We start from the raw sequence: 57671 nt of genomic DNA, 5'->3' as shown, positions 1-57671 counted from the left end.
TGAAGGATCTTGCATATCTTTCAACTTAGGCTGACGATATAGCGCGTTACCATCGATACCTACTTTCGCGTCTAGGCAGTGTAGGTTACCGTCAGTTTTGATAACTAGCGGGTTGATTTCGATAAGCGCAACGTCAAGCTCTTCAAACATCTTAGCTAGGCCAAGGAAGATTTGAGTGAATTGCTTGATTTGTACGCCAGAAAGACCTAGAGCAAACGCCATTTCGCGCGCTTGATAAGGCTGAGGACCTACAATTGGGTCGATTTCAGCTTTAAGGATTTTCTCTGGAGTTTCTTCTGCAACAGTTTCAATCTCAACGCCACCTTCAGTAGATGCCATGAATACAACGCGACGGGTTGTACGGTCAACTACTGCACCAAGGTAAAGCTCGTTAGCGATATCTGTGCAAGATTCAACTAGGATTTTGCTCACAGGCTGACCGTTTTCGTCAGTCTGGAAAGTCACCAAATTTTTGCCAAGCCAGTTTTCAGCGAAAGCGCGAATGTCGTCTTTGTTTTTAACTAGCTTTACACCGCCAGCTTTACCGCGACCGCCCGCGTGTACCTGACACTTAACTACCCACTCGTTTCCGCCAATTCGGTCAGCGGCTTCTACAGCACCTTGAGCAGTGTCTGCTGCGTATCCTTCAGAAACAGGCAAACCGTATTCTTTGAATAGCTGCTTACCTTGGTATTCATGCAAATTCATGGTGTTTCTATCCGATTTTTAGTAAGACAAAAGCCGCAAATGCGACTTGATTAGTTTGACTGATATTATAGGGCAAATATCAGCGTTGCGTTAGGCGCAAAGCAAGCATACACAAGCTAAACGCCTAACCACAATTCCGTGAGACGAAAGTCTTATACGTCTAGAAGTAGACGTGTTGGATCTTCTAGCATCTCTTTAACGGTTACCAAGAAACCTACTGATTCTTTACCATCGATAATACGGTGGTCATAAGAAAGCGCTAGGTACATCATTGGTAGAATTTCTACTTTGCCATTAACAGCCATTGGACGATCTTGGATTTTATGCATACCCAAAATAGCGCTCTGTGGCGGGTTAATGATTGGTGTAGACATTAGTGAACCAAACACACCACCGTTGGTGATTGTGAAATTACCACCTTGTAGTTCAGCCAATGACAGCTTACCGTCACGGCCTTTAAGTGCTAGTTCCTTAATTCCTTTTTCAACACCTGCCATGCCTAGTGTGTCAGTATCTTTAAGTACTGGTGTTACAAGGCCACGTGGTGTAGAAACAGCAATCGATACATCGAAGTAGTTGTGATAAACAATGTCATCACCGTCGATAGACGCGTTAACTTCAGGGAAACGCTTGAGGGCTTCGGTTACCGCTTTCACGTAGAAAGACATGAAACCAAGGCGAATACCGTGACGCTTCTCAAAGCTGTCTTGGTACTGCTTACGAAGATCCATGATTGGCTTCATGTTTACTTCATTAAACGTTGTTAGCATTGCCGTAGAGTTCTTCGCTTCAAGAAGACGGTTAGCAATTGTCTTGCGAAGACGCGTCATAGGAACACGCTTCTCGGTACGATTACCCGTTGGTAAGTCAGCTGAAACAGACTCAGACGCAGCAGGCGCTGCCTTCGCTGAGCTGTCGCCGCCTTTAAGGTACTTCTCTACGTCTTCTTTAGTGATACGGCCATTTTTGCCAGTGCCTTTCACTTTTGCTGCATCTACGCCTTTCTCAGCAAGTAAACGACGAACAGACGGGCTTAGTGCATCGCTGCTGTCTTCACTATCGTCTGATTCTGCAGATGCCGCTGGTGCAGAAGCACCGCTCGCTGCGCCTTCAACAAACTTAGCAATAACTTCTTCAGCAGTAACCGTAGCGCCTTCTTCTGCAATGATTTCACTAAGTGAACCATCTGCAGGAGCAACAACTTCTAGTACTACTTTATCAGTTTCGATATCAACCAAATTTTGGTCGCGAGAAACTGCTTCACCTACAGCTACGTGCCACGTTGCGATTGTGGCGTCAGCTACAGATTCAGGAAGTACTGGTACTTTAACATCAGATGTTTTTCCAGAAGCCGCTGGAGCCGCATCTGATTTAGAATCGTCTTTCGCTTTGCTTTCAGTTTTAGCTTCAGCTGGTGCAGCAGCACCACCCTTTTCTAGTTTAGCAATAACTTGCTCGCCTAAAACAGTTGCACCCTCTTCGTTTAGGATCTCACCAATTGTACCGTCCGCTGGCGCCACAACTTCTAAAACCACTTTATCAGTTTCAATATCAACCAGGTTCTGGTCTCGTTTAACTGCGTCACCGGCCTTTACGTGCCAGGTTGCAATGGTGGCATCGGCAACTGACTCAGGTAGAACCGGAACTTTTATCTCAATTGTCATTACTGTTCCTTATTTAATTGTGAGTGCGTTTTCAACCAGAGCTTTCTGTTGCTGGTTGTGAACGGATACATAACCTACTGCAGGTGACGAGGATGCATCACGGCCTGCATATGTTAATTTTGCACCATCTGGAATTGCTTGCCAGAAATGGTGTTGGCTACAGTACCAAGCGCCTTGGTTTTGAGGCTCTTCTTGACACCAAACCCAATCTTTTACGTGGCTGTATTGTGCCACAACTTTAGCGCATTCTTCTTGTGGGAATGGATAAAGTTGCTCTAAACGGATGATTGCGACGTCTGTTTGCTCATTTTTACGGCGCTGGTCTAACAAATCGTAGTAAACCTTGCCTGAACACATAACAACACGCTTCACATTCTTCGGATCGATATCATCAATTTCGCCAATTACGTTATGGAATTTGCCTTCTGCAAGTTCCTCTAACGAAGATACAGCCATTGGATGACGTAATAGTGACTTAGGTGACATCACGATAAGTGGTTTACGCATTGGACGAACCACTTGGCGTCTAAGCATGTTGTAAACCTGAGCGGGTGTTGAAGGTACACACACTTGCCAGTTGTGGTCAGCACACATTTGCAAGAATCGCTCAAGACGCGCAGAACTATGCTCTGGGCCTTGGCCTTCATAACCATGTGGAAGTAAAACGGTTAGGCCACACAAACGGCCCCACTTCGCTTCACCTGAGCTCAAGAACTGATCAAATACAACCTGAGCGCCGTTAGCGAAGTCACCAAACTGGGCTTCCCAAATAGTCAGACACGTAGGCTCCGCTGTCGCATAACCATACTCAAATGCCATAACCGCTTCTTCTGAAAGCACAGAGTCGTAAATTTCGATCTCGCCCTGTCCTTCACGAATATGCTGTAGTGGCATATATGTCGACGCATCTTTTTGATTGTGCAATACCGCGTGACGGTGGAAGAAAGTACCACGGCCTGAATCCTGACCGGTAATACGAATATCTTCGCCGGCATCAACGATAGTTGCATAGGCCAAGTTTTCAGCCATGCCCCAATCAAGCATTTTCTCGCCAGCAACCATCGCTTTACGGTCTTGGTAAAGCTTGTTTACGCGAGACTGAAGCTTGTGCTCTTCAGGAATAGTAGTGATTGACTCACCTAGCTCTTTGAGCTTCTCAACTGAAAGCGAACCATCGTAAGGCGTATCCCAGTCGTGACCAAGATATGGAGACCAGTCAACGCTGTGCTCTGTCATTGGACGCCACTCTTCAACAACGCACGCGCCGTGGTCGAGCGCTTCACGATATTCTTCAAGATAGCGGTCTGCGTCACGTTGTTCAATCACACCTTCAGCTATTAACTGGTCAGCATAAAGAACACGTGGAACCGGGTGCTTCTTAATTTTTTGGTACATCAACGGCTGCGTGGCGTTTGGCTCATCCGCTTCGTTGTGACCATGACGACGGTAACAAACTAAATCAATTACAACGTCTTTCTTAAACTTATTGCGGTATTCAAGCGCAAGCTGCGTAACAAAGGCAACCGCTTCTGGATCGTCTGAGTTCACATGGAAAATCGGTGCCTGTACCATCTTCGCGATGTCAGTACAATATTGCGTTGAACGGGTATCTTCAGTCTTCGATGTGGTGAAACCAACTTGGTTATTTACCACAATACGAACCGTACCACCTACAGCAAAGCCGCGAGTTTGCGACATGTTGAAGGTTTCTTGTACTACACCCTGACCAGCAATTGCCGAGTCACCGTGAATAGTGATAGGCAGTACTGTATTCGTGTCATCATTGCGACGCGCAAGACGTGCACGTACAGACCCCATAACTACAGGGTTTACAATCTCAAGGTGAGACGGGTTAAACGCTAGTGCTAAGTGAACATTGCCGCCTGGAGTCGCGAAGTCAGACGAGAAACCTGCGTGGTATTTCACGTCACCCGCGCCTAGTGAGTCGTCGTGCTTACCTGAAAATTCATCAAACAGCACCGATGGGTTTTTACCCAATACGTTAACTAGCACGTTCAAACGACCACGGTGAGCCATGCCGATAACCACTTCTTTGGTACCTGCAGTGCCAGCCTTGGTGATTAAACCTTTCAGCATAGGAATAAGTGCATCGCCGCCTTCTAGAGAGAAACGCTTTGCCCCTGGGAATTTAGAACCCAAGTACTTTTCCATTCCGTCAGCCGCAGTAAGACCTTTAAGAATTCCTAGCTTTTCGTCGCGAGAAATTTCAGGCTTTGCTTGAACAGATTCAATTTTTTGTTGCAACCAGCGTTTCTGTTCAGTATCGGTAATATGCATGTACTCTGCACCGATAGAGCCACAGTATGTGCGGTTTAACGATTTAAACAGTTCACCCAATGGCATTGAATCTTTGCCAATGGCATACGAACCTACATTGAATACTGAATCGAAATCTTGCTCAGAAAGGCTGTGGTGAGAAAGTTCTAAGTCGCGTACACGCTCTTGTTTCCATAGACCTAGCGGGTCAAGGTTTGCGTGCTGATGACCGCGGAAGCGGAACGCATTGATTAACTGAAGAACTTTAACTTGCCTGTCGTCTGAAACATTTGCAGAAGGCACAGACGGACTAGACATGCGGGCGGTTGGCCCTAACGCAGCAAGTTGCCTAAATTGATTTTTAATTGTTGTATGATTGGTTTCTAACTCTACGCCATCGACTTTGGGGAGGTTATCGAAGATTTGTCGCCAATTTTCAGAGACACTTTGCGGGTCTTCTAAATAAGTTTCATACAACTCTTCAACATAGGCAGCGTTGGCACCTGCCATGTGCGAGGAATCCCACCACGCTTTCATCACGCTTTCTTGCATTTAATTTGCCTTGCTACGTTTTATAAAATCTAGTTAACAATCAAGATGTATTATAAGGTTATTCTCAGCATAACCAAGTGTTATAACAGCGAATATATAAAAAAATAGCCATCCTTTTGGGATGGCTATTTAGAGCATCACTATCTGTAACTTTAGGAAGTTATCAGAATATAGTACTAAACAGCCCGTTGTAAAAGCATAGACTTAATTTGGCCTATCGCTTTTGTAGGGTTTAAGCCCTTAGGACATACACTTACACAGTTCATGATACCGTGACAGCGGAATACGCTGAACGCATCATCAAGGTCGTTAAGACGCTCTTCAGTTGCCGTATCACGGCTATCGATAAGGAAACGATACGCGTGAAGTAGACCAGCAGGACCGATGAACTTATCAGGATTCCACCAGAAAGATGGGCATGACGTTGAACAACATGCACATAGAATACACTCGTAAAGACCGTCAAGTTTCGCACGCTCTTCAGGTGACTGTAAGTGTTCGCGCGCTGGCGGCTGCTTACTGTCGTTGATTAAGAACGGCTTAATCTTTTCGTACTGTGTGTAGAACTGCGTCATATCAACAACAAGGTCACGTACAACAGGTAGACCTGGAAGTGGACGAACTACTATTTTACCTTTGCCCAGTGCAGATAAAGGAGTGATACACGCAAGGCCATTTTTGCCGTTCATGTTCACACCGTCTGAACCACACACACCTTCACGGCAAGAGCGACGGAAAGAAAGCGTCGGATCCTGTTCTTTAAGTGCAAGTAGCGCGTCTAGCACCATCATGTCCTGACCTTCCTCTACTTCTAGAGTGTAGTCTTGCATGCGAGGCTTCGCATCTACTTCTGGGTTGTAACGATAAATCGAAAAAGTTAATTGCATGATCGTTGCCTCTCTTAATATGAACGCACTTTAGGCGGGAATGCTTCCCTAAGCTTAGGCGCCATATTCACTTCACGTTTAAGCATTTTATCAGTGTTCGGATCGTAGATGCTGTGGCATAACCAGTTATCGTCATCACGGTCTGGGAAGTCGAAGCGGCTGTGAGCACCACGGCTTTCCGTTCTGAAGTTCGCTGCTACTGCTGTGCTGTACGCGGTTTCCATTAGGTTATCAAGCTCTAAACATTCAATACGCTGGGTATTGAAGTCTGCGCTCTTGTCGTCAAGGCGTGCATGCTTAAGACGCTCGCGAATTTCGCTAAGCTCTTTAAGACCTTCCGCCATTGCTTCACCTTCACGGAATACTGAGAAGTTAAGCTGCATGCATTTCTGCAAGTCTTTCTTAATTTGTACTGGGTCTTCGCCCTTACCTTTCTCTGAATTTTCCCAACGGTTGAAACGCGTCATAGAGGCTTCAAGATCAGACTCTGATGCGTCGCGTGTTGGTGCCATTTCAGACAATGTCTTACCAAGGTGTAAACCAGTCGCGCGACCGAATACAACAAGGTCAAGAAGTGAGTTACCGCCAAGACGGTTTGCACCGTGTACAGATACACAGGCAATCTCACCACATGCAAATAGACCGTTAACAACCTTGTCGTTACCGTTTTCATCAACCGTTAGACATTGGCCATCAACATTTGTAGGAATACCACCCATCATATAGTGACAAGTAGGAATTACTGGAATTGGTTCTTTCACTGGGTCAACGTGCGCAAACGTACGTGAAAGTTCAAGGATACCAGGTAGACGAGACTCAAGAACGTCTTTACCAAGGTGGTCAAGCTTAAGCTTAATGTGGGTACCCCATGGGCCTTCACAACCGCGACCTTCACGAATTTCAGTCATCATTGAACGCGCAACAACGTCACGACCAGCAAGATCTTTCGCGTTAGGTGCATAACGTTCCATGAAACGTTCGCCGTCTTTATTGAGAAGGTAACCACCTTCACCACGACAACCTTCCGTTACCAATGTTCCTGCGCCAGCGATACCCGTTGGGTGGAACTGCCACATTTCCATATCTTGAACTGCAACGCCTGCACGAAGTGCCATACCAACACCGTCACCGGTATTGATGTGTGCGTTTGTAGTAGATGCGTAAATTCGACCTGCACCGCCTGTTGCTAATACAACAGCGCGAGACTTGAAGTAAACTACTTCACCAGATTCGATATCAATCGCGGTACAACCAACAACGTCTCCGTCTTGGTTCTTAACTAGGTCAAGTGCATACCACTCAGAGAAAACTTTTGTTTTGTTCTTTACGTTTTGCTGGTAAAGAAGGTGTAGAAGCGCGTGACCAGTACGGTCAGCTGCAGCTGCTGTACGAGCGCCCTGCTCGCCACCAAAGTTCTTAGACTGACCGCCAAAAGGACGCTGGTAGATTTTACCGTTTTCGAAACGAGAAAATGGTAGACCCATATTTTCCATTTCGATAATTGCTTCTGGACCAGTTTTACACATGTATTCGATAGCGTCTTGGTCACCAATATAATCAGAACCCTTAACGGTGTCATACATGTGCCATTCCCAATTGTCTTCGTGTGAATTACCAAGTGCTACAGTAATACCACCTTGAGCAGACACAGTATGAGAACGGGTTGGAAATACTTTTGATAACAGTGCACATGATTTACCAGACTGCGAAATCTGTAGTGCTGCGCGCATACCTGCACCGCCAGCACCAATTACTACTGCATCAAACTCGTGAACGGGTAAACTCATTTTACACTCCCCACAATACGAATAGGCCAACAGCTACATAGCCGAATGCGATGATATTTAAGATATATTGTAGTCCTGCGCGCAGACCTGCTGATTTAACATAGTCTGTAAGCACCTGCCAAAGGCCGATGCGCACGTGGATCATCACTGCTACTAGTGCTGCCAATGTGAAAACTTTCATAGCCAGGCCAGAGAACAACCCTCGCCATTCGATAAACGTTAGGTTATCGGTGGTAATAAAGAACCACGCCATGAAAACCGAGTACGCGAAAATAATTGCTGCTGTAGCGCGAAGTGAAACGTAGTCTTGTACGCCGTCACGCTTAATGCTTGCTTGGTTGGTTACCATAATGCAACTCCCAATACTACGGTCAGTACAACCCAAAGTGCGATTACAGCTTTTGCACTTGTGTTACCCGACTCTAATTCTTCCCAGTGACCTAAATCCATAACAACGTGTCTTAGGCCGCCTAGAATGTGATATGTCAGCGCTGAAGCTGTGCCAATTGCGACAAATTTTCCAAAGAAACCGTCCATGATTGCTTGTACGTCCGCGAAACCTTCAGGCGAATGAACAGAAACTGCCCATGCCCAGATAACAAAAAGTAGCGCGAAGAACATTGCAACACCGGTTACACGGTGGAGAATTGACGAAATAGCAGAGGGCGGAAATTTAATAGTATTGAGTTCTAAATTTACTGGTCTTTGCTTTTTCACAATGTATGCCTGTTTAATCCGTAGGGGATAATGAATTTCTTACCTTTATTATGTCCTGAGTAAGTGAATTCGATTTTTAACCTGTTAATTGCCTCATCCATTGAGTTGTTAACAATTTGTGAATTATTCTTTAATGCCTGTAACAGAATAATTATTCCATTTCCAAAGCACCGCTGAGTATATCCAGCGTAGTATATAATTACAATTTTTTGTGCCGTAGTAAGACTTTAGTCGCTATATACACTTTTATGATAATTATTTTGAATAAAAAGAGATCAAAATTGAGCGCAACACGTTTAAACGAGCGCAATTACAGTGTTAAGAAGTTTACCAGCAGCTAAATGGAATAACTATGCATAACAACGAGAAATTAAGCACTTTTAATCTGTATGCGTATTTATTCTTCATCAAAAGGTTACTTTTTAAACTAACCTGTTAATATATTTATCGTTCGGTGGTTTACCTTTATCGAAAAGCCATTGATAATTGCACCGTATCGGGCAAAGTGAAATCCCAACGAGTTAATTAATCGTTATCTGATTGCTAGTATTTTTTTAAGCAATTCGGAATATTTATTGTGCAAATATGCAATTAAATTGACTTGTTGGTGCATAATAAAGTACAAATACGCCCACTTTTCCCAACGAAGCGGATATTTTCGTCCGTTTTCGCTGCAAACAGAACCATTCTGAGGAGAGCATTTTATGGCAGATCAGAAAGCCATTCTTAAAGCCGGCGGTAAGGAAATCGAGCTTCCTATCTTGTCTGGCACCGAAGGACAAGATGTAATCGATGTCCGTACGTTAGGCCAGCACGGTTATTTCACGTACGACCCAGGTTTTATGGCGACAGGATCTTGCGAGTCTTCAATTACCTACATTGATGGCGCTCAAGGTGTATTATTACACCGCGGTTTCCCTATCGAAGAACTAGCGCGTGATGCAGACTACTTAGAAGTTTGTCACATGCTTCTTCACGGTGATGCACCAACAAAAGAACAGTACGAAGAATTTAAAGAGACAATTACTCGTCACACCATGGTACATGAACAAATTAACATGTTCTTCCACGGTTTCCGCAACGACGCCCACCCTATGGCAATGCTATGTGGTACCGTTGGCGCGATGTCTTCGTTCTACCACAGCGATTTAGACGTTTCTAATGAAGAACAGCGCATTCGCAGCGCGCACCGTCTAATTGCTAAAATGCCTACTCTTGTTGCTATGTGCTACAAGTACAATGTAGGTCAGCCGTTTGTTTATCCACGAAACGACTTAAGCTATGCAGCTAACTTCCTGAACATGATGTTCTCTGTACCAGCAGAAGAATATCAAATCAGTCCAGCTGTTGAGCGCGCGATGGACCGTATCTTTACGCTTCACGCAGACCACGAACAGAATGCTTCAACGTCTACCGTTCGTCTTGCCGGTTCTTCTGGTGCGAACCCATATGCATGTATTTCTGCTGGTGTTGCTTCACTTTGGGGTCCTGCTCATGGTGGTGCAAACGAAGCATGTCTGAACATGCTAGAAGAAATTGGCACAGTTGATCGTATTCCTGAGTTTATTGCACGCGCTAAAGACAAGAATGACCCATTCCGTCTTATGGGCTTCGGTCACCGTGTTTATAAGAACCACGATCCACGTGCAACGGTAATGCGTGAAAGTTGTCACGAAGTACTAAGCGAACTTAATGTTAAAGATCCACTACTAGAAGTAGCAATGGAGCTTGAAAAAATTGCATTGAGTGACCCGTACTTTGCAGAGAAGAAACTGTTCCCGAACGTAGACTTCTATTCTGGTATCGTACTTAAAGCGATTGGTATTCCAACTAACATGTTTACGTGTATTTTTGCCCTGTCTCGTACAGTAGGTTGGATTTCACACTGGCATGAAATGATGAGCGACCCTAAACAAAAAATTGGTCGTCCTCGTCAGCTTTACACTGGTCATAACCAGCGTAAGTACACGCCAATTAAGTAGTAAATTAGTAAATACTGAACTAAGTATTACGCTTAATAGTAAAAATAGCGCCTTTAAGGCGCTATTTTTGTTTATACAAGATTACTTCAAGGAACAACAATGCCCTATTCAGCGGTTTTTCTAGGTATTGCCGGTCTCATTCCTTTTGTGGCTATGCCACTGGCTTATCAGCTTAACCTGTTATCGCTTACACAAAGCGCCGTTTACTTTGTCCAATACTCAGCCGTGCTATTGTCTTTCTTTGGAGGTATCCATTGGTGGGACGCGATAAGTAATCAACGTTACGACAAGCAAATGTTAGTCGCTATGTTGCCGACCATAATTGGGTGGTTGTGTTTAGTGTTCTCTCACGACGTGAAGGTGTTTGGCGTTCTATCGCTAAGCTACGTCGCCGTACTTATTTACGACAAGTTTATCCTTAGTCTTCCTAAAGAGCAGATTGTAAGTTACATAAGCTTGCGGATGGGATTAACAAGTGTCGTTGTTATCTGTCACGCCTGGATGATTTACTTGCTCGTATAACGTTACTACTAACAGCTTAGCGTTAAAGGCATGACATTAGTTAATTGCAAAAAAAGTAATAGAGGCAGAAGCCTGCGGTGCTTAAGCGAATGTCTAACTCAATCAAACCGGTTACGCATAACCCTTATAAGCAATTGATAAACAATGATTTAACAGGTATAAATCTCGAAAACAAAAAAGGCGATAATATCACTATATTATCGCCTTCGTTCTAGCGTTATTAACGAAAAGTACCGTGGTTATTCAGCGCGAATGAGCGAAAGTAGCTCTTCGGTTTTTTGTTCCATCAACGCTATGTCGCCTTTACTTTCAACGTTTAAACGAATAACTGGCTCAGTATTCGATTTACGTAAATTAAAGCGCCATGTGCCAAACTCCAGACCCAAACCATCAGTAGTATCGATTACGCTGGCTAGTGGCTGATATTTACTTGTAACACGTTCCAGCGCTGCGTCAGCATCTTTTAGTTTACTGTTAATTTCACCAGAAGATGGAAACGCTTCAATTCGCGCTTTTACCATACTCGCTAGTGTTTGCTTTTTCACACACACCAATTCGGCAATTAACAACCAAGGGATCATGCCTGAATCACAGTAGGCAAAATCTCTAAAGTAATGGTGCGCACTCATTTCACCGCCATAGACCGCATCTTCTTTGCGCATACGCTCCTTAATAAACGCATGGCCGGTTTTCGACTTAATAGGTGTACCACCTGCATTCGCTACGATATCTTCTGTATTCCAGTATACGCGAGGGTCATAAATGATTTTACTGTCGGTGTTTTTCTCGATAAAGGCTTCAGCAAGCAAGCCAACGATATAATACCCTTCAATAAATTCACCATCAGCGTCAAACAAGAAGCAACGGTCGAAATCACCATCCCATGCAATGCCAAAATCAGCTCCCGACGCTTTAACAGCGTCAGCCGTGTCAGCACGGTTTTCAGGTAACAATGGATTGGGGATGCCGTTTGGAAATGTACCATCAGCATTGTGATGTACTTTAACAAACTCTATCGGAACACCCTGCACTTTCATTTCTTTTTCAATAGCGTCTAGCGCGGGGCCTGCGGCACCATTACCTGCATTAACCACCACTTTTAACGGCGTAAAATTGTTCAAATTAACGTAAGAAAGCATGTGAGAAACATAGTCAGACATACACGATTTAACCGCATATTTATCGGTTTCAGAAAGCTTGTCTTCTTTTACATGGGCCGTACCGTTAAAAAACGCATCAGCATCAATCGACGCACCCTCAGTGTAGTGTGCTAATCGCTCTGACACGAAGCTATCTTCTAGTGCTTCCGCTTTCTCTTTTATCGCGTTTAGGCCTGTGTCGCCACTAATTGGAACAGAGCCTGACTTCACCAGTTTCATACCGTTGTAATTAATGGGGTTATGACTTGCCGTTACTTCAATACCACCATCAACGCCAAGGTGTTTGGTAGCGAAGTAAATTTCTTCTGTTCCTGCCATGCCAATATCGGTCACTGTTGCACCAGCATCGATTAGACCCGCGCTTAACGCTAATTTCAATGGTGTTGACGTAAGACGCACATCACTACCAACAACAACAGTTTTCGCGTTTAATTCTTGCGCAAAAGCATAGCCAATTCGATACGCTACATCTTCAGTCAGTTGTGAGTTCAATTCGCCACGAATATCGTACGCTTTAAAGCAGGTAATTGGGGTTGCCATTTGGATCGAAATTCCCTGTGTTTTAACTATTTATGATTACATTATCGCTTTTTACAACAAAAAAGCGCATACGCCCCTTTCTTATTGTCGTAAAAGAGATTAGACATACCGATATTAAATCATTAGAGGGAGTGAATTACTAATTCAATTTAAACAGCGCAACGTTTTACTCACGCTGTTTTCAATCGATGAAATTAAAGCGCGAGTTCGAAGTAGATACTGTTATGGAAAGCGCCTTGATGACGATACTTTCGGCGAAAGCACAGCTTTGGACTAAAACCATTCTTGATAAGGACTTTTTCAGAAGCGGCATTGTTGTCCATGACCTCTGCAGTGAGCAATTTTATGCCCATGCTTTTGGCCTCCTCAATTAAAAATGAGACGCAGTGAGAAGCAATGCCTTTTCCACAATCTTTCTCTGCAACTCGATAGCCGATTTCCGCCTTGTCGCCTGCTCTATTTTTGATGTTAGCACGCGCTACAATCTGGTTATTTCGTTGCTCATCAACAAGCACAAAACCCCAAGCTCTTTTCTGCTGTTGTAAGTAAAGCAATTCGCTAATGTGGTAGCCAACGCCATCCAATGAATAGAACGCTGCCTCTCTTGGTGCTATAGACGATTCAAAATAGGCTTTGTTACTACGCTCAAATTCTAAAAGTGATAGCACGTGTTTTTCGGCGACGCTTTCAAAATGCATTGGCAGTGCAGCTCCTTGCTGAACCTAATGAAGAGGTATTGACTAAAAGCCCAGTCTACTACCAGTCCGCATAGATAATTACCCATCGTCGAATCAAATCAGGCAAACCTTGTATCTACTTTACTAATGAACCGCTTTGGTAATCGTTAAATGCCTGAACAATTTCCTGCTGAGTGTTCATTACAAAAGGCCCATATTGGACAACAGGCTCTTTAATAGGTTTACCTGAGACCACTATAAACTTACAACCTGTATCAGCGGATACAGATAACTGCTTGCCACTTTGTGACAAAACACCCAGCTCTCCCTGCGACACAATTGTTTCTTTGCTAAGTTCGCCGCTATTAATGACCACGCTTCCCTCGTACACATAAATAAAGGCAGCTTCATCCGAACCCAGTGCAATTTCCGAACTCCCGCTTCGTAGTGCAACGTCTAAAAAAGTAGGAGCAACCGCCGTTGTCTTCACAGGCCCTTTCACACCGTCAATTTCACCTGCTAACACTTTGATTACTGCATCTTGAATGTGTACTGTAGGCACACTATCTGGCTGTATGTCTTGATAGTTAGGCGCTGACATTTTCTCTACGGCCGGAAGATTCACCCACAGCTGAAAGCCTTGTAACAAGCCCTCCTCCTGCTCTGGCATTTCTTCATGTATTATGCCTCGACCCGCATTCATCCATTGAATGCCACCAGCATCAATAACCCCCTCATTGCCTACAGAGTCTTTATGGCGCATTTTTCCTGCAAGCATATAAGTAACTGTCTGAAAACCACGGTGAGGATGTGGTGGAAAACCAGCAATGTATTCACCTGGATTATCTGAACCAAAAAAATCCAACATTAAAAAGGGATCGAGGCGAGGTAGATCAGGTTGTCCGATAATACGTGTAAGTGACACCCCCGCGCCATCACTTGTTGGCATACCTGTAACCACTTTCTCTATCGATTTTTGTTCACTCACTTCCACTGACATAATGTGTATCTACCTTAAATCTTAACCTTCACTATCTTTTTACGAGCTTCACGTTTAGCTTTTTGTATTACCGACCTTGGGTGCTTCAACGTCCCATTTTATCGCGACCGTGAGGCGACATAAGATCTTGCTCTGGCCCAACGGGGATTACCTGGGTTGGATTTATCATAGTATGGCTGTAGTAATAGTGCCTTTTGATATGGTCGAAGTTTACCGTTTCAGCAACACCCGGAACTTGATAAAGTTCTTTCATATAGCCGTAAATATTTGGATAGTCTGCAATTTGTTTTTTATTGCATTTAAAGTGCCCGTGATACACAGCGTCGAAGCGTATCAGTGTGGTAAATAAGCGCCAGTCAGCTTCTGTTATTTTGCTGCCAACCAAATAACGTTGTTTACTCAACCTTTCTTCAACCCTATCTAACGCGCAGAACAATGCAGTTACTGCCTCTTCATAGGCCTCTTGCGTTGTAGCAAATCCAGCTTTATACACGCCATTATTTATGTCGTGATACACCATATTGTTGATGGCATCAATTTCTTCACGTTGGGCGTTAGGATAATAATCGTCTTCATTATTAGTCAGTGAATTAAACCCACTGTTAAAAATACGAATAATTTCAGCTGATTCATTATTAACGATAGTTTCTGTTCGTTTATCCCAAAGGATTGGAACAGTGACACGGGTGGTTATCTCAGGTTCTGCCTTAGTATAAATTTGATGCGCATAATCGAAGTTATAAAGCTTATCTCCCGTTGATCCTGGGTAATCTTTAAACTCCCAGCCTTGATCAAGCATCTCAGGGTGTACCACCGAAACATCAATATGCGCCTCCAATCCCTTTAACTTTCTAAATATGAGCGCTCTGTGGGCCCAAGGACAAGCTAACGAGACATAAAGATGATAGCGACCAGATTCAGCGGGAAACGTGGAACCATCTTCATTACTAACTTTGTCACGAAATTTAGATGCTTGGCGCTCAAATTTCCCACCATTTTTGCTGGTGTCGTACCACTTGTCTTGCCATTTTCCATCAACGAGTAAGCCCATATGCCTGCCCCTTTTTATTACTTCATTAAACAATGAATCCATTTAAACATGTATTGGGTAGAACGTATGTCGCTTAAAATCGGATTTATTATTCGAAAAAACTGGAGTGTATTGATCTTTAGTGTCCACTTTTGAGATGATGCGCGCCCTGCTAGCGTGCTTGCACGTTTTTGTGTAAACACACGCCTTTGAGTTAGTTTATTTTTAAGTGAAGTGAAACATGTCTGATGATCCACGTTTAGGCGGTATTGTGCGTTTATATGGCGCACAGCAAACTAATAATTTAGCCAACAGTCATGTGGCTGTAGTCGGCATTGGCGGTGTGGGAAGTTGGACTGCAGAAGCACTAGCTCGTTCGGGCATTGGTACTATAACCCTTATTGATTTAGACGATGTTTGCGTAACTAATACAAATCGTCAAATTCACGCGCTTTCCAATACCATAGGGGAAGCAAAGGTCGACGCCATTGCATCGAGAATTCACTTGATAAATCCTGCTTGCAAAGTGATCTGTATTGAGGATTTTGTCACCCCAGACAATACGGCCACGCTTTTGACCAAAGAAATGCACGCTGTAGTCGATGCCACTGACAGTATTCGCGCTAAAGCGGCGATGATAGCTCACTGTAAACGCAACAAAATTCCCATTGTTACGGTTGGCGGTGCGGGCGGTCAAATAGACCCAACTCAAGTCACTAAAGGCGATTTAGCTAAAACAACACAAGACCCCCTAGCAGCTAAGCTACGCAGTGAGCTTAGACGTAACTATAATTTTAGTAAAAACCCAAAACGTCGCTTTGGCGTTGAGTGTATCTATTCAACAGAGCAATTGCGCTACCCACAACCAGACGGCTCGGTTTGTTACAACAAATCTGCAATGGAAGGTGGTACTCGACTAGACTGTGCAGGCGGCTTTGGTGCTGTGGTCACGGTAACCGCCACCTTTGGTATGTTTGCCGCTGCAAGTGTAATAAATAGATTAACTGGACAAAAATAGACTTTGGCCGATAACTTGCGCACAATAGTCAAAAACTTATAACACCTTGTCTTAACGACTTTTTAAGCGTTAGCTTGTTATAACAAAAGTATCGGTGAGAAGGAGAACAACATGTCACCTGATGAACTCAATAAATTAATGGCAGATTGCGCGAAGGACGCTGTGGTAACAGCAGCTGATGAGTTCGATATTGTACTCGACCACTCACCCGCTAGCGTAGCACTGGTGGACGACATTTTACTTAGTTTCGTAGATAAATATCACGATTTAGCGTTAGAAGATGAAGCAGTGTTCACCATCTGTAATATCTTTGGCGCTTACGTTGGAGAAATTTTAAAAGCGCAGCTAGATGGTGAATGGATTTACGATCAGTCAAATCCTAAAGCACCTGCCGTTTTTCTTCAGGTTGGTGAAAATACCTATGCCTTAGCGGGTATTTGCTATGAACGTCTGGTTAACGACAGTCAAATCAGCGTATTTGCCTACTATGAACAGGCGTTGGGGAACCACTTACGCAGCCTCTAACGTTCTGACAGATTTTGCACTCAGTTTTACGACTGTTCAATTGAGTGCATTTAATATATTTCCGATAAAGATGTTTTTGGAGAATGAGGTTCAGGGGTTAGGTGTTTCCCAATCCTCTACCATCCACTTTAAATGACGACTTTTTGAAATTGCGTACAAGGCTATACTGTAAAAAACGATTTTTACACCCGTAATAGTTTCAAACCCCCAGTGATGATGCATAGCGTAGTAAAGCTGAACACTTAACAATGCCAACACCCCCAATTGAGCCAGCGGAATAACCCATCGGCGCCATGCTAAAAAGCCTTTTTTCCATAAGCGATCTCGTTGACTAACCAAAGATAACGCAATTAACACCGGTAAACTTGCCGCTAACCCCAACCCTAACGTTTCTTTTTGTGGGTAAAAGAACGTAAGTAACTCACTAGTTAGAGTGCGGGAAGCCAGAGAAAAGACGAACGCGAGCCAGTCAATGCATAGAAGTATAAACACGCTGTAAAGCCAACGGGGAGGTAGAATTCGCCCTGACTCATCATAAAAAGTTAGCGGTAATTTAAGCATGCATTCACTTCTATTTTATTAATTTGAACCCTAAAGCGCATTCAACTCTGATAATGTTTACTTTTAAGAAGTGATAAATGTGGGGGTGAGTAAGGTATTTTTAAACCTTGTTCGTGCCGCTTTTACAATGAAACCCGTGGCCGTTTAAACTTGTTTTCACGTTTAGTGCCTAAATTACGGCTGTATTGTGACCATGCGTCAATAATTTATATCTTGGTCGCTAATTATATATACTGCGTACAAGCGTGTTTTCCTGTATAATCCGCGGCCATTTTAAGCTCAGTCATTTCCCAGGTGATATTTTAGATGACAGTAGAAACGTTTAATCCAAACAAAGTAGTAAATAAAACCACCACGCTAGAAACGCCAGTGAAGGTATTAAGTGACAACAAACCTTCGCAACAAAGCAATGGAAGCAGAATTGGTTTTGTTAGCTTAGGTTGCCCTAAGAACTTAGTTGATTCAGAGCGTATTCTTACTCAACTTCGCACCGAAGGTTATGACGTAGTCCCTACCTACAACGATGCCGACTTGGTTATCGTTAACACCTGTGGATTCATTGACGCGGCGGTAGAAGAGTCATTAGACACTATAGGCGAAGCACTTAAAGAAAACGGCAAAGTTATCGTTACCGGGTGTTTAGGTGTTAAAGAAGACGAAATTAGAGAGCTTCATCCAAATGTACTGGCTATCACGGGGCCTCATGCCTACGAAACGGTAGTTGAGCAAGTACACGATCATCTTCCAAAACCCCAGCACAATCCGTTTGAAGATCTCATCCCTGACCATGGTGTAAAATTAACGCCTCGTCATTATGCTTATTTAAAGATTTCAGAAGGCTGTAACCACCGTTGCACGTTCTGTATCATTCCTTCTATGCGTGGCGACCTTGTCAGCCGCCCAGTGGGTAACGTACTCGATGAAGCTAGGCGTTTGAAAGACGCTGGTGTTAAAGAGCTATTGGTTATTTCACAAGACACTAGCGCCTATGGTGTTGATGTTAAGCACAGAACGGGCTTTTGGAACGGCATGCCGGTTAAAGCACACATGCAACAGTTGTGTGAAAAGCTGGGCGAAATGGGCATTTGGGTCCGTTTACATTACGTGTACCCTTACCCGCATGTGGATGACCTAATTCCACTAATGAACGAAGGTAAAATCCTTCCTTATTTGGATATTCCGTTTCAACACGCCAACAAACGTATTCTTAAGTTAATGAAACGCCCAGGTAGTGCTGAGCGCGTATTAGAGCGCGTTAAAAAGTGGCGCGAACAGTGCCCATCATTAGTCATTCGTTCGACATTCATCGTCGGCTTTCCGGGCGAAACGGAAGAAGAGTTTGAAGAGTTATTGGACTTCCTTCGCGAAGCGCAGCTTGATCGTGTTGGTGCATTCGCCTATTCCCCTGTTGAAGGTGCAAGAGCAAATGACCTCCCCGACCCAGTGCCAGAAGAAGTGAAACAAGCTCGCCTTGCACGGTTTATGGAAGTACAGGGCGAAATAAGCGCAGCGCGACTTCAAGCGAGAATCGGTAACGAATATCAAGTTGTTATCGACAGCGTTGATGCGGAAGGTGCCGTCGGCCGTACCTATGCAGACGCACCGGAAGTTGATGGTCTGGTTCATTTAAACGGCGTTTATGACGTAAAACCTGGCGATCGTGTTTGGGCTGAAGTTATTCACGCTAACGAACACGACGTATGGGCAGTATTGTCTGAAGACCAAGACGAAGAAGACGAAGGCGAAGTAGCTGATCCCGCGCTGTAACTTTCGATTAACTGCAGTCTATACTCGAAAGTCACCTATTCGTTATTTTTGTAACCCTATCGGCTAATTGCCAGTCGATAGGGTTTTATGTATAACAGACCCTATACATAATTAAACAAGTAAAACTATCAATGCCATCTTCTGTGGTACGTTAATAAAATATGGCAATGTTACCCTACTCCAAACTGAAACACTCTTCCCGCCACATCTTGTCATTTGGCATAGTGCTCATTTTAACTTTCGTATTCAACCCTCGTGCACTTGCCAGTACAGAGTGCAAGACTTTACACACCGCGGGAGCACAACAGTGGTTTCCCTACGCATTTAACGAGTTTGAAGGAAGGTTGAAAGCTACGGGGATAGCATTTGACGTTTTAACCCTGCTAGCACGGGATTTAGGTGTCACACTAAAGATAGAAACCGGGCTCCCCTGGAAACGAATAGAATCCAAACTCGACGCGGGCGAGCTTGATATTTTGGCGGGAAACTATTGGAACGAAGCTCGTAGTCGAAAATGGCTTATCACCGCACCGTTTGCAGCAGAAGAGGTTTACGTTGTGCTCTCTCCTTCACTTTCTCAAACGCGAGGTACCGACCTTTCGCTTAACGCACTCGCGCAATATATTGGTGTGATGCCTCGAGGAATAAGCTTAGGTGAAAAATTCGATAGCATTAAATCAAACTTGAATATTATCGAAGTTAAAGACCACGACAAAATGTATGAAATGATGCGTCGACATCGTGCTGATTACGCAGTTTCACCACAAAGCGCAGCACTAAGCCACTTGAACGACCCAGAAAATGATGGCATGCGAATAAGCCAGTCACCTATATCTTCAAACAATGTACATTTTGCTATCTCCGCCAAATCTAAGTGCGCATCACTATTTCCAGAGTTTAACCAAGCCCTTAGCGCTCGTTTAAAAGACGGGTCTATTAAGCAAATCATTGATACGTATGATTTAACGCGCTAAAAAGCTAAGGCGCGTTGGAATCATGTAGTTAAGAACACGTGTAGTTGAAAAGTAAAAGAGCGCTTTTCGTAAGCGCCCTTTTGGTGTTATGCACTATTGATTGAGTTTGTGGCAAACCAACATTAAACCTACCAAGGCAACTCATCACCATTTGAATGGATGAAGCGACCTGCGTTAGATACATTTAGCTCATCTATGCGTTGTGACAAACGCTCAGCGCAGGTATCAGCATCAATATCTCCCGCTCCATTCACCATTTCTGTTTGAACGAATCCAGGATGGAAAATACCTACTGCAATCCCCTTGGGCTTCAGATCATTCGCCATGGAAACTCCCGCCGCGTTTAGTGCGGCTTTGGACATTCGGTAGCCATAGTAGCCGCCTGACCCATTGTCTGCCATTGAACCCATGCGACTGGTTATCATGGCAATTTTACCGTCTTTTGCCATTGCGGGTAATAGTGTTTGAGTAACTAACAATGGACCTAATGCATTAACCCTAAATTGATAATCGATGGTATTTGGATCCCAATCGTCAATACTCTCGCGTCCGAGCACTCCGGCATTATTAATGAGCAAATCGATGTTAACGTCCATTAAAGGTGCAAGCTTTTCAGCCAACATTTCTGGTTGGGATACGTCCACACCTTTGATGATTGTCACACCAGCACTGTTTAGCTCGTCGCAACTGTTTCGACAGGTAGCATAAACTTTCGCACCACGTGCTTTATATTGCTTGGTGAGCGCAAGGCCTATGCCTCTGTTGCCACCGGTAATAACTACGTTCATAACGGTTCCCTTGTTACTATGTGTATGCGTTTAAAAGGTTTCACTCACCTTTTATAAGAACTGGCTGTTTAGATAAGGCTTGTTGCTAATTTACTACAAGGCGTCAGCCCTATTTCAGCACTCATTTCTTATTAACTTATAGTCTTTAAAAGACGTTCTAGATCTTCCGGGGTATCAATTCCAACTGGCGGTGGCGCTATCGCCACCTCACAGTGAATCTTATCGCCATACCATATGGCTCGAAGCTGTTCTAAGGATTCAATTTGCTCCAGAGAGCTAGGCGCATAAGCAACATATTGCTTAACGTATTCAGCACGATAGGCATAAATACCTATATGGCGTTTGTACAGCGACGTATTTGCAGATTGCGGCTTTGCCATCATGTGATCGCGTTCAAAAGGAATAGGAGAACGTGAAAAATAGATAGACTCACCCTTTTCGTTTACCAATACCTTAACGATATTGGGGTTAAACACATCCTCAACACTTTCAATAGGCGTAGATAACGTAGCCATCTGACACTGAGGCGCATTGGCAAGATTATCTGCAACCTGCCTGATGTTTTCGGCGGGAATAAATGGCTCATCCCCCTGTACGTTAACCACAATAGTAGAACTCGCAATGCCTTCTTTTTCGATAACCTCGGCAATGCGCTCTGTTCCAGATTGGTGGTTGACAGACGTCATGCATACTTGAGCAAAACCTAGCACGACGTTTTGAATACGTTCATCGTCCGTGGCAACAATGACGTTATCCGCTCCAGCTTCTTTAGCACGTTCAACCACATGTTGAATCATCGGCTTTCCATCAATAAGCGCTAAGGGTTTGCCAGGAAACCGACTTGAGCCGTATCGAGCAGGGATCACAACTGTAAATGACATAACTTTATTTCGCCCTTATTTACCACTTAGATTAACGTTTTATTACCGTGTCGCGTCAACATCGTCTAACGACAATGCTGTTGCTTTACTTTCGATAAGTACAGGGATGCCATCTTTAATATCGAAAGCCAATCTATCAAATCGACACACTAACTGGGTGCTATCATCACTCAGAACTAATTTTCCCTTACACACTGGGCAAGCCAAAACTTCTAAAAGCTTTTTATCAAAGGCCATTGTTATTATTCCTGTCCGTCTTGGTTGATCTTCAAACCTGCCTTGGCAAGTTTCACATTTACTAAATTAAAAAAGTCTGGCGCTAAATGCGCGGTAACAGGTAAAAACCAGCAGTCGTTATGAGCAAAAGGTGCAGCTTTAACGGCGTCTTTTTCTGTCATTAATACTCTGCCATTCGGTATGTCTGACCGTGTGATCGCATGGTGATCCGCCAGCGGTGTAGCTGAAGAAAGCTGGATACCCATTTCTTTAAGCTGAGAGAAAAAACGCTGAGGTGAACCTATTCCAGCAATTGCGTTGCACGGCACTTTTTGTATCTCTTCAAGGGGACTGGTTCTTACTCTGTTTGAAACAGAGGTGAAGTCCCCAGCTACTAAGGTCATTAGATATTGAGGCGCTACAGCATGGCTAAATGTCGGCATTGAACGGCTATTATGTACTAGCGCATCAACGGTACCAAGGCGCCATTGTCCTTCGCGAAGGGGCCCCATTGGCAGCAAATATCCACTGCCTACTTTTCTATCGTCCATCACCACAATTTCAGCGTCGCGATGAAGTGCGTAATGTTGAAGGCCGTCATCACAAATAATTAAATCGCAGTGTAATTCGTCACTTAAGTACGCGGCTCCACGTGCGCGGACTGGATCGATAACAACGTCGCACTGGCTTCTAATGGTCAGTAAACGAGGTTCGTCTCCCACCTCAGACGCATCATCTTCGCCTTTCACTAATCGCGGGTATTCTGGTGATTTAGCGCCATAGCCCCGACTTAAAATGCCGACCTTAAAGCCCTGCTTCTGGTAATAATCGGCTAAAGCTAATACGACTGGCGTTTTGCCGTTGCCGCCCACTGATATGTTGCCAACGACAATCACGGGAGCGTTAGCCTTAAAGGCCTTTTTGAATCCAATTTTAAAAAGTAACCGGCGAATTGCCGAAATAAAGTAGAACAGCAGCGCAAATGGTGAGAGCAGCCACACTAAAGGATGGCCGAAATACCATTTATCGTGCTTGGTTTTACTTTGTGATTGACTCACTTAGTCTCACCAAATTGTAACGCGTGCAGTTGCGCGTAGTGACCACCTTTTTCAAGCAATTCGTTGTGTTTACCTTTTTCAATAATGCGCCCCTGCTCCACTACCATAATGCAATCTGCGTTTTCGATGGTAGACAAACGGTGCGCCACAACAATGCTGGTGCATCGTTTTTGCAGCGTTTCTAATGCGTCTTGGATCAAACGCTCAGACTCTGTATCAAGGGCAGATGTCGCTTCATCCAGAATAAGTATGGGCGCTTCGGCAAGTATTGCCCTTGCAATGGCAATACGCTGACGCTGGCCGCCCGAAAGCATCAAGCCGTTTTCACCAATTACCGTATCTAGTCCTTCAGGTAAGTTCGATAAGAACTCTTCAACATGCGCCATTTTTGCCGCATTCTCGATGTCTTTACGTGATACGTTTTGGCGCGCACCATAAGCAATATTGTTAGCTATGGTATCGTTAAATAGCGTAACGTTTTGCGATACCACGGCGAACTGCGCCCGCAGATCTTTAAGATCAATATCGTTGAGCGCCGTGTCATCCAAGCGAATTTCACCTTCTTGCGGTACATAAAAGCGTGTAAGCAGCGACGAGATGGTCGATTTACCACTTCCCGAGCGCCCTACCAAAGCAATCGACTGCCCAGGGTTTGCGATAAAGCTCACATTAGATAACGCGGGCGTCTGTTTTCCTGGATAAGAAAATGTAACGTCGTCAAATTCAATTTTTCCTGTTGCGCGCTCTACTTTGGTTTTCCCTTTATCTTCTTCGTCTGCTTCATCAAGAATTTCAAAAATACTGGCGCAGGCTGCCATACCTTTTTGAAATTGGTTATTAATGGTAGTGAGCTGTTTAAGGGGCTTCAGCAGCATTACCATGCAAAAGACCACATTGATAAATACACCTGCAGTAAGCTTTTCAAGCATACCAGGCGTGCTGGCAATAAACAGAACGACTGCAAGGGCAATTGACGCTATTACCTGTATTGAAGACACACTCAAAATAGAAGTGACATTCAACTTCATTGACTGTTGACGGTTGTGATTGTTTTTCTGCTCGAAACGCTTTTGCTCTATTTCTTGACCGCCAAACATGATCACAACTTTGTGACCTTTCACCGCTTGCTCTACCGACGATGTTAGGTTGCCCATTGATTGTTGAATGTTTTTACTTACAACGCGAAAACGCTTACTAACGATAGAAACAATCACTGCCACAATCGGGCCAATTAAAAGAAATATGAGAGAAAGCTGCCATGAGTAATAGAACATGACACACAGCAAACCGATGACCAGTGCGCCTTCCCTCACCAATGTTAGCAGCGCCTTACCAGATGCATTAGCCACTTGCTCTGTGTCGTAGGTGACTTTACTGATAAGCCCGCCAACCGCATGATTATCGTGAAATGCCACTGGAAGATGAATGTATTTTTCAAACAACTGCTGGCGCATGCGCATTACCACCTGAGCACCAATCCAGCTTAGCGTGTAACTACCTAAAAAGTTGAAAACACCCCGTAACAAAAAGAGCGGCACAATCGCATATGCGGCTAGACGTAGATAGTCATGGTCGTTTTTCCCCAGTGATTCGTCAATCATTGGCTGAAGCTGGGAAAATACGAAGGTATCTACCGCGGAATAACCAACCATACCGATGATGGCAAAAACGAAAGGCACTTTATACGCTTTAAGATACTGTAAAAAGCGCTTAATTTGATAATCCGAGTTGTCGGCTTGTTGCATGTAGTTTTTTTAACCTGTTTGAAACGTTAACAAAAACGCGTTGGAAGTATTGTACTCGTTCTCGCTCTAATTCACTAATATAGCGGCAAAATTGGTTAGTCTGCCAACTAAGTGAATAATGTGTGGCCACTTCATACCTATTTAAAGGTATTCGTGTACATCTTCGTTTCGTTACAAGCTAATATTTCTGTCATTTGGCGATATTACTTAGTCTTTGAGGTGTCGCGGTGTAATGCCTGGTAAATACCAGCGTTTTTTCAACGTTCCACGTTGGGAATCTATATGGAAAGAATTCTTATCGAAGGTTGCGCTTATATATCCGTGATAGCTTGTTAAATATTGCGTTACGCCCAAACGCTCGTAACGTTTAGCCACAACATACGCAGGAAACTGCCATCGATTCTCATAACCTTGCGTAAAGATCACAGCTTTTGGTGCAACGTGTTCTATAAAAACATTGGTAGACGACGTTTTGCTTCCGTGATGCGGCGCAATAAGAATGTCGGCACTTAGATTTGTAGAACTCGCTAAAGTATCCATTGAAGCCCCCTCTGAAAAACCATCCATGATTTCACGGGTTATCAACGCGTACTCACTTGTTTTCTCAATGTCACCAAGAATTAACACGCTACCAGCGTCGCTTGTTATTTTAACCACACACGACATGGCATTGTTGTCTTCTTTGTTGCCATTTGGCGGCCATAGAAAATTGATTGTTAAGTTCTGCCAGCGTATACGCTTTCCTCGCTCACAACCTAATGTTGGTGTATAGAAAGTGGCTTTTTTAGCTAAGGCGTGTTGTTCAATGGCTAATGCGCCTCCTGCATGATCGTTGTCACTATGCGTATGAACTACAACATCTATATTCGAAATATGCTTACTTTCCAAAAAAGGTAAGAGATGTTTCGTTGCAGTATGAGCATTGCCATTAAACTGAGCGCCAGAATCAATAATCATAGCCCGACCTCCCGCAGTCACTGCAATAGCACTGGCCTGGCCCGCATCAAATACATGCAGCGCCCATATCGATTCATTGGTAGGTAACCACTTTTGAAAAATGCTTAGCGATGGGAGCAAGAGAAGCGCTACGCAGATAGCTTTGTACCGCCATGTTGGCAAAAGAAAAATAAAAAAAGCGACAATTAGACAAAGTGCCGCACCACTACTTACGTAAAAATTGATAGCGCTCCCAGAAAACTGACTAAGAACGTTCAAAAGCGATAACAAATACCCTAAACACACATCACTGTAATGCATAAGCATGCCCGTAACTTGTTGTGCGAAAGGCAACTCAGCAAAATGAAGGACTAACAACGAAATTAAACAAATAGGTAAAAGTAACGATATGACGGGCAAGGCGATTAAGTTGGTAACAACTGCAACAAAACTGGCGCTACCAAACCATATTAGGGTTAGGGGCATCATGATTACGGTAAGCGCTACTTGTAGTTTAAACAAAGACACATACCATGGTGCTCGCTGTAGCCCCCAAACAACAACTAAAAACCAAATGCACAGTACAGCCCCTATGCTCAAGTAAAAGCTAGCGTTTAATATAGAGAGAGGAAACAGCAACAAGCTCAAAGTAAGCATTGTGAGCCCAACATTTACTGGCCGCCATGCATGTCGAGAAAGAGACAGCACGCTCCCCATAGTTACCAGTATCAGCGCACGCACAACCGGCAATGCGCTTCCACTAAGCAACGCGTAACAAAAACAAGCAGCGACAAGCACACAAAGCACAGAGGCTCTAATTGGCGCGCTGGTTTGAAACATCTTACTTGTTTGCTGCTCTCTGTTCTTTCGACCTGTTGCCGGATAGTTGATGGAGGCTGAACGTACTAACCAATATTTCGCTCTGCCTAATAGGCTAGTAACATGCGTGAGTAAAAATATAACAGGGTTAAAAAACAACAAGCAGACCCCAGCGATAAGTGATAGATGCATGCCTGATATACTAAATATGTGCCCAGTGCCGGTGCGTTGTAACAGCGTCCAATCACCCAACGTAAAGCCCGTTTTATCCCCTAGCAGCAATGCGCGCCACCATCTTTCATGAACAAGGTCTAGCTTCTGCAATGTTGTAGCAAGTCCATAACGCACTGAGTGATTATGTTTTGTTTTATAGTGCTCTATCGACTTGATATAGCCAGTTGCATGAATAAATTGGCTAACCAACTGCTGTTGTCGGCTAGCTCCAACAGGATTAGCCGTACCGTATGCAGGTTTAAGTTTTACAATTGCGGTGAAGGTATCGCCGTTGTGCAAACAATTTAATTTCACCTGGGACGGAGAAACTGATTGAGGCCGCACGCCTATAGTTCCCTGTTGAGCATGTGCGATTTTCTTATTGGCTAAGCCTTCGCTTTTTCGATCATTTGGGAATTCATAACGTTGGTGAGTAAGACGAGCTTTGAAATTAAACTTGCTAGTTAAAACACGCTTAGGCAAGGGGGAAAGTATACCGTTGTCTAGAAATGTCGCTGTGCTTTCACGGTTGACAGACTCAATAGCGACAACATAGTGATAAGTTGATTCCAGCACCCTAGCTGTGCCGAAGACACATCCCCCCGACACAACTCGACCTGAAATTGTGACATCTTGTTGAATTTTCCCTTGGGGCAGTTGCCAAGCGTAGTAAAAATGCCCTACACTCGCCACCCAAAGTACTCCAGACAGCAGCCCGCTCACTGCCCAACATAGCAGCACCTCTGGAAATGCATGATGTTCAGCGGGTTTTGTCGTCGAAATGAATATAATAATAGTCACAGATATTATTAAAATGGCAATCATCAATGCCATGCTGTGAGTACTTGGAAGTTTTTGCCAGGAAACTGCACTTATTGCGCTAGCGCAAAAACAGCTTAAGCAAATTGTGATACGATTGACCATGTTTTCACGTAGCAATTGACAGTGAGTGAATGTGGGTGGTGCAAATTCATGTTGCGCAATTCCGTTTACTGTTATTTTTTCTGTCTTTTTTGATTTTATTTTCGAGATGCATTGAAATTTATGCCTAAGAAATTTATCCGACGTTTTTTGCCAGATCACCAAAGCATTAAGCAAAACAAAGCTTTAAAAATTTTTGGTAGCGTATTGCACGAGCCCAATCTGTGGCACTTAAACCGTCGTTCTGCATCTGGTGCATTTGGCATAGGTTTATTTTTCGCGTTTTGGCCGGTACCGTTTCAAATGTGGCTTTCTGCCGGTTTAGCTATTCCATTTCGCGCAAACCTGCCCTTATCTGTTGCAACTGTTTGGGTGACTAACCCATTTACTATCCCGCCTATATTCTATGGAGCTTACAAGGTTGGTACTACTGTACTTGGGACCAAGCCTGAGCATTTTGAATTTCAGTTTAGTTGGCAGTGGGTTGTAGAAAGCATTAATACCATCGGCCCTGCATTTCTAGTCGGGTGTGGAATTTGCTCGGTTGTATTTGGACTAGCGGGTTATTTCTCTTTGAACTGGGTTTGGCGCTTTCAAGTGAAAAAAGCCTGGGAAAGACGCAGACAAATGCGGAATCAAGAAGCCCACTAGCGTGAGAGCCCTACACTTGAGGGTTTGTAGAAATATTTACCTTTTCTCAAGCCCCTTACAACGTTCAGTACAAAGTACGCCGTAAAAGACAGAGCAAGAATTACAAAAAACGCCACTTCATAGAAGTGGCGTTTTTTATTGGTAACAATCAATATGAGTTCGGCGTTAATTTATTCAGGAAAACCATTACGCCGAGCTCTGTTATTGAATTTAAGCCAGACAGGCTACTTTTCATGCTCTGATAAAAAAGCGATAAGCGCAGCTTCGTCCCATACCTCCACATCTAGCTCTTGTGCTTTGGTTAGCTTGGAACCCGCTTTTTCACCTGCTACAAGAAAGTCGGTATTCTTACTTACCGAGCCTGCCACTTTTGCACCAAGTAACTGCAAACGGGCTTTCGCATCAGAACGCCCCATTTCGCTAAGCGTACCGGTAATAACGCATGTTTTGCCTTCAAGAGGCAAATTATCCGAATCTGGCTTTTCAATAGCTGGCCAATTAATTCCTTCTTTTAATAGCGCATCAATAACATCGGTATTGTGTGACTCGTTAAAGAAATTGAAAATGTGGGTAGCCACCACTTCGCCAACGTCTTGGACTTCAACCAGTGCTTCAAGCGACGCCTCGCGAATAGCCTCCAAGGTTTCGAAGTGCGCAGCCAAGTTTGCCGCAGTAGCTTCGCCAACCTCACGGATCCCCAATGCGTATAGGAACTTGGCAAGCGTGGTTTGCTTTGAAGCTTCTAGCGATGCCAGTAGCTTACTGGCAGACTTTTCAGCCATGCGTTCCAGCCCAACAACATCGCCTAACGAAAGTGTGAAAAAGTCGGCGGGACTGTGCACAAGATCAGCGTCAACTAACTGATCGACTAACTTGTCGCCCAGACCATCAATATCGAATGCTTTACGCGAAGCAAAATGCTTAAGCGCCTGCTTGCGTTGTGCGGCACAAATTAACCCACCGGTGCAACGGGCAACCGCTTCGTCTTCTAGTTTCTCAACCTGCGAGTCACACACTGGGCATTGGCTTGGGAAGGTAATGTCAGTTTCGCTACCTGTGCGATTAGCTTCTACCACAGATACCACTTGAGGAATTACGTCACCCGCACGGCGGATCACCACAGTGTCGCCAACTTTAACGCCTAATCTGGAAATTTCGTCCTGATTGTGAAGCGTAGCATTAGATACTGTAACTCCGCCTACAAACACGGGCTCTAAGCGGGCAACCGGCGTGATCGCACCAGTCCTTCCTACTTGAAACTCAACGTCCAGTAACTTAGTCACTTCTTCTTGTGCAGGAAACTTCTGCGCAATCGTCCAGCGAGGCGCTCGAGCAACAAATCCAAGGGCATTTTGCAGGTCAATACGGTTAACCTTAAACACAACGCCGTCAATGTCATACGGCAAACTGTCGCGCTTTTCCAAAATGTGGTTGTAGTAGGCCAAGCAGCCCTTACCGCCCTCGGCGGTGTCGATATCAGGGCACAGCGGCAGCCCCCAATTACCTAATTGCTTAAGGCGCTCGCTGTGTGTTGTGGGTAATTCAAAACTTTCAGGTTGCACTACGCCAAGAGAATAAGCATAAAACATCAGCGGGCGCTTGGCCGTAATTTTAGAGTCTAACTGTCGTAAACTACCGGCCGCAGCATTACGAGGGTTGGCAAAAACCTTGCCCCCCGTTTCTTTTTGGTGTTCGTTGAGTTTTGCAAAGCCCTCACGAGGCATAAACACTTCACCGCGCACTTCTACGCGCTCAGGATAATGCTCACCACGAAGCGTTAACGGCACATTAGAAATGGTACGCACGTTAGCCGTGATATTCTCGCCTACCTGGCCGTCACCACGGGTTGCAGCACGCATTAATTCGCCATTTTCATACAGAATACTTACCGCTAAACCATCTAGCTTGGGTTCGCAGCTAAAATCTAACGTTGCCGAATCTTTTAGTCTGTCTTTTAAACGTTTTTCGAAGGCAAGCAGTGATTCTTCATCAAAGGCGTTATCCAGCGACAGCATAGGAACATCATGGGTAACTTGTTCAAAGGCCGATAACGCTGCGCCCCCTACTTTTTGACTGGGAGAATTCGGGCTTTGAAGCGTAGGATATTGTTTTTCTAGCGCAATAAGCGCCTGCATATCTCTATCATATACTGAATCAGGAACCGAAGGGTCATCCATCACATAGTACTGATAGTTGTACTCATTAAGTGTGTTGCGAAGTGTTGCTATTTGTTGCTTTGCTTGTTCTAAAGAATCTGACATGGAGTTGTTGTCACGCCGTTTAAATAGTTAAAAGTATTACAATTCGTTGCCAAGGCCTATTCGCCCAAGCCGCTGTATGTTCCAAATGGGCTGCAAAAACCTGGCCTATTTCAGTCATGTTGTGAAACGTACAGCCACGCTACATTGCTATGGCTTGCTAGCCCTTGTTATACATCAAAGATCAATAGAAAAGGACCTGGGTATGAGCCAAGTCCTTTTTTGTTTTTGCACCTACATGAATAATCCACAAGATTGAGGCGCAAGTGATAAATTAACGCTAGCTGCGCGCAATCATACGCTTGCGCTCGAACTCACGAATTTTCTCGACGTATTGCTGTAAGCCCTGCTTCGTTAATACGCTTCGGCGTCCATCAAGTACTTGTGCGCCGAACTCATCTGCCAATTTGCGGGCTGCATTGTGCATCATGTTAAACACTTGATGAGGGTCACCCTCAATAGGCAATATCATAAACAGTGAAATACCTTGGGTTTCAAAGTTCTCTAGGTTATCAATATCGAAAACCCCAGGCTTAAACATGTTAGCAAGGCTAAACAATACTGGCCCTTTGCCGTTTGAGTTTACGTGGCGGTGGAAGATGTCTTGATCGCCAAATTTAAACCCTAATGTTAATAGCATAGGTAATAGTGCAGCGCCTGAAATGGGCTCGCCTTCTGGCGTTCTTACATTTAATACCAAAACCTCGGGTTCAATCGACGACTTAGCGGTCTTTGATGTAGTTCCAGCACCATCATTACCTGACTCATTAGCACTAAAGCTTTCATCGCCAAAATCAGCGCTAGCTGCTTCACTGGTGTCAAAATCAATACGCATTTGATCGTCACCAAAATTCGGCTCTTCACGTCTTCTCACTGGCGTTTTGCTTCGTTTGTTACGTGCAAAACGTCGCGGCTGTTCATTTTCTTCATGAACATCGCTGGATGAAACAGACTCTTCGGGTGCATCTAAACTAAAATCAGCAACTTCTCTTTCGTTTTTAGCCGGCGGTTGCACCGCTTGGGGCTCTTCTTCAAGCGTTGGGTCGATATAAAACTTCTGTGCAGGACGAACTGGTTCTGCACGCCCTCTTTCTTGATGACCGCCCGCCTGACTCTGAATTGGGTCATGCGATTGCGCGCTTTCCGCTCTCTCCTGATTACTTGGAGTATTTGGTTGTTCGCTTTCTTCACGCTGACCATTCGACGCTAAAGACACTTCCTCTTGCTCTTCGCCTTCACGAAGTAAGAAACCTGGAGGTTCAGGGAACGCAGCAAGGCTTTCATCACCTCTGCTAGACCCTTTGGTTGATCCGCCATCGGGTCGGGCTTGGCCTTTCATGTGCGGCTTAGGATTCGTAACCACAGAACCGTAAAGCTTTGGCGCTTTCTGGGCTTCTTCTTTGGCATCAGACTGCTTAGCAGTATCACCAACATTGCTTGAGCGTTTACCCGCATGCTCACCATGTGCGCCCTCTTTTTCATCACCTTGCTCTTTTGACGTAGCGTGTTGAGACAAGCTATCGTCGTCATCAGCTTCTTCGCTGCTGTAAGCATGTTTTTCATTGATATCGTGATGTGCAGGGCCATTTGCCGTATTCGTCGATACGTCGCTTGCAGCCTCATGCTCTTGGTTTTGCGATTTACTAACTACACGCACCGCACCAATGCCCAGCTCGTCAAACCCTTCCTGTTCGTCCGACTCAAAATCGTTGTCATCATCTTGCCACTGACGGGGCTCTAAGCGCTCTTTTTCTGAAGGCTTACTGTTTTTACGAATTTTCCAAATACCATGGGCAAGCACTGCGATGATAAAAACCGTGCCTCCAAGGAGTAAAAATAGACGTAATTGATCTTCCATTTAATTTCTTTCGCCCTTTGTTATGCTTCTGCGAAGGCTACAGCCTCGTCCACATCTACCGCCACCATGCGCGAAACTCCCGGTTCCGCCATGGTAACACCGGTTAGGTGACTGGCCATTTCCATCGCTATTTTATTGTGGGTGATATAAATAAACTGCACTGTTTGTGACATTTCTGACACTAAGTTACAAAAGCGCCCTACATTTGCATCATCCAATGGTGCATCTACTTCATCCAGCAAACAAAACGGTGCCGGATTTAATCTAAAAATAGCAAACACCAATGATAAAGCGGTTAATGCTTTTTCTCCACCGCTTAAGAGGTGAATCGTACTATTTTTCTTACCGGGGGGGCGAGCCATTATCGTCACCCCAGTTTCTAACAAATCGTCATCGGTAAGCGCAAGATACGCCGAACCGCCCCCAAACACTTTGGGAAATAACGTTTTAAGGTCTTCGTTAACCTGTTCAAAGGTGGTAGAAAAGCGCGTGCGAGTTTCTTTATCAATTTTACGAATGGCCGACTGTAGCGTTTCCAAGGCTTCAGTAAGGTCGTTGTGCTGTGTATCTAAATGTGACTTTCTTTCCGACTGGGTTTCATACTCTTCAACTGCGGCTAAGTTCACTGCACCTAAGCGCTGCAAATTAGCCTGCGTTTTTTCAAGGTCTTCTTGCCAGCGCTTCTCTTCGGCATCTTCAGGTAAGGTTTCTAGAATGCTCTTCAGCGACTGCTGCGTTTCATCAAGCTGTTCTAAAATCGTATTCGCACGTACCCGATATCCTTCAATATCAATGTTAAGTTTATCGATATTGGTTTGTCGCGTTTGAATGTCTTTACCCAGAGCTTGATGCCCTTTTTCAGCTTCTCGCAACCACTGCTCTATATCTTCAAGACTACTTTGCTTAGCACTTTTCAGCTGTTCTAATTCCGCTTTGTTTTCCAACAACGACTGAAGCTCTGCTTCTTGAATTTCTTCAGGAGACGTCAGCTGTGTAAGTTCTTTTTGTAATCTTTCTTTGTTTTTTATGTACTCTTCACGCTGCTGAAGGTTACGTGTAACCTGTTGGCTATATAAATTCTGGTGGTTCTCTAGTTGCTGCTTCTTAAGTGCAAGCTCATGATTTTGCGACGTTAATGTATCAACTAACGCGCGCAACTCTGACGCAGTTCGCTCATTTGCATCACGCTTAGCGTTCACATCGTCAATGTGTACTTCGTGTTCAAGAATTTGTGCCTCTTGAAGCTCTAATTTTTCCGAAAGCTGAGCTAACTGCTCTTCTTCTTTCGCTAACATTAACTCTTGCTTTGCTAACTCGTCATTAAGTTTGGCAGTGCGTGTAGACTGTTGCTCTTGCTGCATTTCAAGCAAAGAAAGTTTATTTTTAATCTGTGCGCGCTGGTTTTCTTTTTCACCCAAGGCGCTCTGAATAGCCTGCTTTTGCGCTACGCTCTGTTCAAGTGCCTGTTTAGCGCGCTCTAGTGAATGCTCAATCTCATCTATAAGGCTTTCAGTTTCTTCAATGCTTTCTACCAGTCCCTTAATTTTGTTCGCCCGCTGCAAAGCACCGTCGCTTGCTTCGCCAGGTTTCACTACCCACTGCGAGCTTGCCCACAACCCTGAAGGCGAGATTGCGCTAGTAAACCCCTTGGCTATACCTTCAGGTTCATCATCATTGTCAAAAGCACTTTCAATCGTTGCCGCAAGTTCGTCATCGTTGCTACAAAGGTAAATGTCATTAAAAAATGCGGGAACACGCTGTGTTGACGATTCATTAGTGCTAGATTCAGTTAATAAAGCGTGTGCAAGTGAACCCGATCTGGCAGTGCTTACAAACGCCTTATCGGTAAACACTTTAATGCCGCTTGGCAAATAAGCGTGGTTTTGCAGCAGTGCCTGTATGTCATGGCTTTTAGCAACAACGGGGTCTTTGGTGTGTTGTAAAATCGATTCTACGCAAGGTGCAAGAGTTTGGTTAGAGCTAAACTGCTGCCACAGCTTTTCTATTCCGTCTAACGTTACGTCTTCATTATTTGAGGCATCTTGTTGAAGCGCTTCTAGCGCAGCTTTTGTGGACAGTGCAGTTTGTAACTGGCCCTGTGCATCACGGCGCTTCGCTTCTATTGCGTTGACTTCGTCTTGTTGCTGCGACACCTTTTGATTAGACTCTTGAAATAATTGCTTAGCTTCATCAAGGTCAAAATCGAGTTCGCTACATTGCTCTTCTAAAAGCGTTATCTGACTGGCAAAATCTTCTTCATCTAGCTGTTTTAGCTCGTCTTGTAGTTCGCTGATACGCTGAGAAGTGCGTAACTGCATGCTCATCGTTGACTGAATTTGGCTATGGCATTGCTGAACATTCTGACGAAATTGATTGTAGGTTTGTTCTTGCGCTCGCGCTTGTGCGTTAAACTCTCTTAGCGCTTGTTCAGCGTCTTCAAAACGCTCTTTGGCATGCTCTAACTCTGCTTCCTTAAGGGCAAATTCAGGCTCAATGTTTTCAAGCGCCTCGTTTGATACCGCAAGCGCTTCCTGTGCCTCGTCAATAGAGTGGTTAAGCAATTCGTGTTGCTCGCTAATTCGTGCTAACTCTTGCTCTACCTGCCCTTTGCGTTGTTTTGCGTGCAGCGCATTTTGCTCTAGTCGTGTTATTGCGTTACTGGCAGTAAACAGCTGCTGCTGAAGATCATCTATGGTTTGTTTTGTTTCCAGCTGCTTTGTTTTATACGACTCAAGCCCAGCTTCGTCGCCCTGTAGCCGAGCCACTAAGTCGTCCACTTCTAACTGCAGTGCTTGCTGCTGTTTTTGCAGCGCTTCAATATGTTCACTGTTTTTCAGAAAACGAAGGGCTGCTAACTGGCCTTTTAGCTCTCTGGCTTGTGCACGTAGCGTTTTGTATCGAGTAGCCGCAGCAGCCTGACGCTGTAATTTTTCGAGCTGCTTGCCCAATTCATCGCGCACATCATTCAAGCGTTCAAGGTTATCTTGCGTGTGCCTTATACGGTTTTCTGTCTCTCTGCGGCGCTCTTTGTACTTTGAGATACCCGCGGCTTCTTCTATGAATACACGCAAATCCTGTGGCTTAGATTCAATAAGCCGCGAGATCATACCTTGCTCAATGATGGCGTAAGACCGGGGGCCTAGCCCTGTTCCTAAAAACAGATCGGTGACATCACGCCGGCGACATTTAGTGCCGTTTAGAAAATAGGTAGAGGTGGCGTCCCGTGTAACTAAGCGTTTAACAGATAGCTCATTGTAGTTGGCAAATTCACCTGCTATCCGCCCTGCACTGTTGTCGAAAACAAGTTCAACGCTACATTGCCCCACTGGCTTACGAGACGAAGAGCCATTAAAAATCACGTCGGTCATTGCATCGCCGCGTAAGTTTTTGGCAGAACTTTCACCTAAAACCCAACGTACAGCATCAATGACATTCGACTTGCCGCAGCCGTTAGGACCTACGATGGCGGTCATTTCGCCGGGGAATGGAATAGTAGTTGGCTCAACAAAGGACTTGAAACCCGCGAGCTTAATCTTTTTAAGCCTCACACATCATCCCTCTTAAACACAAAGCTGCACGCGGTATCGCCTTGATATTAGCCAGAAACCAGCTAACCATCGGCTGAAATAGCAGTTGATGTAGAAATGATGCAATCACACGGAAGATTCTTTTGTTATTATGCTTCGACTCTACCAAATCTAACAGCTTGTAACAATTACCATTTCACTGAGTTAGGCAGAGAATACGCCAAGCGCGTATGATAGAGCAGATAGTTAACAAACACAGCGTTTCAAACGCGAAGGAGTACGAATGAGTTCAGGCGGTGTACATTATTTCTTTGAAGGCTTTTCGCTCATAAAAACCAAAGGATTAAAGCGTTTTGTTTTTGTACCCCTAACAATAAACTTAGTGCTTTTTTCTGTGGCTTTTTACTTCTTATTTGGCCAAATAGAAATGGGCATCGCTTATGTGATTGACCTTGTACCTGAATGGTTAGGCTGGATCAAAACAGCGATCAGCTTTTTCTTGTGGCCCCTAGCAGTCATCAGCGTATTGCTCATTTTCGCACTCATCTTTGGTACACTGGCAAACTGGATTGCAGCGCCGTTTAATGGCGTTTTATCAGAAAAAGTAGAACGTCATTTAACGGGTCAAGATTTAGGTGACGAGGGCGTGATGTCTTTAGTTAAAGACATTCCTAGAACTGTAGGCCGTGAACTTACCAAGCTCGTTTGGTATTTACCTCGCGCTATTGGTTTTTTGTTATTGTTCTTTTTCCTACCTATTATTGGGCAAGTCTTGTGGTTTTTATTTAACGCCTGGATGATGGCAATCCAGTACTGCGATTACCCATACGACAACCACAAGATAGATTTTACGCGCATGCGCCTGCACCTTGGCGAACACAAAGGGAAAGCGATGACGTTCGGAATGATGGTGAATATATTCTCACTTATTCCCGTGGTTAACTTTATCGTTATGCCCGTAGCAATTTGTGGTGCAACGTCTATGTGGGTAAGAGAGCTTAAAGATACACTCGCCAAATAGTGGCGAGTGCATTGTTTTAGTAATGACAACTGCGGTTATTTGCCACCAGTAAACGCTTCGTATTCAGCTAACCAGTGTGCGGCTTCTTTTTGGTTGCCGCTATTGTGGAATGCCTGGAAGAAATTCATTGAAATAGGTCGCTGGGCATTTTGTTTTTCCAGCTGCTGCTGCCACAGTACCAAATATAAAGGCGGGATCACGCCGCTATCGTGATGTTCCATAAAGGTAATTCTGCGGCTGGGCTTATAGCTGTTTTCCCCCAATACGGTGCACGTTTTGGCGCGTGCAATAATGGTTGCAGGATCTATCTCTAGCCAATTTTCGACCGTTTTGTGAGGTGCATACCAGTACTCAGAATCTACGATTAGGTTTGGTGGTGCAAAATCGCTTATTCCATCTTCATCGCACAGCCTATTCGCCATGCCCTTGCCAATAGGATATTCGTCAGCGAAGCCTGCGAAGTGCGCTAGCTCATGAACAAACACTGAATAAGCGTCACTGATGTCTAAGTACATTACGCCGTTTTGAACATTTGCCTTACCCTGCTCTGCCACTACTACTGCATGACTAAATTTCTGCTTTTTCGCAATGCTTGCCAAAGGAGTAATACTACAGCCTAAGATCCCAGCGTTCTTATAATCCGGATCGCAGCTTAGTACATCGGGTTTAAGCCAAATAGGCGGGGCCAGGCAAATAGAAAGGTTCTGCAGGCGCTTGTCGTCATTGAATGAGTTATAAAGACTGTGAGCACGCATGATAGTAGCTAAACTGGTAGCAAAAGGCTGAATACGCTGAAGGCATTTCCCTTCATTCTCCCAGTTAAATGAAGGAGACTGCTTTAGTGCTTGCTGTATAGAATACGGCGTGTAGAGATTGATGGCCTCTAAGGCTTTTTCTGCTTGAAGATGCCCTTTCTTCGCGGCAAAGCTAAAATGCTCCTTAGCCTCAGAAAATTCCCCTTCGTCCCACAGAAGGCGAGCATACTTAAATGCACTTTGCATGTCTAAGGTTGCTGTTGCTGCGAGCAGTGGTTTCGCTAGTTGTTGTTGCCCGTGTAGAAGATACCAATCGGCCAATGCGGCCTGTGCGGGTACGTAGTTTTGTGAAGCCGCGCGTACCAGCCACTTCTCACGTTTTTCTGGCGAATCAGTAGACATTGCAAACGCAAGCTGTGCTTCTGCGACCTCGCCGAGCGCCGCTAAGCGCATAAAGCGCTGTGACGCACCTTCTTCACCTAATATTTGGTACAGCAGCCATGCAGCGTCTGCGTTTTCAAGATTAACTAGCTTCTCTAGAAAATAGATTGCAGTGGTTTCATCAATATAGTCAGTAGCAATAAAGCCTGCGTTATACGCACGCTCAAATTCACCGAGCAAGCGTGCCTGTGCATTTTCACTGCCCTGCTTTGCAGCTAACCAAAGTAGCGCTAGTGCATCATGCTTAAGGTGATAGTTAGAATAATTGAAACGTTCGGTATTAGCCGAAGTTTGAGCGTCGGGAGAAGATTCTGTGCTGTCCTGTTCCATGCCGTCGGCAGCATTTACTGAAGCAGAACTCGCCTTTTCAGTTGGGTCGCTATCTGACACTAGGCTTGCCGGCGTAAGCACCTTGCTTGCATTAGCAATTAGCTGCGGGACATAGCGTCCGCTATCGCCCGCAACTATGAGCAGTGCGAACACTGCTAAAAATAAGCCTCGCATAACGCTTGCTGCTTACTCTTCGCTAACCAGATCGCTGCTAGCTAGTTCACGCAAACGGTTAAGTTCCATTCGTGCGTAGCGGTGTTCAACGTAATCAAATACATTGGTGCTTAATGCAAGCTTGAAGTAATTTGATGCAATACCACTGTTGCCGCGCTGAGTATGAAACTTACCTAAGTAAAAATACGCTTCACACAACCTGTCTGTTAACGCTTTTTGGCTTTTCACACCGTCTAACAATGAGTTAAGTACATCGTTCTCATCAACAGTACCTAAAAACAAATCCACCAGCGTAGTAGCCCAGTGCTGGTTGTCCAGCGTTGGTCGAATAGAAGCTAAGTATTTTTGTCCTTCAAGCTCTGACACGTCGTGATGCGCAAAGTAAGCCCACAGAGCGCGAAATGGATCGCTGTCATCTTTTTCAAAAAAGCGGTTAAGATCGTTGGTCGCGAGTTCGGCGCGGCCACCGTAATAAAGCGCAATACCGCGATTTAGGAACGCGAAATCATACTCTGGGTTAATTTCCAGCGTAGAGTCGAATGCGTCGTAAGCCTGAATAAAGTCGTTCTGCTGAATATAGTGAATACCCATAGAATTATAGGCTTCAGCCAAATCTGGCTTTAAATTAATGGCTTGGGTGTAATCAAACTGCGCTAAGCCCGATAAGCCCACGCTGTCGTACAACATGCCTCGTTGAAAGTGCAGTTCAGCTTTGTCTTCATCTGATAACGCAGGGCTGGTAAGCACCTGATTGTAACGAGCAATAGCCATTTCGGAACGAGGATTAATGGGCGCAGGTTCGGCTAAAAGCAGGTTTCCCATTTGTGGTCTTTCTGAAACAGGTGGTGTTTGCGCACAACCGGTTAAAATAGCAGCGAATAGAGAAAAAAAGATGAGACTAACGTTTCTGCACATGGTAAAAAAGCATTCTATAAAAAAAGAAAAAACCGCCTGAGTATTAAGTATACGCTTGTTGCGGCGCTAATGCCGCCAACCTTCTCGCATTTGATGATAAAAGTAAAGCGTATTGGGTGGTTAACACAGGTAGCTATGAAGAAAAATAATTTAGAACAACTATCACAACTTGCTTTTGACGCACAGAAAAACTCACACTCACCTTATTCCAACTTCAAAGTTGGTGCTGCGGTGCTTACTCCAAGCGGCAAAACCTTCTCTGGTTGTAATGTAGAAAGTGCTGCTTTTCCATTAGGACAATGCGCTGAAGCCACAGCTATTGGCAATATGGTCACACAGGGACAAAAACGTATCTCGCATATCGTTATTGCGAGCCCGAACGACGAGTTTTGCTTTCCGTGCGGTGGATGCAGACAGAAAATTGCTGAATTTGCCCCAGATGAAACTCCCGTAACCATGGTAAGTCAAAACGGCGAGACATTCGAAACCACCATTGGTGAGTTACTTCCAAATGCCTTTAGAGCACACGATTTAGACAAATAAGTCATTCCTAAAATACTGTTCGTAATCGAGGCTCGAGCGAGTTTCACCGCCCTTACTTCGTTTACGAACGCATCCAGCTAAACGCCCTATAAATCAGCACATCAACGGCTTACTCGACTGTTTAATTGAAAGTATTCTTCCTTGCGCATCAAAGGCGAGCGCTACATGCGTGCCAATATTGATATCCCCTTCTATGCGACCGTTAATATTTAATGATGCAATAAGGTTTTCAGAAACCACAACTTGCTGATTTTTGCAGCTCACCAAGAGCCAATACCCATTTTGCGCCGTAAGCGTGGCTGGCTCTAACGTAACCGCTCTAGCGACTAAATTGCTTTCAATATATTGTTGAGTATAGGCATTAAATCGCGCTTTATAATCAGTTCCGGCTTTACCAGCTAGCAGCTTATCTTCCCCTTCGAATCCGTGATATTGAACAATGTCTACACGGTGTGCTGCCGTCTGTAATGGCGACGAATGATTACGTTGGAATGTACCGATATTGTATACGCCCAACATGGCAACGATTGCGAATGCCACAGCCGTAAAACGTAAGGTTGAAGAAGCGAAGTACGCTCGAATATTAGCAGCCGTAGCAGCAAATACGCGTTTTATTCCACTATCACTTTCTATTGCCTTGTTGTACGCGAGAACCCTTTCACGAATTTTAGCATTAGCCTTTTCGCTCATTCCATCATTTTGCTTTTGTACCTGCTGGCTGCGTTTAAACGCATCTTGTAGCTCTTTATCTGATGTAGACATGATTACAGTTTCTCCAGCATGGTTTTAAGGCTGTCTTTGGCATAACGTATCCGGGTTTTAATCGTTTCTTTTTCAGCGCCGCAAATAGCGGCGATTTCAGCCAACGAAAAACCTTCAAACTGTAGCGAAAGCGCCTCTTTCTGTTTGTAGGGTAACTGCTGAATACATGCCTTAAACACGTCTTTTTCTATCCCTTTTGCTACATCGTCCTCTACCGAAGACTGTGCATTTTTAAGTAACTCGCTTAACGAAAACGATTCAACCGCCTCGTTGTTAAATTCAAGCTTGGCGTTTTTTCTGAATTCATCAATAAGCGTTCGCCTACCAATAGTGAACAGCCAAGCCTGGAAATTATCCCCGCTTTTAAATAAGTGACGATTTTCGATAACCTTAATCCAAGTGCGCTGACACATATCTTCTGCAACAGTGCTATCACTTAACACCTTCAAAAAATAAAATAGCTTATGGCTGTGTAAATCAAACAGCGCGGCTAATGATGCTTCATCACCTTTTGCGCTGTACCGCAGCATTAGCCTTTCACTCACTCCCAGCGCTTTTTCGCGCTTGCCTTGAAACAGGCTTTGCAAGCTTGCGCCTATACTCATAGGCAGTCCTTATTGTTCTAATTTGAAATCTAATACTACAACCATACCTGATTGACTAACAGGTTTACCGCCATTCAGCTTCGGTTTGTACTTCCATTTTTTAAGCGCTCTGCGCGCAGCTCTATCGAACACGCGCTTGGGCTCAGAATCTAGTACTGTAATATCAGACACTGAGCCACTAGCACTTATTGTAAACCCTAGCTTTACCCAGCCTTCAATACCGTCGCGACTGGCCTCAGGTGGATAAGTGGGGTCTACCCTAAATTGGGGTGTGGCTTGCATATCACCTTGCGCACTGTTCAAGTTAATCGACAAATCTAAGCTCGTATTAGGTATGTGCGTTTTTATCTCAAAGCCGCCTGGGCCTTCATTGGGCTCAGGGTCAATCTCGATAACTTTTTGAGGTGGCGTTTTAATTACCTGCTCAATTGGCACCATTGGTTTTTTAGTGATGGTCCGTTCGTCTTCAGGTTGATAAATAATGGGCTCAAAGAACACCGGTGGGGCTTCGCTTATGTTTACTTTGTCTTGCTTAATGAGCTCTGCCATTAATACGAAAAGCCCTGCCGTAACGGTACATCCAGCAATAGCGATTGTGGCTGCGTTTAAAGCACGTTTAGCGAAAGGCGCTTTTTCAAACGGTAGTACACTTTGGTGTGTTAAGTGCTTTGGGTTGGCGTTTGGTAAAATTGTTGTTTGCATAATGTTCCCCCTTTTTTCACTAAACGGGGGAACTGAAATAAAGGGGTGAAAAAATGTGAACGTTTTTATTTAACGTTGACGTTTTACAATGAACGAAAGGTTAGCTTTTATTTTGGTTACTCGGCTTTTCGCCTTCACGAGTAGGCTCTGCAGACGTCTGATTGGCGCGGTTTTCTTCTTGGCGTTTATTCAGCTTAGCAGCGGCCATAAATCCAATAAAAAATATGGCAAAAATAACAACGCCTACCCAAATCAAAACATTAAAAAGAAAGTCCATATCATTCTCTAATCACAATTTCGTGAAATAACTTTAACATTTATTTGTTTGAGTAGGTTAATTAGATCACCACTGTAACTACACCACCAGCTTAGTTATTCAGAAACTTCAACACCAATAGCCATAACAGACTGTTCGTCTTTGATAGCTGGCATTTGATTAACCATCATAACCGTGCCATCAACGGGCGATTTGATGGTTTCAACGAGATTTCCAAAATAGTCTGTGACCGCACCTACATCCTGCCCTGTCTTTACTTTATCGCCTATCACCACAGAAGCTTTGAAGAACCCGTTTTTTGAGCTCTTAGGATATTTGATTGTTTCATAGATAACTGGCTCGGGGTGCTGCTTTGGCGTCTCTGGCAGCATTTTCAAAAAATACATGGCGTTTTTAGCCACATCTAGCGCTTCTGCTACCGATTCTTCATCAGTCTGTGCCAAATGCCCAATTTCAGTCGTCAGTCCCGGCTTTCCTCTCGTCATCGCTGTGTTAGGGTATGAAATTGAATTGTTGGGATCTCTTGGGCGGTCGCCATACATAACGATATGCTGCATGCCCGTGGCTTTAGCAAATTCAAATGTTAACGCATCAAGTTCTTTGTCGCCCACAAAAGGAGAATACACGTGATTCAGCAACGTTTGGTTTGCGCTACCAGAATGCATGTCGATCAAGAAATCTGTTTTGCCAATAAACTCTCTGGTTAGCAGCTCCGCAATCTGTTCTGTTGGTGTGCCATCAACGCTCCCTGGGAATTCCCTATTTAAGTTTTTCTCATCTTTAGGGTTCAACGCGATTCTATTTGCGTGAAACCCATCTAAGTTTGCCAAGTGCAACACAACCAACACACCGCTCATCTCTTTAGGATCAATGCTTTGCTGTAGTTGCTGCAACGCATACATTGATGGAAACTCATCGCCATGAATACCAGCGGTAAGCAACAATACAGGACCGTCACTTTTTCCGTTAATAACCGTCACTGGCAAGGTTATGTTGTTTTCTTTAGCAAGATAAGACGTTTTCTGCCCAGTTTTTGTTGTCACCCCCATTAATTCATACGGCGCATTTGCACCAACATTGAGGCTAAACGCACAGCATAGGGAAACAACAATGGAGGCAAGAGGATTCTTCTTAAATAGCATAGCTGACAACTCATGAGAAAATAGCGCACTAGTAAGCCAGAACGTTTCAACTTAATCAATAAAGAGTATTTTAAAACACCTTTGCAAATCAGTGTGCGTGTTCTCTACGTGATGCATTTTTCGTACAGGTTTTACAAGTAAGTTAGCAATAAATGCCAATACCAATAACCCAGCCATTGCATACATAGTGGTATTGTATAATGTAGAGGTGGGTCTACCGTTCCGGATGGCGCAACAATGTTCTCTTTGCGTAAGACTTTAGTCTTATAAAGACAGTTACTCTACCTTTGTGGCAGAGCAACAAGCGAAATGGATACTACTATTTTGCGGGTTGTAAATCTGAATCTTCTGCAGTTTCTGCTTTTTCCACGTCACCTTCAAGCTGTGCTTTTTGCATGTTAGAGATGTTGTTAATCAATAACCAAGTAACTATGGCTAGTGGAATGGATAGGACCTCAGAAACCTGCGAAACCAGATTAACATTCATTATTTCGGAGATTTCTTGTGCCCTTCTGGACATACGAAAAACGACCTGTCCAACCACACTGTTGGCGATCCAGAAAAACCACCATATGCCTAAAATAGGGCCTGCTTTTTCTAACTGCCAATTGTTAGGGTTTTGGCTGGCTTGCCAAATCTCTTTCATCGCTTGATAAGGTTTCCATAACGACACAATAGGAATGAAATAGAAACCTATCGACCAAGCAGGCGTAAACGTCATATCTTTAGCGCCTAAATAACGCGCATTTTGGTTTGACTGATAAATCCATTTAAGAATTAAAATGCCTGAAATGATAAATACTGCCAAATAAGAAAATGCAATTATCTGCTGCCTTTTGTCATTGGCCTCAGCGTCTGCAACTGCCATTTCTTGATTGAAATAAACACCATTTTGAAAATCTGTTAAAAGCTGATACTCCATTAAGTTGGAGCCAATGGCTATAAGCGCTATAGCCACCTGCACGTACAATAAATACTTTATCCACGTAGTGAGGCAACCAGGCTCCTTAAATTCTACGTTATTTTCCGACATCTCCATTTACCTCTTCCCCTTACTACTGCGTAAACGTTATCTTTTGTTAATTGTTATCTGTATTGAGTTAGTTACTGGTTTATTTACTGCCTAGGTGAACTAAGCTTTATTAGCTAATAGTTCCTGTAGCGCTTTCGGCAGTATCGCTTGCGCACTCTTTGTTATGCGAGCCTCATTCTTTTGCCACCAAATTCCCGAATATACGACGCCTAAACCGATCGCTGATAGCGCTACAGGGAAAAGCCAACTATCTTCAAAAACGGTAGAAGCAAGATGACCTAAATATAAACAGCATCCCAAAGCACCAAATATGACAAATACACGTCGAACCAACAGAGCACCAGCGCCAATCATGGCAAGGTTTATACAAAAATAGATAAACTTAGACAGTTCGCTGTCTGAATCTTGGCTGGTAAGGCCGCCCCAAAACGCTAAAACGCCGAAAAGATAAAGCCAAAACGCGTAATCTGCTGTGTTTCGTGCTCTGATGTCCACCCAGAACGCCAATAGCGTCATCAACGCGCCAAAGTACATCGACACAAGTGCTCGGAATTGCCACGTGTAGCTGTTCCATAAGTCCTCATGGTCAATAATGAGCATCACAGCGTCCATACTGATATACCAGAGCGTTACCGCAATCGGCATTATTAAGAACGGGTATTTATATCGCCATGCTACGACAAGTCCAGTTACTAGCGTTCCAAGTTCCATATATAACCATAGCCATTTAATGCGGTGGTGAAACTGGCGAAAAACCGTATTGTCGTCGGGCCATAGCCCTAACCATTGCTGCGCTCCGTAGATAGCAATTGGCGTTAAACAAACTACAAACGTGGCACAGATCCCTGCTGGTATTATTAAATGCTTACGCGCAAAGGAATTGGCAAGCTTTAAGCCCACACCAGCATAAAGCATAGAGATAAATACGATGCCGGCACCACCAAATTGCTCCCAGCCTAAATTCATAAATAGAGTCATGGCGCCAATTGCAATAAGGCCACCTAAGTAGTACAGAATATGCGTGAAGGTAAAAGAGGGAGTATGCTGATTTTCTTCTTGGAAGAAATTGTACAGAGCAATGCCCTGTTGCTCGGAGATGATATTGTTAGCTACTGCTTTTTGAATACTGGCTTTAGATACTTCCATGTACTTCTCTAAATAAGCTTGAAGAACTGAAGATTATTACTTTACTTTGTTATGGGTAAAAAGCCAGCCTAATAGAAGTTACTCGCTTCCTTTCTCGATATCTAATTCCGCTCTATCGATTAGCGTAAAATAGTCTTCATCAGCGTAAAGCTTTAAAAAGATAGACATTGTGATGCTCTTCATTTCATTTGCCGCCTCTTTAAACCCAGTATTGACGTGAAGATCAAAGCCCGTTGGCGATGCAGAACCCATGAACTCTTGAAGTTCAGTGAATTCTTTTATTGCTTCGGCACTTAACCCTAAAATGTACTCAATTCGCGCTGGCGTTTTACTCAGCCATCCTGACTCGGCTGGCAGTGTTTTTTCTGAAATAACCTCAAGATTATACTTAAAACTTCTTTCTTGCTCTGAGGAGCTAACACCCAAGGTAAGCCAGGTGCTTTCTGGTTTTACTTCGGCAGGCTTGTCTAAGTGAATCTTCGTAAGTAAATGATTGGGGTCGAGTTCAGCAAATTTCTCCTCATCAAATGAGCGAAACTCAAGCATTGTTGTAATAGGTATATTGGCGCAACTTACTACAAGCAAAGTTAATGAAACAACAAATAATTTTTTGATACTTAACAACAGCGGCTTCCCTTCATTGGTTATTACAAAACATGTTCTAGCAATTCTAGACAGCTTTCGTCGTTTCTTTTGCAAAAGCTTTTTCAGATTTATTCCACGTTAAGTGGCCAAAAGCGATACCCGCAATGGGAAAGATGATCATCGCAATGGCGAGTCTCCCCCAGATATTTTCGGAAGGTTCTATAAACGCCATAAGTATTGACCATAATAAACCGGTAGAGACTCCCCAGCCTAAAACGCCGTAAACTAGAACGAAGCGCTGTTTTCCTTTTTCTCTTATTCTCGCCCACTTTTCTAATTTCATCGCAGATATCCTTTTTCAATACTAAGCAATCATCGCAAGACAGACAAAAACCACCACACAGCTTAGAAAACCAACAGCAACGGTCCTTCCCTCATCACGACCAGCTCTTGGGTACTTGCCGAAGGTCAGCAATTTAAGCACCACATGGCCCGTGCCCTTCAAAACGAATTCCATAATAGCGTCTATGATAATCCACTTTATTACTCGAAGTATAAAGCGGCCCAGCGGTTCAAAAACTTCTTCCATAACCCTTACGCTCTTTAACCTAAAACCTGTTCTATAAAAAGCAACAACCACATTGCAAGAACGGCAACGAAGTTGATAGTAAACACCAAACCACGCAATCTAATATTGTCGGTAAATATTTGTACAAGACTATGCAGCACCCTGCCAATAACAAATACCCACGCAAGGGAGACTTGTGAATCGCTAATTGGCTCACCTAAGGCAATTAGCAAGGCGCAAACAGCGTGAAAAAATAACGGCCACTCAAATTGATTGCTCAGATTCGCACTTACTTTAGGCTGTATATCAGCAAACGGGTTTGAACCATCTTTGTTTTTCCCTACTCCCCATACCGAAGGCGCGCGAGCTAGCGTGAGGAATACGTAGAGCAATGCACAAAGAAGAATGTGCATAAACATAGGGGTTATTAAATTAGACATTCTAAATGTGTTATCTCGTTAATATTAAATTTCTTCAGCAATTAACGCTTGCTCGTTGGGGTAATCAACAATGAGTCTTAGGTACTGAAGCGCTGAACCTCCTAACGCGCCATCAATGCGCCTATCCATCATCGAAGACATAAATTGGTGGAAACTACTGTCTGCTCTTCTTGTGAACCAAACTGGCCCAACGGTTTTATTTCCAATTCTTACATAAGGAACACGAATCATGGGTTGATGAGAAAAATTACATGCATCCTCAATCACTAACCATTCCGGGTTAGCCTTCACCCATTCATCGAATATTGAAGCGACAATGAAAGAAGTCGCAACTTGACCACCTTCTAGCCCTCCTTTTTCCATCGCCTCTGTCGATGGCCATGCCGAAGCACCTGAATCTAATAACATTGGAATCTGTCTGTCATTAACTGAGATATCGATACTTGGAAAAGCCATTGTATAACCACCATCCAGGCCCTTTTGAAATCCCAAAGGAACCGACGAAAACTCAGTTGATGTCGGAGTTTCATCTAGCACTTCTACTTTTTTCTCAGGGTAATTAAAATCAATTACTTTTTCAGCATGCCAACGTCCGCCTAGCGTTCCGTCGCTTTTCGTAGTCGAACTAAATTCTTCGGATGGTACTACTTGTAATTTTCCAGCCCACCAATTATTCAATCCCGCCATGGGGATTGACGCTTCTGGATCAAATTGAGGCATATCAGTAACATCGATAACCCCATTTTCAGATTCTTTTTGACTTATCTCCCAACCATATTTTTCGCTGAGCTCTCGTGAGATCGCATTCCAACCACCACCAGTATCAGTAAAAAATGTCAGGGTAGTTCCGTCCGCGAGCTTTGGTTTTAGGTAAATTAAGTTATTCTTAAATTCACTGGGTAACTCTTCAGAAAGACAAATAAAAGGGATTGAAAAGATTAAAAGCGATACTAAATGCTTCTTCATTGGCCTTCCTTTGGCGTTGTTTTTTTATTTTTCCTGGGCAAAAAAGTAAATTCTTCTAGAACAACATTATGTCTTTGAACGCAATATTTAACATCAATAAAACAACCGAAGCGGTTCCTAAGGCCTTTTGCATATTAAGTAATTTGGCATTGGGTTGGCGTTTAGGCATTAAAAACTGTTTTATGTTTAGTTGCATTACCAAAAACAATACCGATGCAAGAAGCATTGAAATGAATAGCAATGGCTGACTGCTTTGAAGCGTGGAATAAGCGAAAAAAAGAGGAATGACAGTAAATAGCGATAATACAATTCTGGCGGGAAGTTCATACTTGACCATAAATAACACCCTTGCTTTTGTAGGCGGCGAGTTTTTAAACTCTAGCGGTTGAAACAAAACGGGGCAACGTTTTTTTAACCCCTTTAATTATCCACTCTAACATCTGAATATTTGAATACTCAAACGTCAATCAACGCAACTATCATATCTTTGAACACCTTTCGGCAGACCAAGTGCTACACCGGTGAAAGAGAAAATAAAGATAATCGATATTACAGTCAATCCGGCAAAACTAGACTCGTTTATGTTGGGGCTGACAACTATCGAAAAGGTGTTGATACAAAGCAAAAGCAAGCTTATTCTTGAATACCCTTTAAAGCCTAAAACTCCAGCGAGGATAAGCATTAAAAACGAGCCCGCAACTGCCGGAGTAAATGGCGCTGCGGCCAGTAGCAAACACAAAACCGATATAAGTACAGATAACATTAAGAAGAGTTTTTTCACGTTTTGCCCCTTTTTTGCCGAGCAGCTGAAGATACAAAATAACCACTAAAAGCATAGATTAAAAACGGCGAATTAATAAACTAAGACATAATAAAAAACGTTCTGTTGCCACCCATTATTTTCTAACTTGTAATGATTGGCCTACACTGAAAAAGCATTGAACCAAGCCTACCACCTACTCGTTTTCTGCTTTTCTTAGTATTTTAAAAATTCGGCTAATTGTGATTTCAGACAAGTTCCATTCGTAACCGTCAAAGTCAGTGGTATTGATAAATTGAACAACCACGGTATCGAGGTCTTTGTCATATTCTGCAAGGCTCTGGTAACCAATAACCAAGCCTCCATGCTCGAAAACATAAGGGTAGAGTTCCGCTTCGCCTTCATCGAAAATAGAGCCGTTGTTTAGCGCTCGTAAGAACTTACCCACGTCTTCTGCTGTCGCTAGCATACCGTAGTCACGCGCCTTAACATCTTCCTTGTAACCAACGTAATAGCCGCTCATTACGTCGTCCAGATTGACTTCACTCAATGAAAAATAGGTGTTGTTCAATTGAAGTGGAAGTAAGATGTTTTGCTTAATGTACGCGTGGTGACTGTACCCCAAAACCTTATCCATAATATTGCGAAGCAGCAGATAGTTCGTGTTGGAATACTCATATCCATCACCGGGCTCAAAACTCGCCGGAAGATCTAGCGCAAAGTCGAGCGCTCGCTTGCCGTTTTCCGGTTCGTTTTCCCAGTAGGCAGCATTATCAGTAAAGTTAGGGATTCCTGACTTATGCTGCACCATCATTTTAAGCGTTATTTTTTCTGAATGCTCAATTCTGTCTTTGAGTTCGGGTAAATGATCAACGAGTAAATCGTCTAGGGATAGTCGCTGTTCTCGCGCCATTTTGGTGATAGCCACAGCAGTGTACAACTTACTGATACTGGCAATTTTAAATAAAGAGTCGGGGGCAGCGGGTATTTTGTTATCTCTGTCTTTCCAGCCTGCTGTGTAGAAAGCTGGAGGTTTTCCCGCCTCATCCACGTAGACAATTATGCCGTCAAAGCCGTGGCTAATAGCCTCATCAACTTGTTCTTGCACTGTGTGTGGCAAAGGTAGGATCCAGGCTTTAACCAATATCCACGGAACGAAAAACAAGGAAACAATAGTACTGACTAGCAGAAGAAACCTGATGATTGTTTTTCTTCGGTTCTTCGTCATTTTACCCCGTCCTTAAAGCTCGGCCTAATACTCTGTAAAAATATGCTTGTCGGTGTCTTAATTTTGGCGTCGACGCACGATTAGCTTTAACAACTTCGTTAGTCAAACAGCGCGAGGGAGTCTAGTTTAAAATGATAAACTGAAAAGGAATCCCCCTCTTCTTTTAGAGTAATGGTTAGCACTGCATCGCCATTCTCATATACGGCTGGAACAGTATAGGTAACAAAGGTACCTGAACCACCAGATGTTAGTGCTCTGGACGTAACTGTATTGAATTGATATTCGCCAATTTCAACTAAAGCCCCCATCTTTGATAGCGCCTTTATAAGCCTTTTAAGGTCATCTTCATTGATATTTTCTACTTCAGACGGAGTGAGGTAACTTTTAAAGGTACCTAGCTCCCAAGAGGAGATGTCAGCAATTGCAGTATCCATGTAAGGAATTGCCGTTTTCTCGTATTCAGAAGATTTATAGCCCGACCAAACAGCAATAAGTACAAATAGACAGATAAGGATTAGAAGCGCAATTCCAAATCCTTTTAACAGCTTCTTAAACATACCGTTCCTTTAAAATGTAATAACCTACTTTCTAGCTAGAAAGCTCCCTGTTGTATCGCTGAGCTCTCAGGTAATCGTTTCGAGAAGCAATGGGAATGTTAGTTATAGGCATTAGACACCACACAATCCATACTAGCAGTACCTGAATAAGAATTATACATGTAAAATCAAACCGATAAGAAGCGTCAATACCTGGCGCATTACCGCGAAACTAAGCAACGACCGAAGTCTCATCCCAACGCAACTTATCAGAATGTGAAATTTACTCATGGTACTTTCGAATTACATCAATCTTACCGTTTTCTATTTCTAGTACTTCCATCATTACTTGACTGTATTCAATAGGCTGATTGTTTTGCGGATGAACGCCCTTGGCATAATTCTTATACCTGATAGCAATAGCAGAATGATTAAATGTAAAAACATCTAACAGCTCAGCACTATATTATGTATGTGCGCCTAAATAGAACGTCATGCCCTCTCTCATTTGCGCCTTACCGTCAGGTAATCGCGTATCGTCTATCACCCATGGCAAATGTGAATGACCAACATCATCCGCGAGTAAACTCAGGTGATTTTCAAGCTCAACTTTTGTCGCGCCAGGGGCCTGAGTAGCAACCATTGTGTCGAAGTACTGTTGGGCAAGCTGCTTAAGATCTAATTTAATATCTTCAGCCGATACCGTAGCTGACACTAGAAGTGATAATGCAAGAAGTAGATTTTTTTTCACTAGAAACTCCGTCTCGCTTAATTCATATATTAACGAATTTGCCTAACTTGTCTCAGTTGGGACATTTTGCGTAATCATCTTTTTATGACCGTGATAGCCATCATAAAACTGCTTATGTGCCGCATAAGAAAATGTATCGTTTCTTTCTGTATATTGCCCAATCCAATCAATAAGCATTGCTAAGTTGTCATCTTGGGCTTGCTTTGTTTTGTATTTATGGGGCTCCCAAGGTCTCGCCTTTGCGTTTGAAATGCAGGATTCAATGGGTAAGTTCATAAATATAATTTCAGTGGACTGCTGTTCTACAATTTTTAGTAAGTCTGTATAACAGCCTTCAATTACCCATTTGTCGTTGGAAGAAATAAAAGTCTTTATCTCTTCTTCAGAGTCATCAATAGGCTTTCTCTCAGGAGGGCTAGTAGGTTTCCACGCTAATGTATCTAGATCTAAATGAGCCAAACCTTGTGTTTTGCATAAGTGCAGTGCCAGCGTAGATTTTCCAGAACCAGAGTTTCCAAATATTAGAATTTTTGCCAAAACCACCCTCCTTAAATCAACTAATAAAATGCTGAACTAACAATGCGTTTTAAACGACCTGTAACAGTCCACGGAAACGTAGCCAGAAACTATCAAAAGGCCATTAAAAGTGCACTAGCGCTTAAAGTTTTGACTGTGAAGAACCCCAACCGCGTTAACTTGTTAAGTGCGATGTAAATAATTATTAAGCTCATCGACTAACTCAAGTGCTTCGCTTTTCGTTAAGTAAGGTACTTTTATCGTTCTGGCCCAAAAGAAACTTTTACCTGTTTTAGAACTCACTTCTGAAAAAGGCATAGCCAATAACGTGTTATCGTTTCGGTTTGGGATGGGAGTTAAAAACTCTACGTCTCGATACAGTGTTTCACTGTCTGGCGCTTTAACCTCACCTTTCACTTTTGCAGCAGCTATCAAGCCACACCATTTGTGGGAAAAGAAAACAATGTCGCCTATATGAACATGGTGAACAAACCTTTTGGCGTCTCCATACGCCTCCAGACGACTATTATCCATCATCGACCAAATAGAGTCCTCATTCCAACTGCGATTTGTATCAAATAATACACCTTTTACATCACTTGGGTTTTTGTGCTTATCATAGGGAAGCGCAAAGAACTCAAAGTACTTTTCGCCAGCAAGTTCATAAATTCTATAGGGCAAGAAATCGATGGATATACCACTTTTCTTCCAGTAGTCGACGGAAGATATTAATGAGTCATCCGCTGCACTGCCGATAACTAATAAGTGCTGTTTATTATTAATTTCTTTAGGCTCTAATTGGTGCTCAAGACTAAAAGCCTCTCTGTGTGCTTCAACTAGCGACATGTCGCCTTTGCTATATTCTTTGAACTTATTTTCTAATTTTTGATAGCTCCATTGACCAGCATCTTGCGCATATCTCAGCGCTTGATGAACGGCATCTTTCCCGGCAGATGCACGCTTTAGCTCGAATATAACTAATTCGCCACATTCATTCAGTGCATATATGTCAGCTTCTGCCTGCCATTGTCGTTCTTGAAACACCGGCATCAATCTAGCGTCTTCAAATAAGACGTCTAAAATACTGTTCGCAATTAAGTTTTCTAGATCTTTCTCTAATTTTCCAAAGCTAGAAAAGTCTTTGAACTCTACGGGTTCCAACTTTTCAAATACTTCTGCTTGTTCTTCTATTTTGTAGAGCATGCTTTGCATTCCTTTAAGTGGTTAACAGGTAACAGCTTTTATACAGCCTTCTGCGGCTGCATCAAAGCTCCGATGTTAATTGACTGGTTGTACCTTACTTGACAGCCACTTGATAACTTCAGTTTTACCTACAGGAGAGTAGCGACTTAATTGAGGTAAGCCTTTATTCTTCATGACTACTATAGAGAACGCTTCCTGGTTCCTCTAGATATTCAGACAGCGCTTGTTTAGCAATAATAGGTATTTCATTTTTGGTCATTTTTGCCTCGAAAAAAATAGAAAAATTTAAGCAGTACAAAAAAGCTATCGCAGCACGTTCTTCTTCGCTCCAGCTAACTAGTCACACGGTTATCGTATGTCTTTATATGTAATTTTAGTTGCTGCGAATATGTTTTGAGTTTTGCCGCGTTGCCACTTGGTATTAAAGACAAGACGAACGAGTCTGATCCATCGTCAATGCCAATAATTTCTAACCCCATACTTTTTGCACAGGTTGAGAATAAAAAGCCAGATTCACTAGATTCTAAGTAGTAAGATATATTGAACTGAGTTTGCATCATATCGTCCGCCAGCTGTCTCGATATGCTGCAAGTAGAAAGTGCATTTTTAGATAAATCGTTTAATAAATCGAAGACATGTTGCGCATCCTCTCTCCAATCTACAACCACCACACGGTTGATGATTTTTAGACCTTCTATAATTACAAATGTAAGGTCAAATGAATTTTCGAAGGCTCCATCAAATCCGCTTTCTTCTAGTCCGTCTTTGTGTTTTAGTTTGTATGCATTCTTATCAGAAAGATAAAGTTGAACTTCATTTACAACGGTTTGATTTCCATTGCCGATTATCTTCGCTAATGCAATTTCTGGGGAGTGGTTTTTCGGCTGATTTTCATTACAGCCTATAACAACAAGAGCAGTTATAACTATCAGTAATCTCTTCATCATTCCTTGATTCCAACTTGGTTTTATCGACTACAGTGGGCTTCCATATATAGCGGATACCGACGTAAAAATAACTAGTTAGACAGACCCATAATGTAGACCCTTTTAGACAAAGATGCCTGTCTTGTTTAGTCGATGATTCTCTTTAAAGGTGCGAACCCCGAATTCTCTCAGAGCGTGTAAGACAGTTACCAAATGTCTACAGTTGTAAAAAATGACTGTCTTGTCTAGTCCCAGAACCAGAGTTTCCAAATATTAAAATTTTTGCCATAGCTCTTAACCCTTATTACCCAGTAGAGGAGCATTACTTCCCTGCCTTACCCGCTTCGAGTATTGGAAGGCCAGCTTCAGTAGGAATATAAATGCGTTCACCATTTCCATCTTGAAGGCCTTTAATCCAGACGTAGCGAAGGTACTCTTCATTCCCTTTAAGCGATTCGCCAATGATCCTATTAGCTTCAGCAGCGGCTTTTGCGCGCTCAATATCAGCAAGTCCTTCGGCTTTAGCTTGTACAATTTTAGCCTCACCTTCTGCTTGAGCCAGTGTGACTCTGGCTTTCGCCTGCATTAACGCTGCTTGCTCTCTAGCCTTGGCTTCTTCAATAAGAATTTGCTTGCTCCACTCTGCTTCTTTCAGTGCAGCAATACCATCCATTTCTTTCTTATAGACTTTATATTTTGGCCAACCCCAAAATAATGCCGCAATAATTAAAACAATCGATACCACCAAAAATACTAGACTTCCAAAAGCGATAGCATGTCTATTTGGGTGCATTTTCTCTCCTAATTTTTATTGATATTTATTTTTCTAATTTGAGACACTTGAAAGTGAGCTTTTAATTTCGAGACTATAACTCTAGGTCTTTAGGCCACCATTCCTCTTCATGTACGCAAGACTATACGCCTATCTCTGTCTTGTTATGTATACAACTTTTCCACGAAGTACATTAAACCTAACGATACAAAAATAAACGACGAATTTATTAACGCACGAACAGGCCAACTTACATGGCCATATGAGATCCCTGCCCCTTTAGAAACTACAACAATCAAACCCATTAATCCAAACCAAGGTGTGAAGAAGAGAACGGTTTTCAGCTCGACGATTGAAACCGCTAAATCGTGAAGCGCGCCGCTAACGAGAAACGTAACAAAAGTGGCTAACGAAGTTGGAAGAAAACTCGCAAGTGGACGCATGACATTGCGTGATAAATAGTAACCCCAGATCGGATTCCAATAGTGCCAAAAAACCGGAAAAGATGCGGCGCCAAAAGAGCGCGAAAGCATGTTTGTCATGGAGCCACTTGCCCCTAATGGAACACCATTTCGCTTCTTAACATATTGTGCAAGTGAAAGTTTGCTTTTCATGGTGATTCCGTATATCCACAAAAATGCATGGCTTGTTTAGTATTTTATTTTGGAGTGTATGGTGGAAGAACTTCTCCACTTGTTAATACAACAACCCTATAAATTTTATCACTTTCAACTCCTCGCTCTGTTATATCGCTAGCCTTTGCAAGGCTAATTAAATAATACCAAACACTAGAATCAAATGAATAACCTAACCGTAATTCAAGTCCGATTAGTTGAAGTGCGCCTTCAGATTTATAAAATTCCTTGGCTTTTAAAACAGCATTTTCGATTGTAAGTTTAGGATTACCTTTACCATCCCAAGCTTTATCAAAATCAAACTGATTTCGCCACAAGGTGAAGTTGGCGGGCTTTCCTCTTGATTGAGTACCTATCAAGTAGAAATAATCCTCTCTTTGTTTACCATCACTACTCTCTTTTTGGATAACTATCAATTCATCCTTAGCATAAGCCGTTGAAGGAAGTGCAAGTAAAAACATAAAAGAGATTAGTGGAAGTAATTTATTCATTTAATTATCCTTAATTAGAGAGTTTATAAACATGCCTGTCTTTTTTAGTGCTTTGTTTAGTATTTTTTAACGGAGCTTAATCTCAAATATGATTTCGCTTTCTTTTTCTATAGAACCGTTTGGACCGAAAAGTATGCTGTAGTAACGCAAACGTTCATTTACCGCCTCTGCTATTAACACGCCTGTCAATGCAGGTTGAGGCCATATTGAATTGTGTGCGGAAATCATTTCGGACCACCTATTGGTTAACAGCTCTTTATAACCACCATTTTTCCAGTCACCTGGTATATCACTCCATTCTGCACAAGTAATTAGCACTTTTAGCGGTGCTGAAAGGCAACATAACTTTCTCATTTCGTGCTCAGCATCGAGCGCAACATTTTCCGATTCAATAAAAACCAGTGGAACATCTGTTCCATTTTTAGATTTTCGACAAAATGTATAGTCGATTTTAAAGAGTTCTTTTTTGTAGTTTAAGCCTATTTCACTACAAACTGGCTCTAAGATAGTATGCTCATATAGGCGAGTACGATTCTTCGATGTCTTCCAAGCCTCATTGAATTGAGAAACAGGTAAAGCTTCTAAATTCTTAACGAAAGAGGACCTAAACTCATCCCAAAGTAAGTGCAATGCCATTTAAACCCCTATTGTAGTTTTTAAAAGTTCGTTAACTTCTATAGGTCGATTCTTTGAAAAAGTGCAAAAGTGACTGTCTTGTTTAGTGTATGTTAAGTTAATACTCCACCTGCTTACCTGTTATAGGTAATAGTACCGGTACTTCAAACTGAATCCTGCTCACTGAGCTATTTTGCGAACTATTGGAACTTGCTGAAGATACAGATATAGAGCCTACAGACTCACCATCATTTGCTGATGTTTGTTCTTCAGTAACTGTAACAGCAACATCGAATTCAACCTTTTGTAATGGAACACCAGTTTCTTGGCAGTATGCATGGCCTTCAGTGTTACTGTGAAATCTTGCGGTAATTGGATTAACTTTAGCATTTTGAGTATTTCCATACTCTTGTGCAGCCACGACTCCTTTTATAATTTGCTTTAACGTTTCCGAAACAAAATCATCGAGTTTCATAATTTACCCCAATAAAGAAACTAAAAAAGAACCGATCGACGGTAACCGTCCGGTAATTCCCACATTCAAGTATTAACGCCGCTCCTGCATGGTGTCCTTGTAAAAAGGAGAACACGCATGCGATATCAACGACGAGACG

Annotated in this window: 56 protein-coding genes and 1 pseudogene (1 of these 57 running past the window's edge); 9 read left to right on the top strand and 48 right to left on the bottom strand. The window is 43.4% G+C overall.

Annotated elements, in window-relative coordinates:
- The 7 genes from sucC to sdhC all read right to left on the bottom strand — a co-directional run.
- Positions 1-708 carry the 5' portion of an ADP-forming succinate--CoA ligase subunit beta gene (gene sucC, locus MHN02_RS16490; RefSeq protein ID WP_014949450.1) on the bottom strand. 459 nt of this gene lie to the left of the window's left edge, so the window shows 708 of its 1167 coding nt (coding positions 1-708); it begins with the start codon at positions 706-708; the stop codon falls past the left edge of the window.
- Positions 709-860: 152 nt separating this feature from the next.
- A complete protein-coding gene (gene odhB / locus MHN02_RS16485; RefSeq protein ID WP_239247404.1) occupies positions 861-2372 on the bottom strand; it encodes a 2-oxoglutarate dehydrogenase complex dihydrolipoyllysine-residue succinyltransferase in 1512 nt (503 codons plus the stop codon).
- 9 nt (positions 2373-2381) lie between these two features.
- On the bottom strand, positions 2382-5201 hold the full coding sequence (gene sucA, locus MHN02_RS16480) for a 2-oxoglutarate dehydrogenase E1 component (protein WP_014949448.1): 2820 nt from the start codon (positions 5199-5201) through the stop codon (positions 2382-2384).
- Between the two features lie 176 nt (positions 5202-5377).
- On the bottom strand, positions 5378-6088 hold the full coding sequence (locus tag MHN02_RS16475; RefSeq protein WP_012518362.1) for a succinate dehydrogenase iron-sulfur subunit: 711 nt from the start codon (positions 6086-6088) through the stop codon (positions 5378-5380).
- A gap of 14 nt (positions 6089-6102) precedes the next feature.
- Positions 6103-7875, bottom strand: coding sequence for a succinate dehydrogenase flavoprotein subunit (sdhA, locus tag MHN02_RS16470; protein ID WP_014949447.1), 1773 nt, complete (start codon positions 7873-7875; stop codon positions 6103-6105).
- Between the two features lies 1 nt (position 7876).
- Positions 7877-8224 carry a succinate dehydrogenase, hydrophobic membrane anchor protein gene (sdhD, locus tag MHN02_RS16465; RefSeq protein WP_014949446.1) on the bottom strand — a complete coding sequence of 116 codons (348 nt, stop codon included), beginning with the start codon at positions 8222-8224 and terminating at the stop codon, positions 7877-7879.
- Positions 8218-8592: a succinate dehydrogenase, cytochrome b556 subunit gene (sdhC, locus tag MHN02_RS16460; protein ID WP_014949445.1), complete on the bottom strand. Its 375-nt coding sequence runs from the start codon at positions 8590-8592 to the stop codon at positions 8218-8220. Before sdhC ends, sdhD begins: the two co-directional genes overlap by 7 nt.
- Positions 8593-9296: 704 nt before the next feature.
- On the opposite strand from sdhC, the gene MHN02_RS16455 reads away from it, so the two are divergent.
- Positions 9297-10574, top strand: coding sequence for a citrate synthase (locus MHN02_RS16455; RefSeq protein WP_014949444.1), 1278 nt, complete (start codon positions 9297-9299; stop codon positions 10572-10574).
- A gap of 99 nt (positions 10575-10673) precedes the next feature.
- A complete protein-coding gene (locus tag MHN02_RS16450; RefSeq protein WP_014949443.1) occupies positions 10674-11096 on the top strand; it encodes a DUF3429 domain-containing protein in 423 nt (140 codons plus the stop codon).
- Positions 11097-11335: 239 nt separating this feature from the next.
- Here the strand turns inward: MHN02_RS16450 and MHN02_RS16445 are convergent, their stop codons facing one another.
- From MHN02_RS16445 to MHN02_RS16430, 4 genes are all read right to left on the bottom strand, one after another.
- Positions 11336-12796: a phosphomannomutase CpsG gene (locus MHN02_RS16445; protein WP_239247402.1), complete on the bottom strand. Its 1461-nt coding sequence runs from the start codon at positions 12794-12796 to the stop codon at positions 11336-11338.
- A 194-nt stretch (positions 12797-12990) separates the two neighbouring features.
- Entirely contained in the window at positions 12991-13494 is a 504-nt protein-coding gene (locus MHN02_RS16440) for a GNAT family protein (RefSeq protein WP_239247400.1), read from the bottom strand.
- Positions 13495-13609: 115 nt separating this feature from the next.
- Positions 13610-14473, bottom strand: coding sequence for a pirin family protein (locus MHN02_RS16435; RefSeq protein WP_239247398.1), 864 nt, complete (start codon positions 14471-14473; stop codon positions 13610-13612).
- A gap of 85 nt (positions 14474-14558) precedes the next feature.
- The gene (locus tag MHN02_RS16430; RefSeq protein WP_239247397.1) at positions 14559-15524 is read right to left on the bottom strand and encodes a glutathione S-transferase family protein; all 966 of its coding nucleotides are present in this window, start codon (positions 15522-15524) and stop codon (positions 14559-14561) included.
- Between the two features lie 220 nt (positions 15525-15744).
- Between MHN02_RS16430 and tcdA the strand changes: the two genes are divergently transcribed.
- Positions 15745-16521 carry a tRNA cyclic N6-threonylcarbamoyladenosine(37) synthase TcdA gene (tcdA, locus tag MHN02_RS16425; RefSeq protein WP_239247396.1) on the top strand — a complete coding sequence of 259 codons (777 nt, stop codon included), beginning with the start codon at positions 15745-15747 and terminating at the stop codon, positions 16519-16521.
- Positions 16522-16632: 111 nt separating this feature from the next.
- On the top strand, positions 16633-17046 hold the full coding sequence (locus tag MHN02_RS16420; RefSeq protein ID WP_239247395.1) for a hypothetical protein: 414 nt from the start codon (positions 16633-16635) through the stop codon (positions 17044-17046).
- Positions 17047-17136: 90 nt separating this feature from the next.
- Here the strand turns inward: MHN02_RS16420 and MHN02_RS16415 are convergent, their stop codons facing one another.
- Positions 17137-17607: a DUF2919 family protein gene (locus tag MHN02_RS16415; RefSeq protein ID WP_239247394.1), complete on the bottom strand. Its 471-nt coding sequence runs from the start codon at positions 17605-17607 to the stop codon at positions 17137-17139.
- Positions 17608-17913: 306 nt separating this feature from the next.
- Between MHN02_RS16415 and rimO the strand changes: the two genes are divergently transcribed.
- Positions 17914-19374, top strand: coding sequence for a 30S ribosomal protein S12 methylthiotransferase RimO (gene rimO, locus MHN02_RS16410; RefSeq protein ID WP_239247393.1), 1461 nt, complete (start codon positions 17914-17916; stop codon positions 19372-19374).
- 161 nt (positions 19375-19535) lie between these two features.
- On the top strand, positions 19536-20348 hold the full coding sequence (locus MHN02_RS16405) for a transporter substrate-binding domain-containing protein (RefSeq protein ID WP_014949433.1): 813 nt from the start codon (positions 19536-19538) through the stop codon (positions 20346-20348).
- A 128-nt stretch (positions 20349-20476) separates the two neighbouring features.
- Here MHN02_RS16405 and MHN02_RS16400 read toward each other — a convergent pair whose 3' ends face one another.
- The 6 genes from MHN02_RS16400 to MHN02_RS16375 form a co-directional block, all read right to left on the bottom strand.
- Positions 20477-21136, bottom strand: a complete 660-nt coding sequence (locus MHN02_RS16400) for an SDR family oxidoreductase (RefSeq protein ID WP_014949432.1) — start codon at positions 21134-21136, stop codon at positions 20477-20479.
- A gap of 131 nt (positions 21137-21267) precedes the next feature.
- On the bottom strand, positions 21268-22017 hold the full coding sequence (gene kdsB / locus MHN02_RS16395) for a 3-deoxy-manno-octulosonate cytidylyltransferase (RefSeq protein ID WP_187447460.1): 750 nt from the start codon (positions 22015-22017) through the stop codon (positions 21268-21270).
- Between the two features lie 42 nt (positions 22018-22059).
- Positions 22060-22254, bottom strand: coding sequence for a Trm112 family protein (locus MHN02_RS16390; protein WP_014949430.1), 195 nt, complete (start codon positions 22252-22254; stop codon positions 22060-22062).
- 5 nt (positions 22255-22259) lie between these two features.
- The gene (lpxK, locus tag MHN02_RS16385) at positions 22260-23291 is read right to left on the bottom strand and encodes a tetraacyldisaccharide 4'-kinase (protein WP_239247392.1); all 1032 of its coding nucleotides are present in this window, start codon (positions 23289-23291) and stop codon (positions 22260-22262) included.
- On the bottom strand, positions 23288-25036 hold the full coding sequence (gene msbA / locus MHN02_RS16380; RefSeq protein WP_239247391.1) for a lipid A export permease/ATP-binding protein MsbA: 1749 nt from the start codon (positions 25034-25036) through the stop codon (positions 23288-23290). The genes lpxK and msbA overlap by 4 nt, the downstream gene beginning before the upstream one ends.
- Positions 25037-25243: 207 nt before the next feature.
- Positions 25244-27838 carry a DNA internalization-related competence protein ComEC/Rec2 gene (locus MHN02_RS16375; RefSeq protein WP_239247390.1) on the bottom strand — a complete coding sequence of 865 codons (2595 nt, stop codon included), beginning with the start codon at positions 27836-27838 and terminating at the stop codon, positions 25244-25246.
- A gap of 210 nt (positions 27839-28048) precedes the next feature.
- Between MHN02_RS16375 and MHN02_RS16370 the strand changes: the two genes are divergently transcribed.
- Positions 28049-28576, top strand: coding sequence for a DUF2062 domain-containing protein (locus MHN02_RS16370; protein ID WP_014949426.1), 528 nt, complete (start codon positions 28049-28051; stop codon positions 28574-28576).
- A gap of 224 nt (positions 28577-28800) precedes the next feature.
- Here the strand turns inward: MHN02_RS16370 and ligA are convergent, their stop codons facing one another.
- The 3 genes from ligA to smc form a co-directional block, all read right to left on the bottom strand.
- Positions 28801-30837, bottom strand: a complete 2037-nt coding sequence (gene ligA, locus MHN02_RS16365; RefSeq protein ID WP_239247389.1) for an NAD-dependent DNA ligase LigA — start codon at positions 30835-30837, stop codon at positions 28801-28803.
- Positions 30838-31114: 277 nt separating this feature from the next.
- Positions 31115-32692, bottom strand: a complete 1578-nt coding sequence (gene zipA / locus MHN02_RS16360; RefSeq protein ID WP_239247388.1) for a cell division protein ZipA — start codon at positions 32690-32692, stop codon at positions 31115-31117.
- A 20-nt stretch (positions 32693-32712) separates the two neighbouring features.
- Complete coding sequence (smc, locus tag MHN02_RS16355) at positions 32713-36240, bottom strand: chromosome segregation protein SMC (protein ID WP_239247386.1); 3528 nt, start codon at positions 36238-36240, stop codon at positions 32713-32715.
- Positions 36241-36502: 262 nt separating this feature from the next.
- Here smc and cysZ point away from each other — a divergent pair, with 262 nt between their 5' ends.
- On the top strand, positions 36503-37240 hold the full coding sequence (gene cysZ / locus MHN02_RS16350) for a sulfate transporter CysZ (protein WP_014979262.1): 738 nt from the start codon (positions 36503-36505) through the stop codon (positions 37238-37240).
- 35 nt (positions 37241-37275) lie between these two features.
- Here cysZ and MHN02_RS16345 read toward each other — a convergent pair whose 3' ends face one another.
- Complete coding sequence (locus tag MHN02_RS16345; protein ID WP_239247384.1) at positions 37276-38940, bottom strand: sel1 repeat family protein; 1665 nt, start codon at positions 38938-38940, stop codon at positions 37276-37278.
- Between the two features lie 12 nt (positions 38941-38952).
- On the bottom strand, positions 38953-39855 hold the full coding sequence (nlpI, locus tag MHN02_RS16340) for a lipoprotein NlpI (protein ID WP_014949420.1): 903 nt from the start codon (positions 39853-39855) through the stop codon (positions 38953-38955).
- Positions 39856-39990: 135 nt separating this feature from the next.
- Here nlpI and cdd point away from each other — a divergent pair, with 135 nt between their 5' ends.
- Positions 39991-40398 (top strand): cytidine deaminase, encoded by a 408-nt coding sequence (gene cdd, locus MHN02_RS16335; protein WP_336246518.1) that lies wholly within the window; start codon positions 39991-39993, stop codon positions 40396-40398.
- Positions 40399-40491: 93 nt separating this feature from the next.
- Here cdd and MHN02_RS16330 read toward each other — a convergent pair whose 3' ends face one another.
- The 25 genes and pseudogenes from MHN02_RS16330 to MHN02_RS16210 all read right to left on the bottom strand — a co-directional run bounded on the left by MHN02_RS16330 (position 40492) and on the right by MHN02_RS16210 (position 57532).
- Positions 40492-41160, bottom strand: coding sequence for a hypothetical protein (locus tag MHN02_RS16330; protein ID WP_239247380.1), 669 nt, complete (start codon positions 41158-41160; stop codon positions 40492-40494).
- A 2-nt stretch (positions 41161-41162) separates the two neighbouring features.
- Complete coding sequence (locus MHN02_RS16325) at positions 41163-41765, bottom strand: RNA polymerase sigma factor (RefSeq protein ID WP_049587838.1); 603 nt, start codon at positions 41763-41765, stop codon at positions 41163-41165.
- 9 nt (positions 41766-41774) lie between these two features.
- Positions 41775-42467 (bottom strand): energy transducer TonB, encoded by a 693-nt coding sequence (locus MHN02_RS16320; protein ID WP_239247378.1) that lies wholly within the window; start codon positions 42465-42467, stop codon positions 41775-41777.
- A gap of 100 nt (positions 42468-42567) precedes the next feature.
- Entirely contained in the window at positions 42568-42744 is a 177-nt protein-coding gene (locus MHN02_RS16315; protein WP_014979255.1) for a hypothetical protein, read from the bottom strand.
- A gap of 95 nt (positions 42745-42839) precedes the next feature.
- Complete coding sequence (locus tag MHN02_RS16310) at positions 42840-43886, bottom strand: M14 family metallopeptidase (RefSeq protein ID WP_239247376.1); 1047 nt, start codon at positions 43884-43886, stop codon at positions 42840-42842.
- A gap of 319 nt (positions 43887-44205) precedes the next feature.
- Positions 44206-44925, bottom strand: coding sequence for a DUF4328 domain-containing protein (locus tag MHN02_RS16305; protein ID WP_239247374.1), 720 nt, complete (start codon positions 44923-44925; stop codon positions 44206-44208).
- Between the two features lie 93 nt (positions 44926-45018).
- Positions 45019-46065: a hypothetical protein gene (locus tag MHN02_RS16300; protein ID WP_014976511.1), complete on the bottom strand. Its 1047-nt coding sequence runs from the start codon at positions 46063-46065 to the stop codon at positions 45019-45021.
- A 78-nt stretch (positions 46066-46143) separates the two neighbouring features.
- Positions 46144-46689: a hypothetical protein gene (locus MHN02_RS16295; protein ID WP_239247372.1), complete on the bottom strand. Its 546-nt coding sequence runs from the start codon at positions 46687-46689 to the stop codon at positions 46144-46146.
- Positions 46690-46735: 46 nt separating this feature from the next.
- Positions 46736-46993 (bottom strand): hypothetical protein, encoded by a 258-nt coding sequence (locus tag MHN02_RS16290; protein WP_239247370.1) that lies wholly within the window; start codon positions 46991-46993, stop codon positions 46736-46738.
- A 21-nt stretch (positions 46994-47014) separates the two neighbouring features.
- Positions 47015-47239, bottom strand: a complete 225-nt coding sequence (locus MHN02_RS16285) for a hypothetical protein (RefSeq protein ID WP_239247368.1) — start codon at positions 47237-47239, stop codon at positions 47015-47017.
- Positions 47240-47253: 14 nt separating this feature from the next.
- A complete protein-coding gene (locus MHN02_RS16280; protein WP_239247366.1) occupies positions 47254-47658 on the bottom strand; it encodes an MAPEG family protein in 405 nt (134 codons plus the stop codon).
- Between the two features lie 24 nt (positions 47659-47682).
- Positions 47683-48624 carry a hypothetical protein gene (locus MHN02_RS16275; protein WP_239247364.1) on the bottom strand — a complete coding sequence of 314 codons (942 nt, stop codon included), beginning with the start codon at positions 48622-48624 and terminating at the stop codon, positions 47683-47685.
- Positions 48625-48679: 55 nt separating this feature from the next.
- Positions 48680-48961, bottom strand: a complete 282-nt coding sequence (locus tag MHN02_RS16270; protein ID WP_110289644.1) for a hypothetical protein — start codon at positions 48959-48961, stop codon at positions 48680-48682.
- 126 nt (positions 48962-49087) lie between these two features.
- On the bottom strand, positions 49088-49405 hold the full coding sequence (locus tag MHN02_RS16265) for a DUF6419 family natural product biosynthesis protein (protein WP_239247363.1): 318 nt from the start codon (positions 49403-49405) through the stop codon (positions 49088-49090).
- A 175-nt stretch (positions 49406-49580) separates the two neighbouring features.
- Entirely contained in the window at positions 49581-50612 is a 1032-nt protein-coding gene (locus tag MHN02_RS16260; RefSeq protein WP_239247362.1) for a serine hydrolase domain-containing protein, read from the bottom strand.
- 98 nt (positions 50613-50710) lie between these two features.
- Complete coding sequence (locus MHN02_RS16255; protein WP_039232798.1) at positions 50711-51169, bottom strand: hypothetical protein; 459 nt, start codon at positions 51167-51169, stop codon at positions 50711-50713.
- 262 nt (positions 51170-51431) lie between these two features.
- A pseudogene (locus MHN02_RS16250) lies at positions 51432-51899 on the bottom strand (nuclear transport factor 2 family protein).
- Between the two features lie 42 nt (positions 51900-51941).
- On the bottom strand, positions 51942-52436 hold the full coding sequence (locus MHN02_RS16245) for a shikimate kinase (RefSeq protein WP_239247361.1): 495 nt from the start codon (positions 52434-52436) through the stop codon (positions 51942-51944).
- Positions 52437-52598: 162 nt separating this feature from the next.
- Positions 52599-53618: a hypothetical protein gene (locus MHN02_RS16240; protein ID WP_239247360.1), complete on the bottom strand. Its 1020-nt coding sequence runs from the start codon at positions 53616-53618 to the stop codon at positions 52599-52601.
- A gap of 332 nt (positions 53619-53950) precedes the next feature.
- Positions 53951-54565, bottom strand: a complete 615-nt coding sequence (locus MHN02_RS16235; protein ID WP_239247359.1) for a hypothetical protein — start codon at positions 54563-54565, stop codon at positions 53951-53953.
- A gap of 301 nt (positions 54566-54866) precedes the next feature.
- A complete protein-coding gene (locus MHN02_RS16230; RefSeq protein ID WP_014998279.1) occupies positions 54867-55337 on the bottom strand; it encodes a hypothetical protein in 471 nt (156 codons plus the stop codon).
- A 143-nt stretch (positions 55338-55480) separates the two neighbouring features.
- Positions 55481-55930, bottom strand: a complete 450-nt coding sequence (locus MHN02_RS16225) for an acyltransferase (protein WP_239247358.1) — start codon at positions 55928-55930, stop codon at positions 55481-55483.
- A 44-nt stretch (positions 55931-55974) separates the two neighbouring features.
- A complete protein-coding gene (locus MHN02_RS16220; RefSeq protein ID WP_239247357.1) occupies positions 55975-56442 on the bottom strand; it encodes a hypothetical protein in 468 nt (155 codons plus the stop codon).
- 66 nt (positions 56443-56508) lie between these two features.
- Positions 56509-57078 carry a hypothetical protein gene (locus MHN02_RS16215; RefSeq protein WP_239247356.1) on the bottom strand — a complete coding sequence of 190 codons (570 nt, stop codon included), beginning with the start codon at positions 57076-57078 and terminating at the stop codon, positions 56509-56511.
- Between the two features lie 97 nt (positions 57079-57175).
- On the bottom strand, positions 57176-57532 hold the full coding sequence (locus MHN02_RS16210; protein WP_239247355.1) for a hypothetical protein: 357 nt from the start codon (positions 57530-57532) through the stop codon (positions 57176-57178).
- Positions 57533-57671 lie beyond the last annotated feature (139 nt).

Origin of the sequence: Alteromonas sp. CNT1-28 (assembly GCF_022348345.1) — a bacterium.
Classification (GTDB): Bacteria; Pseudomonadota; Gammaproteobacteria; order Enterobacterales; family Alteromonadaceae; genus Alteromonas; species Alteromonas macleodii.
Note: the sequence above shows the minus strand (reverse complement) of the source record. Positions and strands in the feature narration are given on the sequence as shown.

What these genes read in the sequence shown, in the direction of transcription:
- MHN02_RS16260 (WP_239247362.1), bottom strand. Translation starts at nt 50,612, where the DNA reads ATGACGAAGAACCGAAGAAAAACAATCATCAGGTTTCTTCTGCTAGTC.
- MHN02_RS16455 (WP_014949444.1), top strand. Translation starts at nt 9,297, where the DNA reads ATGGCAGATCAGAAAGCCATTCTTAAAGCCGGCGGTAAGGAAATCGAG.
- MHN02_RS16230 (WP_014998279.1), bottom strand. Translation starts at nt 55,337, where the DNA reads ATGCACCCAAATAGACATGCTATCGCTTTTGGAAGTCTAGTATTTTTG.
- MHN02_RS16285 (WP_239247368.1), bottom strand. Translation starts at nt 47,239, where the DNA reads ATGGAAGAAGTTTTTGAACCGCTGGGCCGCTTTATACTTCGAGTAATA.
- sucA (WP_014949448.1), bottom strand. Translation starts at nt 5,201, where the DNA reads ATGCAAGAAAGCGTGATGAAAGCGTGGTGGGATTCCTCGCACATGGCA.
- MHN02_RS16305 (WP_239247374.1), bottom strand. Translation starts at nt 44,925, where the DNA reads ATGGAGATGTCGGAAAATAACGTAGAATTTAAGGAGCCTGGTTGCCTC.
- MHN02_RS16330 (WP_239247380.1), bottom strand. Translation starts at nt 41,160, where the DNA reads ATGTCTACATCAGATAAAGAGCTACAAGATGCGTTTAAACGCAGCCAG.
- nlpI (WP_014949420.1), bottom strand. Translation starts at nt 39,855, where the DNA reads ATGTGCAGAAACGTTAGTCTCATCTTTTTTTCTCTATTCGCTGCTATT.
- msbA (WP_239247391.1), bottom strand. Translation starts at nt 25,036, where the DNA reads ATGCAACAAGCCGACAACTCGGATTATCAAATTAAGCGCTTTTTACAG.
- MHN02_RS16255 (WP_039232798.1), bottom strand. Translation starts at nt 51,169, where the DNA reads ATGTTTAAGAAGCTGTTAAAAGGATTTGGAATTGCGCTTCTAATCCTT.
- MHN02_RS16320 (WP_239247378.1), bottom strand. Translation starts at nt 42,467, where the DNA reads ATGCAAACAACAATTTTACCAAACGCCAACCCAAAGCACTTAACACAC.
- cdd (WP_336246518.1), top strand. Translation starts at nt 39,991, where the DNA reads ATGAAGAAAAATAATTTAGAACAACTATCACAACTTGCTTTTGACGCA.
- MHN02_RS16415 (WP_239247394.1), bottom strand. Translation starts at nt 17,607, where the DNA reads ATGCTTAAATTACCGCTAACTTTTTATGATGAGTCAGGGCGAATTCTA.
- rimO (WP_239247393.1), top strand. Translation starts at nt 17,914, where the DNA reads ATGACAGTAGAAACGTTTAATCCAAACAAAGTAGTAAATAAAACCACC.
- MHN02_RS16315 (WP_014979255.1), bottom strand. Translation starts at nt 42,744, where the DNA reads ATGGACTTTCTTTTTAATGTTTTGATTTGGGTAGGCGTTGTTATTTTT.
- MHN02_RS16435 (WP_239247398.1), bottom strand. Translation starts at nt 14,473, where the DNA reads ATGTCAGTGGAAGTGAGTGAACAAAAATCGATAGAGAAAGTGGTTACA.
- MHN02_RS16420 (WP_239247395.1), top strand. Translation starts at nt 16,633, where the DNA reads ATGTCACCTGATGAACTCAATAAATTAATGGCAGATTGCGCGAAGGAC.
- tcdA (WP_239247396.1), top strand. Translation starts at nt 15,745, where the DNA reads ATGTCTGATGATCCACGTTTAGGCGGTATTGTGCGTTTATATGGCGCA.
- cysZ (WP_014979262.1), top strand. Translation starts at nt 36,503, where the DNA reads ATGAGTTCAGGCGGTGTACATTATTTCTTTGAAGGCTTTTCGCTCATA.
- MHN02_RS16290 (WP_239247370.1), bottom strand. Translation starts at nt 46,993, where the DNA reads ATGAAATTAGAAAAGTGGGCGAGAATAAGAGAAAAAGGAAAACAGCGC.
- MHN02_RS16270 (WP_110289644.1), bottom strand. Translation starts at nt 48,961, where the DNA reads ATGGTCAAGTATGAACTTCCCGCCAGAATTGTATTATCGCTATTTACT.
- MHN02_RS16390 (WP_014949430.1), bottom strand. Translation starts at nt 22,254, where the DNA reads ATGGCCTTTGATAAAAAGCTTTTAGAAGTTTTGGCTTGCCCAGTGTGT.
- ligA (WP_239247389.1), bottom strand. Translation starts at nt 30,837, where the DNA reads ATGTCAGATTCTTTAGAACAAGCAAAGCAACAAATAGCAACACTTCGC.
- odhB (WP_239247404.1), bottom strand. Translation starts at nt 2,372, where the DNA reads ATGACAATTGAGATAAAAGTTCCGGTTCTACCTGAGTCAGTTGCCGAT.
- kdsB (WP_187447460.1), bottom strand. Translation starts at nt 22,017, where the DNA reads ATGTCATTTACAGTTGTGATCCCTGCTCGATACGGCTCAAGTCGGTTT.
- MHN02_RS16240 (WP_239247360.1), bottom strand. Translation starts at nt 53,618, where the DNA reads ATGCTCTACAAAATAGAAGAACAAGCAGAAGTATTTGAAAAGTTGGAA.
- MHN02_RS16440 (WP_239247400.1), bottom strand. Translation starts at nt 13,494, where the DNA reads ATGCATTTTGAAAGCGTCGCCGAAAAACACGTGCTATCACTTTTAGAA.
- MHN02_RS16370 (WP_014949426.1), top strand. Translation starts at nt 28,049, where the DNA reads ATGCCTAAGAAATTTATCCGACGTTTTTTGCCAGATCACCAAAGCATT.
- MHN02_RS16400 (WP_014949432.1), bottom strand. Translation starts at nt 21,136, where the DNA reads ATGAACGTAGTTATTACCGGTGGCAACAGAGGCATAGGCCTTGCGCTC.
- MHN02_RS16280 (WP_239247366.1), bottom strand. Translation starts at nt 47,658, where the DNA reads ATGTCTAATTTAATAACCCCTATGTTTATGCACATTCTTCTTTGTGCA.
- sdhD (WP_014949446.1), bottom strand. Translation starts at nt 8,224, where the DNA reads ATGGTAACCAACCAAGCAAGCATTAAGCGTGACGGCGTACAAGACTAC.
- MHN02_RS16345 (WP_239247384.1), bottom strand. Translation starts at nt 38,940, where the DNA reads ATGCGAGGCTTATTTTTAGCAGTGTTCGCACTGCTCATAGTTGCGGGC.
- MHN02_RS16475 (WP_012518362.1), bottom strand. Translation starts at nt 6,088, where the DNA reads ATGCAATTAACTTTTTCGATTTATCGTTACAACCCAGAAGTAGATGCG.
- MHN02_RS16450 (WP_014949443.1), top strand. Translation starts at nt 10,674, where the DNA reads ATGCCCTATTCAGCGGTTTTTCTAGGTATTGCCGGTCTCATTCCTTTT.
- MHN02_RS16235 (WP_239247359.1), bottom strand. Translation starts at nt 54,565, where the DNA reads ATGATGAAGAGATTACTGATAGTTATAACTGCTCTTGTTGTTATAGGC.
- zipA (WP_239247388.1), bottom strand. Translation starts at nt 32,692, where the DNA reads ATGGAAGATCAATTACGTCTATTTTTACTCCTTGGAGGCACGGTTTTT.
- MHN02_RS16225 (WP_239247358.1), bottom strand. Translation starts at nt 55,930, where the DNA reads ATGAAAAGCAAACTTTCACTTGCACAATATGTTAAGAAGCGAAATGGT.
- MHN02_RS16405 (WP_014949433.1), top strand. Translation starts at nt 19,536, where the DNA reads ATGGCAATGTTACCCTACTCCAAACTGAAACACTCTTCCCGCCACATC.
- MHN02_RS16310 (WP_239247376.1), bottom strand. Translation starts at nt 43,886, where the DNA reads ATGCTATTTAAGAAGAATCCTCTTGCCTCCATTGTTGTTTCCCTATGC.
- MHN02_RS16375 (WP_239247390.1), bottom strand. Translation starts at nt 27,838, where the DNA reads ATGGCATTGATGATTGCCATTTTAATAATATCTGTGACTATTATTATA.
- MHN02_RS16445 (WP_239247402.1), bottom strand. Translation starts at nt 12,796, where the DNA reads ATGGCAACCCCAATTACCTGCTTTAAAGCGTACGATATTCGTGGCGAA.
- MHN02_RS16325 (WP_049587838.1), bottom strand. Translation starts at nt 41,765, where the DNA reads ATGAGTATAGGCGCAAGCTTGCAAAGCCTGTTTCAAGGCAAGCGCGAA.
- MHN02_RS16430 (WP_239247397.1), bottom strand. Translation starts at nt 15,524, where the DNA reads ATGGGCTTACTCGTTGATGGAAAATGGCAAGACAAGTGGTACGACACC.
- MHN02_RS16215 (WP_239247356.1), bottom strand. Translation starts at nt 57,078, where the DNA reads ATGGCATTGCACTTACTTTGGGATGAGTTTAGGTCCTCTTTCGTTAAG.
- MHN02_RS16300 (WP_014976511.1), bottom strand. Translation starts at nt 46,065, where the DNA reads ATGGAAGTATCTAAAGCCAGTATTCAAAAAGCAGTAGCTAACAATATC.
- sdhA (WP_014949447.1), bottom strand. Translation starts at nt 7,875, where the DNA reads ATGAGTTTACCCGTTCACGAGTTTGATGCAGTAGTAATTGGTGCTGGC.
- MHN02_RS16275 (WP_239247364.1), bottom strand. Translation starts at nt 48,624, where the DNA reads ATGAAGAAGCATTTAGTATCGCTTTTAATCTTTTCAATCCCTTTTATT.
- MHN02_RS16210 (WP_239247355.1), bottom strand. Translation starts at nt 57,532, where the DNA reads ATGAAACTCGATGATTTTGTTTCGGAAACGTTAAAGCAAATTATAAAA.
- MHN02_RS16220 (WP_239247357.1), bottom strand. Translation starts at nt 56,442, where the DNA reads ATGAATAAATTACTTCCACTAATCTCTTTTATGTTTTTACTTGCACTT.